61 protein-coding genes, 1 tRNA gene, 1 other RNA gene and 1 pseudogene (2 of these 64 running past the window's edge) are annotated in these 53,153 nt (G+C 66.8%); 25 read left to right on the top strand and 39 right to left on the bottom strand.

Annotated elements, in window-relative coordinates; genetic code table 11:
* From BMZ25_RS01285 to BMZ25_RS01330, 10 genes are all read right to left on the bottom strand, one after another.
* Window positions 1-589 carry the 5' portion of a DUF6441 family protein gene (locus BMZ25_RS01285; RefSeq protein ID WP_092688170.1) on the bottom strand. The gene continues 59 nt to the left of window position 1, outside the view, so 589 of the gene's 648 nt are visible here — the first part of the coding sequence; its start codon is at window positions 587-589; the stop codon falls past the left edge of the window.
* Complete coding sequence (locus BMZ25_RS01290; protein ID WP_092687208.1) at window positions 586-897, bottom strand: head-tail joining protein; 312 nt, start codon at window positions 895-897, stop codon at window positions 586-588. The genes BMZ25_RS01285 and BMZ25_RS01290 overlap by 4 nt, the downstream gene beginning before the upstream one ends.
* A gap of 3 nt (window positions 898-900) precedes the next feature.
* Window positions 901-1,506, bottom strand: a complete 606-nt coding sequence (locus tag BMZ25_RS01295) for a hypothetical protein (RefSeq protein ID WP_092687211.1) — start codon at window positions 1,504-1,506, stop codon at window positions 901-903.
* A gap of 76 nt (window positions 1,507-1,582) precedes the next feature.
* Complete coding sequence (locus BMZ25_RS01300) at window positions 1,583-2,620, bottom strand: major capsid protein (RefSeq protein ID WP_092687214.1); 1,038 nt, start codon at window positions 2,618-2,620, stop codon at window positions 1,583-1,585.
* A 67-nt stretch (window positions 2,621-2,687) separates the two neighbouring features.
* Window positions 2,688-3,068: a head decoration protein gene (locus tag BMZ25_RS01305; protein ID WP_092687216.1), complete on the bottom strand. Its 381-nt coding sequence runs from the start codon at window positions 3,066-3,068 to the stop codon at window positions 2,688-2,690.
* Window positions 3,069-3,128: 60 nt separating this feature from the next.
* On the bottom strand, window positions 3,129-4,571 hold the full coding sequence (locus BMZ25_RS01310; protein ID WP_092687219.1) for a S49 family peptidase: 1,443 nt from the start codon (window positions 4,569-4,571) through the stop codon (window positions 3,129-3,131).
* A gap of 4 nt (window positions 4,572-4,575) precedes the next feature.
* The gene (locus tag BMZ25_RS01315; RefSeq protein WP_092687221.1) at window positions 4,576-6,183 is read right to left on the bottom strand and encodes a phage portal protein; all 1,608 of its coding nucleotides are present in this window, start codon (window positions 6,181-6,183) and stop codon (window positions 4,576-4,578) included.
* Window positions 6,183-6,401 (bottom strand): gpW family head-tail joining protein, encoded by a 219-nt coding sequence (gene gpW, locus BMZ25_RS01320; protein WP_092687224.1) that lies wholly within the window; start codon window positions 6,399-6,401, stop codon window positions 6,183-6,185. Before gpW ends, BMZ25_RS01315 begins: the two co-directional genes overlap by 1 nt.
* Window positions 6,394-8,424: a phage terminase large subunit family protein gene (locus BMZ25_RS01325; RefSeq protein ID WP_092687227.1), complete on the bottom strand. Its 2,031-nt coding sequence runs from the start codon at window positions 8,422-8,424 to the stop codon at window positions 6,394-6,396. The genes gpW and BMZ25_RS01325 overlap by 8 nt, the downstream gene beginning before the upstream one ends.
* On the bottom strand, window positions 8,424-9,062 hold the full coding sequence (locus tag BMZ25_RS01330) for a helix-turn-helix domain-containing protein (protein ID WP_235859748.1): 639 nt from the start codon (window positions 9,060-9,062) through the stop codon (window positions 8,424-8,426). Before BMZ25_RS01330 ends, BMZ25_RS01325 begins: the two co-directional genes overlap by 1 nt.
* Window positions 9,063-9,456: 394 nt before the next feature.
* Here BMZ25_RS01330 and BMZ25_RS01335 point away from each other — a divergent pair, with 394 nt between their 5' ends.
* Both BMZ25_RS01335 and BMZ25_RS01340 read left to right on the top strand, forming a co-directional pair.
* A complete protein-coding gene (locus tag BMZ25_RS01335) occupies window positions 9,457-9,678 on the top strand; it encodes a hypothetical protein (RefSeq protein ID WP_092687233.1) in 222 nt (73 codons plus the stop codon).
* Window positions 9,679-9,824: 146 nt separating this feature from the next.
* Window positions 9,825-10,046 (top strand): hypothetical protein, encoded by a 222-nt coding sequence (locus BMZ25_RS01340; protein WP_092687236.1) that lies wholly within the window; start codon window positions 9,825-9,827, stop codon window positions 10,044-10,046.
* 88 nt (window positions 10,047-10,134) lie between these two features.
* Here the strand turns inward: BMZ25_RS01340 and BMZ25_RS01345 are convergent, their stop codons facing one another.
* The 11 genes from BMZ25_RS01345 to BMZ25_RS01385 form a co-directional block, all read right to left on the bottom strand.
* Complete coding sequence (locus BMZ25_RS01345) at window positions 10,135-10,968, bottom strand: hypothetical protein (RefSeq protein ID WP_177190354.1); 834 nt, start codon at window positions 10,966-10,968, stop codon at window positions 10,135-10,137.
* The gene (locus tag BMZ25_RS01350) at window positions 10,955-11,551 is read right to left on the bottom strand and encodes a hypothetical protein (RefSeq protein WP_092687239.1); all 597 of its coding nucleotides are present in this window, start codon (window positions 11,549-11,551) and stop codon (window positions 10,955-10,957) included. The genes BMZ25_RS01345 and BMZ25_RS01350 overlap by 14 nt, the downstream gene beginning before the upstream one ends.
* A 219-nt stretch (window positions 11,552-11,770) precedes the next feature.
* Complete coding sequence (locus BMZ25_RS01355) at window positions 11,771-12,433, bottom strand: hypothetical protein (RefSeq protein ID WP_092687241.1); 663 nt, start codon at window positions 12,431-12,433, stop codon at window positions 11,771-11,773.
* Window positions 12,430-13,419, bottom strand: a complete 990-nt coding sequence (locus BMZ25_RS01360) for a DNA-methyltransferase (RefSeq protein ID WP_092687243.1) — start codon at window positions 13,417-13,419, stop codon at window positions 12,430-12,432. The genes BMZ25_RS01355 and BMZ25_RS01360 overlap by 4 nt, the downstream gene beginning before the upstream one ends.
* Window positions 13,416-14,057, bottom strand: coding sequence for a hypothetical protein (locus BMZ25_RS01365; RefSeq protein ID WP_092687246.1), 642 nt, complete (start codon window positions 14,055-14,057; stop codon window positions 13,416-13,418). Before BMZ25_RS01365 ends, BMZ25_RS01360 begins: the two co-directional genes overlap by 4 nt.
* Window positions 14,057-14,701 (bottom strand): hypothetical protein, encoded by a 645-nt coding sequence (locus BMZ25_RS01370; RefSeq protein WP_092687248.1) that lies wholly within the window; start codon window positions 14,699-14,701, stop codon window positions 14,057-14,059. Before BMZ25_RS01370 ends, BMZ25_RS01365 begins: the two co-directional genes overlap by 1 nt.
* Window positions 14,698-14,841 carry a hypothetical protein gene (locus BMZ25_RS20670; RefSeq protein WP_177190355.1) on the bottom strand — a complete coding sequence of 48 codons (144 nt, stop codon included), beginning with the start codon at window positions 14,839-14,841 and terminating at the stop codon, window positions 14,698-14,700. The genes BMZ25_RS01370 and BMZ25_RS20670 overlap by 4 nt, the downstream gene beginning before the upstream one ends.
* On the bottom strand, window positions 14,838-15,200 hold the full coding sequence (locus BMZ25_RS01375; protein ID WP_143071484.1) for a hypothetical protein: 363 nt from the start codon (window positions 15,198-15,200) through the stop codon (window positions 14,838-14,840). Before BMZ25_RS01375 ends, BMZ25_RS20670 begins: the two co-directional genes overlap by 4 nt.
* A complete protein-coding gene (locus BMZ25_RS20675; protein WP_177190356.1) occupies window positions 15,197-15,709 on the bottom strand; it encodes a DUF1937 family protein in 513 nt (170 codons plus the stop codon). The genes BMZ25_RS01375 and BMZ25_RS20675 overlap by 4 nt, the downstream gene beginning before the upstream one ends.
* Window positions 15,706-16,167 carry a hypothetical protein gene (locus BMZ25_RS20680; protein ID WP_177190357.1) on the bottom strand — a complete coding sequence of 154 codons (462 nt, stop codon included), beginning with the start codon at window positions 16,165-16,167 and terminating at the stop codon, window positions 15,706-15,708. Before BMZ25_RS20680 ends, BMZ25_RS20675 begins: the two co-directional genes overlap by 4 nt.
* A 91-nt stretch (window positions 16,168-16,258) precedes the next feature.
* A complete protein-coding gene (locus BMZ25_RS01385; RefSeq protein ID WP_092687257.1) occupies window positions 16,259-16,483 on the bottom strand; it encodes a hypothetical protein in 225 nt (74 codons plus the stop codon).
* Between the two features lie 804 nt (window positions 16,484-17,287).
* On the opposite strand from BMZ25_RS01385, the gene BMZ25_RS01395 reads away from it, so the two are divergent.
* The 10 genes and pseudogenes from BMZ25_RS01395 to BMZ25_RS01420 all read left to right on the top strand — a co-directional run bounded on the left by BMZ25_RS01395 (window position 17,288) and on the right by BMZ25_RS01420 (window position 22,321).
* The gene (locus BMZ25_RS01395; RefSeq protein WP_092687263.1) at window positions 17,288-17,512 is read left to right on the top strand and encodes a hypothetical protein; all 225 of its coding nucleotides are present in this window, start codon (window positions 17,288-17,290) and stop codon (window positions 17,510-17,512) included.
* Window positions 17,512-17,685 (top strand): hypothetical protein, encoded by a 174-nt coding sequence (locus BMZ25_RS20685; RefSeq protein WP_177190358.1) that lies wholly within the window; start codon window positions 17,512-17,514, stop codon window positions 17,683-17,685. Before BMZ25_RS01395 ends, BMZ25_RS20685 begins: the two co-directional genes overlap by 1 nt.
* Window positions 17,685-18,248, top strand: coding sequence for a hypothetical protein (locus BMZ25_RS20375; RefSeq protein ID WP_143071485.1), 564 nt, complete (start codon window positions 17,685-17,687; stop codon window positions 18,246-18,248). The genes BMZ25_RS20685 and BMZ25_RS20375 overlap by 1 nt, the downstream gene beginning before the upstream one ends.
* Window positions 18,226-18,603: a hypothetical protein gene (locus BMZ25_RS20380; RefSeq protein ID WP_143071486.1), complete on the top strand. Its 378-nt coding sequence runs from the start codon at window positions 18,226-18,228 to the stop codon at window positions 18,601-18,603. The genes BMZ25_RS20375 and BMZ25_RS20380 overlap by 23 nt, the downstream gene beginning before the upstream one ends.
* 34 nt (window positions 18,604-18,637) lie before the next feature.
* The gene (locus BMZ25_RS01400) at window positions 18,638-19,648 is read left to right on the top strand and encodes a hypothetical protein (protein ID WP_092687266.1); all 1,011 of its coding nucleotides are present in this window, start codon (window positions 18,638-18,640) and stop codon (window positions 19,646-19,648) included.
* A 12-nt stretch (window positions 19,649-19,660) separates the two neighbouring features.
* Window positions 19,661-19,852, top strand: a pseudogene (locus BMZ25_RS21270) (DNA translocase FtsK); the annotation flags it as partial.
* Window positions 19,853-19,933: 81 nt separating this feature from the next.
* Window positions 19,934-20,209, top strand: coding sequence for a DUF2312 domain-containing protein (locus BMZ25_RS21030; protein WP_218142508.1), 276 nt, complete (start codon window positions 19,934-19,936; stop codon window positions 20,207-20,209).
* On the top strand, window positions 20,209-20,541 hold the full coding sequence (locus BMZ25_RS01410; protein WP_092687271.1) for a hypothetical protein: 333 nt from the start codon (window positions 20,209-20,211) through the stop codon (window positions 20,539-20,541). The genes BMZ25_RS21030 and BMZ25_RS01410 overlap by 1 nt, the downstream gene beginning before the upstream one ends.
* Window positions 20,542-20,940: 399 nt before the next feature.
* The gene (locus tag BMZ25_RS21370; RefSeq protein ID WP_092687274.1) at window positions 20,941-21,222 is read left to right on the top strand and encodes a helix-turn-helix transcriptional regulator; all 282 of its coding nucleotides are present in this window, start codon (window positions 20,941-20,943) and stop codon (window positions 21,220-21,222) included.
* Window positions 21,212-22,321: a tyrosine-type recombinase/integrase gene (locus BMZ25_RS01420; RefSeq protein WP_092687277.1), complete on the top strand. Its 1,110-nt coding sequence runs from the start codon at window positions 21,212-21,214 to the stop codon at window positions 22,319-22,321. The genes BMZ25_RS21370 and BMZ25_RS01420 overlap by 11 nt, the downstream gene beginning before the upstream one ends.
* 28 nt (window positions 22,322-22,349) lie before the next feature.
* Here the strand turns inward: BMZ25_RS01420 and BMZ25_RS01425 are convergent.
* From BMZ25_RS01425 to BMZ25_RS01445, 5 genes are all read right to left on the bottom strand, one after another.
* Window positions 22,350-22,425, bottom strand: a tRNA-Val gene (locus BMZ25_RS01425).
* A 54-nt stretch (window positions 22,426-22,479) separates the two neighbouring features.
* A complete protein-coding gene (gene prfB, locus BMZ25_RS01430; protein ID WP_092687280.1) occupies window positions 22,480-23,613 on the bottom strand; it encodes a peptide chain release factor 2 in 1,134 nt (377 codons plus the stop codon).
* Between the two features lie 84 nt (window positions 23,614-23,697).
* Complete coding sequence (locus tag BMZ25_RS01435; RefSeq protein WP_092687283.1) at window positions 23,698-26,223, bottom strand: penicillin-binding protein 1A; 2,526 nt, start codon at window positions 26,221-26,223, stop codon at window positions 23,698-23,700.
* Window positions 26,224-26,397: 174 nt separating this feature from the next.
* Window positions 26,398-27,630 carry an N-acetylmuramoyl-L-alanine amidase gene (locus BMZ25_RS01440; RefSeq protein WP_092687286.1) on the bottom strand — a complete coding sequence of 411 codons (1,233 nt, stop codon included), beginning with the start codon at window positions 27,628-27,630 and terminating at the stop codon, window positions 26,398-26,400.
* Between the two features lie 79 nt (window positions 27,631-27,709).
* The gene (locus BMZ25_RS01445; protein ID WP_092687289.1) at window positions 27,710-28,849 is read right to left on the bottom strand and encodes a pyridoxal phosphate-dependent aminotransferase; all 1,140 of its coding nucleotides are present in this window, start codon (window positions 28,847-28,849) and stop codon (window positions 27,710-27,712) included.
* A gap of 107 nt (window positions 28,850-28,956) precedes the next feature.
* Here BMZ25_RS01445 and BMZ25_RS01450 point away from each other — a divergent pair, with 107 nt between their 5' ends.
* The gene (locus tag BMZ25_RS01450) at window positions 28,957-29,703 is read left to right on the top strand and encodes a DsbA family protein (protein ID WP_092687292.1); all 747 of its coding nucleotides are present in this window, start codon (window positions 28,957-28,959) and stop codon (window positions 29,701-29,703) included.
* A 9-nt stretch (window positions 29,704-29,712) separates the two neighbouring features.
* On the opposite strand, the gene BMZ25_RS01455 is transcribed toward BMZ25_RS01450, so the two are convergent.
* Both BMZ25_RS01455 and BMZ25_RS01460 read right to left on the bottom strand, forming a co-directional pair.
* Window positions 29,713-31,107 (bottom strand): pilus assembly protein TadG-related protein, encoded by a 1,395-nt coding sequence (locus BMZ25_RS01455; RefSeq protein ID WP_177190359.1) that lies wholly within the window; start codon window positions 31,105-31,107, stop codon window positions 29,713-29,715.
* A 13-nt stretch (window positions 31,108-31,120) separates the two neighbouring features.
* Entirely contained in the window at window positions 31,121-31,534 is a 414-nt protein-coding gene (locus BMZ25_RS01460) for a TadE/TadG family type IV pilus assembly protein (RefSeq protein ID WP_092687298.1), read from the bottom strand.
* Window positions 31,535-31,655: 121 nt separating this feature from the next.
* On the opposite strand from BMZ25_RS01460, the gene ssrA reads away from it, so the two are divergent.
* The 6 genes from ssrA (at window position 31,656) to BMZ25_RS01490 (ending at window position 35,915) form a co-directional block, all read left to right on the top strand.
* Window positions 31,656-32,011: a transfer-messenger RNA gene (ssrA, locus tag BMZ25_RS01465) on the top strand.
* A gap of 98 nt (window positions 32,012-32,109) precedes the next feature.
* Window positions 32,110-33,390 carry a chromate efflux transporter gene (chrA, locus tag BMZ25_RS01470; protein WP_092687301.1) on the top strand — a complete coding sequence of 427 codons (1,281 nt, stop codon included), beginning with the start codon at window positions 32,110-32,112 and terminating at the stop codon, window positions 33,388-33,390.
* Between the two features lie 70 nt (window positions 33,391-33,460).
* The gene (locus BMZ25_RS01475; RefSeq protein ID WP_092687304.1) at window positions 33,461-33,937 is read left to right on the top strand and encodes an SspB family protein; all 477 of its coding nucleotides are present in this window, start codon (window positions 33,461-33,463) and stop codon (window positions 33,935-33,937) included.
* Window positions 33,938-34,029: 92 nt separating this feature from the next.
* A complete protein-coding gene (gene fumC, locus BMZ25_RS01480) occupies window positions 34,030-35,424 on the top strand; it encodes a class II fumarate hydratase (protein ID WP_092687307.1) in 1,395 nt (464 codons plus the stop codon).
* Window positions 35,425-35,514: 90 nt separating this feature from the next.
* Window positions 35,515-35,694 (top strand): DUF4169 family protein, encoded by a 180-nt coding sequence (locus BMZ25_RS01485; protein WP_092687310.1) that lies wholly within the window; start codon window positions 35,515-35,517, stop codon window positions 35,692-35,694.
* Window positions 35,691-35,915: a ribbon-helix-helix domain-containing protein gene (locus BMZ25_RS01490; RefSeq protein WP_092687313.1), complete on the top strand. Its 225-nt coding sequence runs from the start codon at window positions 35,691-35,693 to the stop codon at window positions 35,913-35,915. Before BMZ25_RS01485 ends, BMZ25_RS01490 begins: the two co-directional genes overlap by 4 nt.
* Before the next feature lie 9 nt (window positions 35,916-35,924).
* Here BMZ25_RS01490 and BMZ25_RS01495 read toward each other — a convergent pair whose 3' ends face one another.
* The 4 genes from BMZ25_RS01495 to BMZ25_RS01510 are packed head-to-tail and all read right to left on the bottom strand — an operon-like array spanning window position 35,925 to window position 39,675.
* On the bottom strand, window positions 35,925-36,218 hold the full coding sequence (locus BMZ25_RS01495; RefSeq protein WP_092687316.1) for a hypothetical protein: 294 nt from the start codon (window positions 36,216-36,218) through the stop codon (window positions 35,925-35,927).
* A gap of 57 nt (window positions 36,219-36,275) precedes the next feature.
* Window positions 36,276-37,625: a cytochrome P450 gene (locus BMZ25_RS01500; protein WP_092687319.1), complete on the bottom strand. Its 1,350-nt coding sequence runs from the start codon at window positions 37,623-37,625 to the stop codon at window positions 36,276-36,278.
* Complete coding sequence (locus BMZ25_RS01505) at window positions 37,622-38,863, bottom strand: hypothetical protein (protein ID WP_092687322.1); 1,242 nt, start codon at window positions 38,861-38,863, stop codon at window positions 37,622-37,624. Before BMZ25_RS01505 ends, BMZ25_RS01500 begins: the two co-directional genes overlap by 4 nt.
* Before the next feature lie 56 nt (window positions 38,864-38,919).
* The gene (locus BMZ25_RS01510) at window positions 38,920-39,675 is read right to left on the bottom strand and encodes a cytochrome c biogenesis CcdA family protein (RefSeq protein ID WP_092687325.1); all 756 of its coding nucleotides are present in this window, start codon (window positions 39,673-39,675) and stop codon (window positions 38,920-38,922) included.
* 94 nt (window positions 39,676-39,769) lie between these two features.
* Between BMZ25_RS01510 and BMZ25_RS01515 the strand changes: the two genes are divergently transcribed.
* Window positions 39,770-39,997 (top strand): sulfurtransferase TusA family protein, encoded by a 228-nt coding sequence (locus BMZ25_RS01515; RefSeq protein ID WP_092687328.1) that lies wholly within the window; start codon window positions 39,770-39,772, stop codon window positions 39,995-39,997.
* Window positions 39,998-40,069: 72 nt separating this feature from the next.
* Here the strand turns inward: BMZ25_RS01515 and BMZ25_RS01520 are convergent, their stop codons facing one another.
* From BMZ25_RS01520 to purC, 6 genes are all read right to left on the bottom strand, one after another.
* Window positions 40,070-42,865, bottom strand: a complete 2,796-nt coding sequence (locus BMZ25_RS01520; protein WP_092687331.1) for an Rne/Rng family ribonuclease — start codon at window positions 42,863-42,865, stop codon at window positions 40,070-40,072.
* Between the two features lie 444 nt (window positions 42,866-43,309).
* Window positions 43,310-44,641 carry a sigma-54-dependent transcriptional regulator gene (locus BMZ25_RS01525; RefSeq protein WP_092687334.1) on the bottom strand — a complete coding sequence of 444 codons (1,332 nt, stop codon included), beginning with the start codon at window positions 44,639-44,641 and terminating at the stop codon, window positions 43,310-43,312.
* Window positions 44,642-44,656: 15 nt separating this feature from the next.
* Window positions 44,657-46,426, bottom strand: coding sequence for a sensor histidine kinase (locus tag BMZ25_RS01530; protein ID WP_092687337.1), 1,770 nt, complete (start codon window positions 46,424-46,426; stop codon window positions 44,657-44,659).
* 38 nt (window positions 46,427-46,464) lie between these two features.
* A complete protein-coding gene (gene purQ / locus BMZ25_RS01535) occupies window positions 46,465-47,133 on the bottom strand; it encodes a phosphoribosylformylglycinamidine synthase subunit PurQ (RefSeq protein ID WP_092687340.1) in 669 nt (222 codons plus the stop codon).
* A 37-nt stretch (window positions 47,134-47,170) separates the two neighbouring features.
* The gene (gene purS, locus BMZ25_RS01540; RefSeq protein WP_092687343.1) at window positions 47,171-47,401 is read right to left on the bottom strand and encodes a phosphoribosylformylglycinamidine synthase subunit PurS; all 231 of its coding nucleotides are present in this window, start codon (window positions 47,399-47,401) and stop codon (window positions 47,171-47,173) included.
* A 45-nt stretch (window positions 47,402-47,446) separates the two neighbouring features.
* Complete coding sequence (gene purC / locus BMZ25_RS01545; protein WP_092687345.1) at window positions 47,447-48,208, bottom strand: phosphoribosylaminoimidazolesuccinocarboxamide synthase; 762 nt, start codon at window positions 48,206-48,208, stop codon at window positions 47,447-47,449.
* Between the two features lie 184 nt (window positions 48,209-48,392).
* On the opposite strand from purC, the gene BMZ25_RS01550 reads away from it, so the two are divergent.
* Together BMZ25_RS01550 and bmt are read left to right on the top strand one after the other, a co-directional pair.
* The gene (locus BMZ25_RS01550) at window positions 48,393-48,707 is read left to right on the top strand and encodes a DUF1476 domain-containing protein (RefSeq protein WP_092687348.1); all 315 of its coding nucleotides are present in this window, start codon (window positions 48,393-48,395) and stop codon (window positions 48,705-48,707) included.
* Between the two features lie 315 nt (window positions 48,708-49,022).
* The gene (gene bmt / locus BMZ25_RS01555) at window positions 49,023-50,039 is read left to right on the top strand and encodes a betaine--homocysteine S-methyltransferase (RefSeq protein ID WP_092687351.1); all 1,017 of its coding nucleotides are present in this window, start codon (window positions 49,023-49,025) and stop codon (window positions 50,037-50,039) included.
* A gap of 66 nt (window positions 50,040-50,105) precedes the next feature.
* Here the strand turns inward: bmt and BMZ25_RS01560 are convergent, their stop codons facing one another.
* The gene (locus BMZ25_RS01560; RefSeq protein WP_092687354.1) at window positions 50,106-51,194 is read right to left on the bottom strand and encodes a PA0069 family radical SAM protein; all 1,089 of its coding nucleotides are present in this window, start codon (window positions 51,192-51,194) and stop codon (window positions 50,106-50,108) included.
* A 182-nt stretch (window positions 51,195-51,376) separates the two neighbouring features.
* On the opposite strand from BMZ25_RS01560, the gene BMZ25_RS01565 reads away from it, so the two are divergent.
* From BMZ25_RS01565 to BMZ25_RS01575, 3 genes are all read left to right on the top strand, one after another.
* Window positions 51,377-52,081: a corrinoid protein gene (locus BMZ25_RS01565; protein ID WP_092687357.1), complete on the top strand. Its 705-nt coding sequence runs from the start codon at window positions 51,377-51,379 to the stop codon at window positions 52,079-52,081.
* Between the two features lie 66 nt (window positions 52,082-52,147).
* Entirely contained in the window at window positions 52,148-52,366 is a 219-nt protein-coding gene (locus BMZ25_RS01570) for a hypothetical protein (RefSeq protein ID WP_092687360.1), read from the top strand.
* 200 nt (window positions 52,367-52,566) lie between these two features.
* Window positions 52,567-53,153: the 5' portion of a DUF1638 domain-containing protein gene (locus BMZ25_RS01575; RefSeq protein ID WP_092688173.1), read on the top strand. The gene runs 55 nt beyond the window's last position; only the first 587 of its 642 coding nucleotides appear in the window; the start codon lies at window positions 52,567-52,569; the stop codon falls past the right edge of the window.

Genomic DNA, 53,153 nt, shown 5'->3' on the forward strand with positions numbered 1-53,153 from the left:
GCTTGTCCCGGTCGAGGTCGAGACGTTTGCGCAGCTTCACCTGCGGCACGAGGATGAAGGCGACGATCGTCTGCTCGCCGGTCAGGATGCCGTCGCCCTTGCGGCGGCGCCCGCCCTTCCGGGCCGCACTGCCGCGCTTGTTCACCCGCGCCTGGTCGACCACCAGCAAGGCCGGCCGCCCGGGGCGATAGACGAAGCGCAGCGGCAGGCCCGTGCGGCGCTCGAAGTCGAGCGGCGTGGTGCGCTTGCCGCCCCTTCCCTTGTCGGCGGCATCGGTCGGGATCGCGAGCCAGAAGCCGTCCTTCGAGCGGATCGTCGCGCCGAGATTGAAGGCATCGACGATGTCGGGCGCCTTGGTGAAGACGAGCGACGTCGCGCCGATGCTGGCACCGCTGCCGGGATAGTTCCGCGCCTGGATGGACTTGCCGAGCCGGGTGCCGAGGCCCGCGCCGCGGACCTGCTGGCGCCAATCGGCCTTGAGCCCGCGTCCCGCCGCGCGGATGCCGGAGGTCACCGCCCGCTCGGACGAGAGGACCTCGCGCTCCATCACGTCGCGCAGGTCGCCCGAGATCCCGACATGCAGCTTCACGCCCGCGCCTCCGCCGTCCATTTGAGGCGCCGGGGATCCCGGCGCGGCTCGCCGACGACGGTCAGGGTCTCGTCGCCGAGATCGATCGTGTCGCCCGCCTTCAGGTCCGGCGCGTCCGAGACGCGAATGTCGAACTCGGTCGTGTCCGAGACGAACTGCCCGCGGTTGAAGTCCGAGACCACGTCCGGACGCCGGAGGATCACCCGGACGGTCCTGGCCTCCCCACCGCCCGCGGGCGTGTAGGTCGCGCTCTCCGCCATGTTCGGATCGGTGAAGACCGCGTCCATGGCGCGGGCGATCGCGTCCATCGCTCAGCCGTCGCTCTCGACCAGCGCCTCGAGATGCGCCCAGAGGGCGTCGCGCTCCTCGGCGGTGACCGGATCAGCGCCCTCGGGCAGCGCCCCATTGACGGCATCGACGGCGGGGCTGCCCTCCTCGGTCAGGTCGGCCTCGCCGAGCTCGGAGAGCGCGGCGCGGAACTGCGCCAGGCGCCCCTCGTCGATCGCGGGCCCGCTGACCTCGGCCCAGAGCGCATCGCGTTCGTCAGCCGTGACCGGCGCCGCGTCCGCCGGCAACGCGCCGTTGACGGCGTCGACGGAGGGTCTGCCCTCGTCGGTGTAGGCGCCCTCGTCGAGGGTCGCGACTGCCGCCCTGAACTGGTCGAGGCGCTCTTCCGGCGAGAGGGTCGCCTGCGGTTTGGGCTTGCGGGGTTCCTGCGGACGAGGCCGCGGGGCATCCTTCGGCTGCGGCTTGATTACCGCGCCCTTCTTCGCCTTCTCGATCTCGCGGCCGATCTCGGCCGGGACCGTGCCGCGCCATCCCGCGGGCAGCGTGCGGTGCGAGGTCGCGCTGGTGCGGTAGGTGTGGGACGCGGTCATCTCGACGCGCACCTCACCGGCATCCTTCTTCTTCGGCATGTCTCTGGTCTCCTCGAGGCGGGAAAAGACCCCGGCGCCGGTCGCGCCGGGATCGTCAGCCGTGTCGCGGCGCGGTTCAGTTCGAGGTGTGGCCGCGCACCAGGACGCCGGGACGCATGCAGATCGGCAGCGTCTGCATCATCGCCTCGACATCGACGAAGCGGTTCTCCTGCCGGTCAGGGAACAGCGCCGAGTAGAACTCCTGCCCGGGCAGGTTCGACATGCCGAGATAATCTGCCGAGCCGTTGAACTGCCGGAAGGTCTGGCGCGTGCCCATCGGGAAGAAGGACGCCTCGGCCTGCGGGATGAACTCGCGGGTCGTCATCGTGCCGTCCTCTTCCGGGACGGACGCTTCGGCGAGGTATTCCTTCCAGGTGATACCGGCGAAGTTGAACCCTTCCGAGGTGTCGTCGCGCAGCGGATCGCCCCCGTTCTGGTTCTGGTAGTACTTGTACCGCTCCTTGAAGTCCGGGTGCCCCATCAGCTTGTCGGTGAAGTCGGGATGGATCAGCCCCATAACGCCCGCGCTGACATCGCCCAGGAGGTTCGTCTTGATGTGGCGCGTGACCTCGCGCGCCTTCGCCGAGAGATCGGTCGTGTTGGTGCCCAGCACGAAGTCCACCGACTTCCGGGTGATCGAGAACTTGTCGAAGAGATCGGCGATCTCGGAATTGTCGGCGTCGCGCACGATGCCCTGCAGCGCGCCGGCGCGGTGATACTCGCGGGTGATGTCGATCGAGCCGCGCAGCTCGCCCTGCCGATCCATCACCTCGTCCTCGGCCTGCTTGAGCTCGGTCTCGGAGCCGAAGGCGCGGATGCCGTCGATATCGTCGGAGGTGATCCGCGACTTCAGGCCGAAGCGCTCGGTCGAGAAGTCGACCATCTTGCGCTTGCCGCGCGACTGGCCCGGAAGCGGCGTGCCGCGCTGCGAGGATTGCACCAGCTGGATGATGCCGTTGTGCATCTCGACCGAGAACCGCGTGCCGCGGATGCCCTTCGGGACGAAGAGCCCCATGTTGCCGATCAGGCCCCACTGGTTGGGGATGATGCGAATGGCGTCGCCGAGCGCCATGGCGCTGAAGGCGTCGCCCCGGAAGATATCGATATGCGCCATGAGACGCTCTCCTTCTTGTCTCTGGAGGATTGGAGGACGGCCCGGGACCCGGCGGCCCCGGCGCCGATCAGGTCGAGATCGCGACGATGCCGGCGGTCTCCAGCGAGGCGCAGGCGCTGTCGCGCAGGGTCTCGGTCGACCAGCTGTCGTCGAAGACCAGGCCGCCGCGGCGCACCTGGGCGGGTCCGCGCACCAGCGCGATCGCGCCCTCGACATCCGCGCTGGACGCGGCGGCGCGGGTCATCAGCACGGCGGCCGGCGTCTCGGAGCCGTCCGCGGCCCCCTGGTCGCTGGCCACGTACTTGCCCGAGGCGGTGACCTGGCCCAGCACGGTGCCGGGCTCGAGATCAGCCCCGGCCGCAACGGTGATCTCGTCGCGGCCATAGGCGCTCGGGGTCTCGTAGAGGAGGAAGTCGCCGGGCGTCTTGCCCTCATTCAGGGTCGGCATGGGAAAATCTCCGTTGCAGGGATCCGGGAAGGAAAAGGCCCGGCGCTTGGCCGGGCCCGCTTAGCTGTTGCCCCAGCGCGCCTTGGCGCGCTCGGCCATCGAGGGCCCCTCGCCGCCCGCGGCCGGCGGGGCGTCGATCTCGGTCGCCTCGGCATCGATGCTGGCGCCGAGCCCTTGGGGCTGGGTCGCGGTCTTCGGCGCCGCGGCGAGATGCTTCGCGGCCTGCTCGACGCTCATGTCGCTCTCGAAGGCGAGGCTCTTGGCGAGACCATCGCGGCCCGCCGCCTCGGGATGGCCGAGGATCCCGGCGATGCGGGTCCGCTCTTCGGAGGCCGAGGGCGTAGCCGGCGCCGGCGCGCCACCGTTGGGCTGCGACTGGCCCTGCGGGGTCGAACCGCCCTGCCCCCGAGGTGCCGGCTGGGTCTGTGCGGACGCCTGGCCCTGAGACTGGTCGCCGCCGGGGGCCGGGCTCTGGCCGCTGCCCTGCGGCGGCTGAGTGGCGTCGGGCGCCGGGGTCTGGGCACCGCCCTGCGGCGCCGTCTGGGTCGTGGTGCTCATGGGGGCACTCCCTTCCTTGGTTGCAGTGACATCCGCCGCGCTCCGGCGGCCATTGACGTGCGCGACGAAGCGCTCGAAGGCCTCGCGCGGATTGGCGACCTCGTCGGCGAGGCCGGCCGCGACCGCATCGGCGCCGAGATAGGTGGACGCTTCCGTCGCCAGGGCGCCGTCGCGGTCGAGCTTCGCCCCGCGCCCCTCGCCGACCGTCGCCGCGAAAACGTCGCGCAGCTGCTCCATCTCCTGGGCGAGATCGGCGCGGACGCTGTCGGGCAGCGGCTCGTAGGGATTGGCGTCGGCCTTGTGGTCGCCCGCGGCGATGACCGTGACCTTGACGCCCTCCGCCTCGACGCGGGCGCTGAGATCGGCATGCATGCAGATGACCCCGATCGAACCCACGCCGCCCGTGCGCGGGACGATCACCCGGTCGGCCTGCGAGGCGATCGCGTAGCCGGCGGAGAAGGCATGGTCGGCGACGAAGGCCCAGACCGGCTTCTTCGAGCGCAGCTCGCGGATTTGATCGGCCAGCGAGAAGCACCCCGCGACCTCGCCGCCGAAGCTGTCGACCTCGAGCGCGACGCCCCGGACATACGGATCGGACGCCGCGCTCTCGATCTGGGCCGCAAGCCCCTCGTAGGAGGTCTCGCCCGAGGATTGACCGATCCAGCTGCCGCGATGCACGAGCGTCCCGGTGACCGGGATCACCGCGATTCCGTCGATGGCCCTGTAGGGCATCCGGCGCCCGGCCCGGATGTCGTCCTCGAGCCGGTCGTCGAGGAGCGAGGCGCGGGCGCGCTGCTGGGAGGCCGCACTCGGTTCGGCGCCGTGCAGCTCGATCTCGCCCCCGGTGATCCGGGGCCCGAAGCCGGTGATGAACGCCGCGGCCTTCGCAGGCGCAGCCAGGAGCGGCGTGTGGAACACGCGCGCCGCGATCTGCGGATGTCGCATTGTGTCAGTCCTCGGGTGTGTCTTGCTGGTAGACGGCCGGGCCCAGGAGCTTCGCGAAGCTCTCCTGCATCGGGTGCAGGGCGTTCTCCGGCATCGCGGCGATCTCCGCCTGGATTTGCGCCATGTTCTCGGCGTAGTCGGTCCCGGTCAGCTCGGCCGCCTCTTCCTCGAGCGTCGAGAGCGACAGCGACACGCGCATCGCCGCGGCCTGCGCTTCCTTGACCGGATCGACGAAGCCCTTGCCGGGCCCGATCCACTTCGACCGGGCATAGGCCGGCCAGAACGCGTAGAAGTCCGGCGCGCCCTGCGGCAGCTTGAGGTGCCCGTCGATCACCATCTCTTCCAGCCAGGCCATGAAGAACGGCTGGCAGAAGCCGTGCGCGAAGGAGGTCCGGCGCGCGGTGAAGCCGCGCCATATCTCGATCATCGCCGCCCGCGCGCTCGAGTAGTTCGTCTTCGACCAGTCGGAGGCGAGCTGCTCGTAGCTGATGCCGAGGCCGGAGGCGATGTGGCGCAGGACAGCCGACTCGAAGTCGGCGAACTGCGCCGCTGGCCGTGCTGTGTTGACCATCCCGATCTCGTCGTTCGGGTAGAGCGTCTGCACCCGCGCGCCGCCGAGGCTGAGTCCCTTTCGATCCTTGTAGAAGTCCGACCGCGCCGCCTGGTAGTTCAGGAAGCCCGAGCCGTCGCCCTCCTCGCCGAAGAACTCGTCGATCACCTCGGGTCCCATAGGGGACTTGATGAAGGCGGCGAGCACCGCGTTGATCACCGCCGCCTGCAGCTCGACCCGGCTGTAATGGTCCTCCATCTTCAGCTTCTCGACGATCGGCGCGAGCCGGCTGATCCCGCGGGTCTGGCCGTCGCGCTGCTTGTCGAAAAAGTGCAGCACCTGCGGGCGACCGTACCGCCCTTCCCGCGCGACGCGCTTCCAGCGCATCGCGTCGGCCGATTGCGCGTAGGACGCGTTCCGGTGGCCCTGGCGGAAGTGGTAGGCGCGCGAGATGCCGTCCCGGGTGATCTCGACGCCGCCGCGCAGGCGCTCGCCGTCGGCCATGTCCATCGGGTTCGACAGCAGGTCGGTGTCCACGAGCCGCATCGTGGTCTTCGTCGGCCGGGTGCGCCGCCAGTTCACCAGCGCCAGCGCCTCGCCCTCGATCAGGTAGGAACGGTAGGCGGTGGCGAACATCTGCGGCACCGACTGGCTGCGGGTGGTGTCCGCGAAGTGGCGCGGATCGTCGGCATAGACGCGCCAGAGCGCCTCGACCTGTTCCTTGAACTCCCGCGCCCATTCGGCCGAGAGACCCAGCGCCCGCCAGTCCGGCTTCAGCAGCGGCCGGAAGTTCGCGCCGATGACGCTGTCGACCTCCTTGGCGATCGCGCCCGTGGCCCAGCCGTTGTTGCGTACCAGGTCACGGGCCCGGGCGGTGACCTTGTCCCGACCGGGGAGGATCTCGGAATCGACCGCGCGGTTCTCCGGCTGGTAGCCCGCCAGCGTGTCGATCGTGCTGTCGGCGGCCGTGTAGGGCGTCGTGCCGTGAAAGCCCGCGTCGCGCTCGCCGAGCGAGGCGGTCTTCCGCGGCACCTTCGGCATCTCGGTCCAGGACTGGCTCATCAGAAGCGCACCCGGTGCGAGCCGCCACCGCGGGACAGATCGCCCAGCTGGCGCTTCAACGATCGGACGTAGCGGCGCAGCGCCGCCTCGCTCGTCGGCGTGTACTCGGTGCGCGAGCCGTCGTAGCTGACGACGCTCACCGCCCCGCCGAGGGCCACCTTGTGAAGCGCGTCTTCCGCCTCGCCGAGGCGGGCGCGCAGGGTCGCGGTGTCAGTCATTGCGCTTCAGGACCTCCAGGAGACGGGCGCCGGCGCTGGCGCGGTCCGGGACTTCGGTTTCTTTGGGCGGCGTGTGCGCGGCCGCCGCGAGCGGCAGCTCGGCATCGAAGAGATCGCCCTGGGCCTCTTGCGGCGCGACACCGCGCTCGGCCTCCAGCGCGTCCCACTGGTCGTCGGTCATCGACGCCCAGCCCTTCCGCCGGGCCGCGGCCTCGGCATAGAGCTCGGTGTCGAGCTGCTCGTTGCGCCGGCTCGGCTCGACGAGCTCCCACTTCGCGGTGACGACACCGGTCCGCGACCGGGTCAGCACCTTCACCTCCGAAGTGATGCCCTGGTAGAAGGCGTCGCTGAGCCCGCGGGCGAAGTGGCAATAGCCCCGCTCGGTCGGGTCCTCCTGCTTCAGCCAGGTGTAGAAGTTGCCCTTCATCATCGAGACGTTCAGCAGGAACGCCCGCTTCTGCTGGCGCTTGGCCTTGCCGTCCTTCCGGCGCTCGAACTTCTGCGGCACCATCAGCGGCCCGTTCTGGCTCGAGCTGCCCTTGACGATGATCACCCGGCTCCAGGGATGGGTCTTCGCCCAGCTCCAGACGTCGTCGGTGTAGGTGCCGCCGTCGATCGCCAGGGCGTCGATCTTCAGCTTCAGCCCCAGCTCGGTCGGCCACTCGGTGCGCAGGTAGGCGTTGAGCGCCGCACGGCCGTCCTCGGTGCCGATGTGATGCGGGATCACGACGTAATCCACGGTCCAGCGCCGCCGGTCCCGGCCGAACGCCTTGAGGTGCAGCTCCATCCGGTCGTCCTGGCAGTCGACACCGGCCGTCAGCATCACGCCCGAGGCCGGCACCACACCCTTGGGCAGGACGGTGATCTCGCTGTCGGGATCGTCCGCGGCATGCTCGGTGCGGTCCCGCAGGTCCTGCCAGTCCGGCGCGTCGTTCGCCTGCTCGAAGGGCAGGCCCAGGACGTCGTTCCAGAACGTCTGCTCGGTCTCCGCCTCGACGCTGGCCTTCTGCTCCTCGACGGTCGTGGTCGCGGCCTCGAGGCGCGTCCAGCCCATGACGCGGGCATACTCGACGGCGATCGAGGCCCAGTCCCGCTGCGGGGCGTAGGCGCGCCAGAGATGGAAGCCCGGGTGATCGCCGCGGGGATTGTGCGGCACCCATTGTCCGGCGCCGACGATCCGCTCCTTCTCGCTGTGCTTGATCGGCTGCTGGCAGGATTCGCAGGTAAAGTGCGCCGCCGCCAGCCGCTCGGGATCGATGTTCGCCTCGAAATTCTCCCAGGTCAGCGGCTGCGAATACCCGCAATGCGGGCACGGCACGTGGTAGTAGCGCTGGTCGGACCGCGCGAAGGACCGCGTGATCCGGCAGGTGCCCTTGATCTGCGGCGTCGAGACCCGGAGGATCTTCGCGTCCTCGAAGCCCGAGGCCCGCGACACCGCCAGCGCCTCGGGATCGCCCTTCGGCGTCATCTCGAACTTCGACAGGTCGTCGAGGATCACCAGCCGCCGCGTCGTGCCGGCGAGGTCGTCGGGCGAGCCCGCCGAGGCCACCTTCAGCGAGCCGTCCCGCGCCAGCGTCTCCTGGTTGAACTTCGCGTCCTTCTGGTCGCCGCCCCGCCCGGTGCCGAAGATCGCCAGCAGGCTTGGCGCCTGCCGCCGCATCGGCAGCCACTTCGTGTCGACCCATTCGGTCGCGGCGCTCGAGGTCGGGTGGACGACGAGGCTGTCGAGCGGGCCGTATTCGTGCCAGGCGCCGACGGTCGGGTTCACCACCGAGACCGTCTTGCCCCATTGCGCCGAGCCGCGGACCGTGACCTCGCGGGCGGGATGCTCCGGCGAGAGCGTGTTGTGGATCTCGGCGAGGAACGGGAAGCGCCGGATGTTGAACGCGCCCGGCATCGGCGAGCGATCGTCGAAGATGATGTTCTCCCGGCACCAGCGGGTGATGTCGGGCGGCGGCGGCGGGCGCATCGCCTGCGCCAGCGCATCCGCGATGATTCCCTCGGCCGAGGTCAGGAACCCCATCAGATGTCCTCCTCGGCCTCGTCGTCGCCGAGCGCGGCACTCGCGCTGCGCTCGGTCAGCGTCTCGGCGCGGTGCTCGCGGTGCGCCCGCCAGGCCTCGAGCAGGATTGCCCGGGTCGATTTGAAATCGACGCCCAGCTCGTCGGCCACGCGGCGGGCCGCATCCCGCATCACGCTCTCGAACTCGGCGATCTCCTGGCTGATCTGGCGGCGCGCCTGCAGCGCGGCCGTGCTCGCCAGCACGTATTGCCCGTTCGCCTCGGCGTTCTGGCGGCGGAGCTTGCGGGCCTCTTCCTCGGCCTTCTGCGTCCGCGCCATGTTGTAGCGGTCGCTATCGCCGCGCGGCAGCTCGGAGGCCCCGAGACCGGTCGGCGGCGCGTTCGGCGCGGCCGGCGCCGGGGTCGCCCCCTCGTCCTCTGGCGCCAGGGTGCGCAACGCTGCCCGGGTCTCCGAGCCGTTGCCCATCAGCTGGCCCTGGTCGAGCCGCTTGCCGAGCGCTTCGCCGACCTTGGCCAGGTCGAAGCGCCGTGCGCGGCCCTTGCCCTGGTAGCAGCCGTCGAGCTTGCCGGCACTGACGTACTGGCTCACGCGGCCTTTGCTGACACCCAGTCGGGTCGCCAGTTCGGTCGTGCTCAACATCGTCATGTTTAGCGGAGTTTAGGCTTTCTCAATGGTTTAGAGGCTTTAAACGCATGCGCTAAGCCGCCCCGTATACACGCCAGGGCGCCAGAAGGACCCGCGATTCTGGGGGACCGGACGTCGAGCCTCAGTTCACGGACTCCGGTTCACCCCGAGGGCCGGGCTGACTGCCTAGGTCGACGGTCCAGAGAAAGGCGACCGCGGCGCCACCAACGACCAAGAGCCAGACGATGAGGACGATCATAAGCGGACCGTCTTTGAGGACGCGGCGCATCGCATTTCCTTCAGTTGCCCCCGAACGCAACTTGGCCGCTGCGCCCCGGTTCCGGGGCCGCCCGGGTTTCTTCTCGACATCCACCGCTCGGGCCATCAATCCTCGACACCGGAGGTGAACATGTACGGAATGCACATCAGGATCACCGCGCTCGCCGGCGAGGATTTCGAGCCGGAGTTCTACGTCATGGTCATCGAGACTGAAGGCGCGTCGATCTGCCTGTGGCACGGGACCAGCTACGAGCGCGCGATCCTCGAAGCGGAACGCGGTCGAGAGGACTTCGGCCCGGTCATCGACCAAGTGATCGAGACCTACCCGGACGAGATGCTGCGCGAATTGTAGCCGCGTCCCGACAGAATGCGCCCGAGCGTTTCGGCCGGGCGCGACCGGTTGACTGAACATATACCTCGTGACGAAAGCCCCGAGACGAGCACGCCTCACTGGACATTCGCTCCGATGTCCATCAGGCATCTTCGCCGGAGGCACACATGATTGGCACGCACATCCGTATCACCGCTCTTGCCGGTGATGATCGCCGCCCCGAATTCTTCGTTACGGCAATTGAAGCGGAGGGGATACCGATCTCACTTTGGCAAGGATCGAGCTATGAACGGGCGATCCTCATTGCCGAGAAAGCGCGAGAGGACTTCGGGCCCGTCTACGATTATGTCCCGGAGACCTACCCGTTCGATCCGTTGCGTGAGCGTTGACCCACACCTCAACAAAAAACGCCCGTGCGTTTCCGCCGGGCGCTCTTGTAGATGATAAGATTCTTGTAAGCCCCAGTTCGGGTAAGCGTCAATCATCTTCTTTCGAGGGCCAGAAAGCACCCGGCATCTCCCCGATGAAGACATGGCGCCGCGGACGGTGGACCGGACCAATCATCCGATCCAATGCCCCGGCCAGCGCACGACGCAAGGCATCGCGGTTTCCCGTATCCTTCGCATCCCAGCCGTTCGCCTGCAGCACGTCGGCAATCGTCTTGTCGTGGATGCAGACCATGTCGACCAGGTGACGGTCGGGAATGGCCCGGCGACGCGATGATGGCCGAACCCGCCGAACCTCCAGCGCCACGCCGTTGCCGATCCGGCGGTGCAGCTTTGTGAGCTGCTCACGGTCCCGCAGGACAGCGGTGATGAAATCGCCGCCACCGCCGCCGTCGCTCAGCGTCTCGAGCGACATGCCCCGGATCCCGGCGCTCGCGTGCCGCTCGGTCAGGTCGCGATAGCGCCGCCCCATCGCCACCTGGTCATCCGAGAAGCTGGGGGCTGCGCCCTTCTTACCGGCGGCCTGTGCCATTCGGTCGAAGACGTCGGCGCGGCGCATGCCCTGCCGGCCCTGCCACATGGCATCGCGAACCTCGTCTGTCCCGTCCGCCTTGCGGTGCACCCTGCTCTCGGCGAAGGGGACCGTCTGACCACGGGCCGGTGCGTGCCGGACGATCGCAGGCCCGCACTCTTCCGGCGCCGCGTTCTGCGACATCATCACCCGGAGCGCTGCCTCCTGCGCGGCGCGACGCTCGGCCGGACTGACGGACGTGTCCAGCGCCACGCCCTCGACCGTCTGCGAGAGCCGCGCCCTCCCCTTCGTGTCGACGAAGATCACCGGCTCCATCCGGTCACGCATCTTCATGGGCGGTCTCCCTCTTGTCCTGACCCTGTGCCACCAGCGCCCGCGCGGCGCGTTCGTCCTGCAGGTACGCCTCGAGCCATTCCCGGTCGGCGGCGGACGCGGCGGCCCGCTCGATCCGGTCACCGACCAGCTGGCGCTGGCGCTGGTTGCTGCCCGCGCGTTCCTTGATCTGCGTCATGTCGAAGGCCATCGGCGGACGCCCGTTCGCCCGCAGGAAGCGATACAGCTCGACCAGGTGACCCGAGGCTTCGGCGATCGGCCCTTCTACCGAGGCCAGCCAGCTCGACACGATCCGCTTCTCGGCAAAGGGCGGCGCCTGCAGCCCGTGGGCGAGGTTCCGGATCGTGACCTCCGCCGGCATGACGTTCTGCTGCGGCCCATCGGCGTGATCCATCACGACCTCCGCCAGCGTCAGCAGGTTGGCTTCGTCCATGTAGGCGAGATGATCGATCAGCCGCTTGCGCGCCTGGTCGTGTGCCTCGGCGCTCATCCCGCGCTTGCGCACCAGCCCCGCCTGGTCGAGCCGGTCGAACAGGCAGGACCGGACACGGTCCCGACCAGCTTTCTTCTCTTCACTGTCCATCGCTTGCCTCCTGCTCTTTCTCAGCATGACCCGATTGGATGCTGAGCCGTCCGTTTCAGCCCCGGGCGCCTCGTTCTGTGTCGCTCCTTCCCATTTCGTTTTATTTCCTTTTGTATTCTTTCCTTTACGCAGCACTGTGGAGAACTGTTCGTCACTGTGTGGCACTGTGCGAGAACAGTGCAGAACTGTGGGGCCACAGATTTTAGCTAGTCTCGACAGTCACTTCCGGGCCGAGTTCAACCTTCCCTCTCTCGCCGCGGCATTGAGGCCGTTCTCGATCGAAAGCTTGAGGCCGGGCATGCGCCGCTGGCCGTGGTGATTTTCGCAGAGCCACTCATCGAGCCATGCGATCAGCGCCCCATCCTTGCAGACCGCATCCGAGCAATTCATCTCAGCCAGGGAGGCGCTGAGGCGCCGGCGACGCTCCGCGACCGCCTTCTCCGACTGTGCGGCCTCGCGCTTCTCGCGCCTGTGCAGCGCATCGAGGGCGACCTCGATCACCACCGGGTGTCCGAGTACGATGCGGCCCTCATGGTGATACGGCCGCCAGTTGTGCAGCGGCGAAATGCTTCGCGACCGCAGCTCCGACCAGGCGGCGAGTTCGATCCGCAGTAGCTTCGCGAGCATCATGTCGTTATCCGGCAGCGAGCCGACCGGCGTTTGTTTGCGCGCCACGAAGAACAAGTTCAAAGCGGCCGCCTGCACATCCAGCGGCGCGGTCAGGAACAGCTCCGAGTTCAGCCAGCGGTCGTGCCAGAAGGCCGTGAAGTGATCGGTCGTCAGCTTCGGGTCGCTGAGTTCGGCCGGGTAGTCATCGAGGCCGTCAGTATCGATCGGTCGGATTTGAGAGCGCCGCTCGGGCGCCTGCGTTGCCTGCATCATGCTGTTGCCTCTCGGAAAAAATCCGGCTGCCGCTCACGTTCGCGACGTGCTGCCTCAAGTCGGTGCATTTCCGCCTCTACCCGGTCCTGCGCCATCGCGGCGTAGTCCGGGTTCAGCTCGCAGAGAACGGCGTTCCGTACGTTGCGGAGCGCCACCAGCGCCGTCGTTCCAGCCCCGCCGAACGGGTCCAGCACAGTGCCGCCCACGGGCGACCCGGCGAGGATGCACGGCTCAATCAGGTCTGGCGGGAAGGTGGCGAAGTGCGCGCCGCTGTAGGGCTTCAGGCTAACCGACCAGACGCTCCGGCGGTTACGCATCTCGCGCGGGCCAATCCGGTGCAGACTACCGCCGATGTTCGCGTTGACCCCGCCACGCTGGCCGGGAACGGTGTAGCCGCTCCTGTTGCCAGATGCCCGCCCGGTGGCCGGCTCCTTGATGGCCTCTCCGTCGAAGAAATACCGCCGCGACTTCGACAGCAGATAGATCATCTCATGCGCCGGCGTCGTCCGGTCGGAGACGCTGCAAGGCATCGGGTTTGGCTTGTGCCAGACGATCTCGTCGCGGAGCCACCATCCGTCCGCCTGAAGCGCCAGAGCGACACGGGCCGGTATCATCATCCGGTCCTTCGGCTTCAGACCTTCGGGGCATTTCCGTGCGCGCCTAGGGTGGTTCACAATTCGCGAGCCCTGCCAGGATTCCTCGACCGACTCCGTCTCGCGCCGCCCTTCCGCACCCCACGACCCGGCATAGCTGTCGCCCAGGTTCAGCCAGAGGGTGCCGTCCTCGCGCAGCACCCGGCGAACCTCGCGGAAGACCTCGACCAGCTTACCCACGAAGGCGTACGGGCTTTCCTCGAGACCGATCTGACCATCGACGTCGTAGTCGCGCAGGCCGAAGTACGGCGGGCTGGTGACGCAGGTATGCGCCGACTGCGCCGGCATCATGCGGAGATGGTCGAGGCAATCGCCGGTGCGAATTTCAATCATGCTGCGACCTCGTCTATCTGTCCGCCCCACTGGTCAGCCCATGCGGCCGCCATGCCGGGAAACGTCTTGCTGCGGATCTTCCAGCGGTCAGCGCCTGGCGGCGCGCGGTGCACCATCGACCAGGACTTGTGCTCCGACGTGCCCGGCTCGGGCGGCGTCAGTCTGTCGGTTGGGTGGAGCGGCGGCAGGCCGCGCCGGTAGAGGCCTGTCGCCTTGAAGAACGGATCGCCGAACCACCACGGCTGGACGATCTGCGGCTTGATCCAGTTGCGGACTCGCTCGCGAGCGTGGCCGTGCATGACGGGGTTCTCGACCGCGACGCGCGGGATCGGCGCGTTCAGGCAGTCGGAGAACAACGCGGCGCCCGCGTCCAGTTCGGCCCACATCTCGTCATGCGTACGGCCTGGAGGCGGCGTCTTGAGCCAGCGCACGCCGCTGTTGCACAGGCGCGTGCACGGCGGATTGGAGACGATCAGCAGGTCCCAGCCCCAGTCCAGCACGTTGCGGATGTCGTCCTGTATGTGCCGGTTGGTCGGCTCGTCGGCCGGCAGGATATCGCACTGCCAGGCATCGTGCCCGCGATCGAGGAAGGCGCGCAGCGCAACGCAGCTGGTGGCGCATCCGACGAGCACACGCATCAGCCCAGCCCTCCCGATTCCCAGAGCGCATCGTCGGGCCGCTCGAGGCGCTTCCGGCACTGCGGTATCCAGTGCAGCCGCGTCTCGCCCTGCGGGCGGTCGAATTGCCAGACAAACCAGGCATAGGACGTCGCCGTCGTCGCCAGCGGATCGTACTTGCCCTTCACCATCGGAACGCGCTCGCAGAACTGCAGCACGTCGGTGGGAGGCGTGAGGCTGAACAGTTTCTGATACCGCCCTACGCCCTCGAGAAACGCGCCGCGGACGATCATCGCGACACCCGAGAGGCTCGCCTCGATCGCGGCGCGAATGAAGTCCTCCGCCAGCCGAAACGGCGGATTGGTGATCGTCCAGTCGGCGGACCGGTCGGCACCGGGAAAGAGGTAATCCTCCTGCGGGAAACCGACTCCATAGTCATGGACATCGGACGCCATCACGGTGCCGAAGGCCTCGCCGAGCGGCCGGGCCATGAAACCGCGATTGGCGGCGGGCTCGCGCACCGACAGGTGAAACAGGTTCCAACCCTGCCCCGCCAGCCACTCGCAGAGCGCACGCGTGGCCCAGGGCGGCGTCGGGAAGTCGTCGAGGCTGTCGTGGGCCTCGTGGCGACGCTGCATGACGGCGGTCGAGCGGTTCTGCGTCATGCCAGGCCCCCGAATGCGAAACCGAGATCGAAACCGTCGCGGTCGCCGTGGCGACGGCTAAGGCGCGCCCCGTTGAAGAAGAGCGCGCTGGCACCGGTGCAGCCGAAGGCGGAGACGTAGAGGGCGGTATCGAGGATCATGCGGCGGCCCCCGATCTGCGCCGCGCGACATCTGAGGACCGCTCGCGCTTGGATCTTGACGAAAACAACACGCCGGGGTTCGGGCTCCGAAGCTCTCGCTCGACGAACGCCCGCATGTAGTCGACGTCGACGCCCGCAAGGGCGCAGATCATCGCGAAATCCTCCGACCTGTGCCAGTTGAGCCAATGTGCGCAGTTCAGGCCGACGCGGACGCCGCTCTTTTGCCCGAACTGCATCGATAGCCTCTCATGCAGGACAGCCCACCAGAGACGCCGGTGACCGCGGACGCCATCGGGATCACCAGCGGGCGGACCGGCCGCGCGGGTCAGCCCGCTGTCTCGACGCGCAACAGCCGTCATCGATTGCCCTCCCCGATGCAGTGGACCGGAATGCCGTGCCGAAGCGCCGTGATCGCTTCGCGCCACACGCCTTCGCTCTCGCGCCAGCCGGGCAACGGCGGGATCACGACGAGCTGCGAACGGACGAGCAGCGGGTGAAACCAGGCAGTCCAGAAGCCGTCGTCCATGGGATCGAGGTCGTCGGCGGAACCGGCGGTGAGATCGACTGACAGGACGATTGGCGAGATGGCGGTCACGCCCTCGACAGCGAGCGTTCTGACCCAGCGATGCGCCTTCTCCGCCGTCTCAATCGCGAGCGCCGGGCTGAAGCGGCCAGCGTCGTCGATCACGTGGCGGCGGAAGGGCGTGGCGACGTAGACGAGACGGCCGCGGCCCGCCTCAGTCGAGCGGGACAGCGGCATGTTCGAGTGCATGTGGCTCGGCGCGGCGCGACGAAGAGACGGCCAGTGGATGGCGCTATCCTCCGACAGGCCGAAGAACGGATCTAAGCAGGCGACGGTGTCCGTCATGCGGCGCCCCGCTGCTTTCGCATCAGCGCCTTGTAGCTGAGCAAATACTGGACCGCGTCGTCGATCTCTCGGTCGGCCGCATCCCGGTTGCCCTTGCTGTTGTGCTCGGCGGCGCGAAGCATGGCCGCCTGCGCCTCGCCGAACTCTTTTGCCGTCGCGCCAGCCTGCTCGTAGAGGCTGGTGACATTCGTCTGGACGTCGACAGGCTGGAAGACCCCACCGCCGAGTTCGGCATAGTGTGCGGCCATTTCTGCGGCAGCGAGCGGGCGTGCGGCACATAGCCGGTCCAAGTGGTTTGAACCGAGACCAGGCTCGTGGGCGCGAGCGGGATCAGTGTAGACCGAGAGTGTCGAGACGCTCAGGCCGATGATCCGGCTGACCTCCCGAAGGCCGCCTGCTGCATCATACGCCCGATAAATCGCGTCCTGGATGCTGTCTGGGGAGTTGTTGCGGGGCACGTCGAAAAGCCTCCGTTCTATTTCGATAGACGGGTGTGGACGGGTGTCGCAGGCTCGCCGCATGACAACCCAAGAACATTCCAGCCACTCATCACGACGCTTCGGCCTCGGAGGTATCGAGGAACTCGGCGGGCTCTTCGCCGCCCGGGTCAAAGGTGAAGAGCTGACAATCAGGGGGCGACAGCTCGTGCTGACCGCACAACTGACAAACCAAGAGGTACTTCTTCGCCGGAATGCGGTTGCTCGACTTCATGTTGGAGACCGCCGACGGCTTCACTCCGAGGGCCTCCGCAAACTCGCGGTGACCGATGGCCATAACTATGTCTGCGACGCTACTCATGTCGCGAACATACGCCTCACATTTTGTGAGGTCCAGTCTTCATTTTATTGAATGTTCAACTTTTCTGAGGTAGCGTGCAGATTGCCCCCAAGCAATTCAGGGGGCAGCTCAATGGATTATCAGGCAAAAATGGCCATGACCCGTCTTGGTGACGCATCGAGAGAAGCATGCGCTGTTCGCCTCTCCGCGGCCTGGCTGTCCACCGGCATGAGCAAGACAGACTTCTGCAAGGCAGCTGGCGTCGGCCTTACATCGTTTCTAAACGCTGAAGCTGCACGAAGCTTCCCGTCGAGAAAGGTCATGCTGTACCTCTATAGAGAGCACAGGATAGACTTTAACTTCATACTCCACGGAGACTTCCAACAGCTCCCAGGCGAGGTGCAAGAGCGGCTCATGACCGCCATCTCCGACGTAGAGTCTCAATCGGATCGAAGACGAGATTAAGGTCCAGCCCAAATTTGCTGCGAGCCTTTGTAGCGATCCGGTAGGCTAGTGCCGTCATCTAAGCTCCTAAATGTTCTCGTTTCGTACTAGTTAAGCGACCCCTCCGCTGTCACGAGAAATCTAACTCGCTAATGGCGTGCTCGGTACAATGCGGCGGCACTCGCCCCGTAGCAACTCACATTTTGTGAGTTTCATGTGTTGCACACTCATAAAAAATGAGCTACTACCTCTCCTCAAGCTCGCTAATCCATCGGCTTGACCAAGGCAACAATCCAGGCGGCGCCAAACCATAGCACCGCAACGATATCGGATAGCGCAACACGCAGGAGGTTGCTCATGCACCAGGACACACTCACAGACGCCCTCGACAGGTTCGACGCCATGCACCGTCGCGCCGAGCGCGAGGAGCGCCTCGCTCAGATCGAAGACTGGGCCCTGCCTCTCGGCATCGGAATGGCGATCGGCGCCGCGATCATGCTCATGCTTTTCGCCTGGCAGCCGCAGGCCCGCGCGGCCGACGCCGCCTATCACGCGCCCGCCTGCCCAACGGTGGCCTGCTGATGTCCTGCCGTCCCGACGATATCGCCCGTAGTGACGACGGCTCGATCGAGGCCCAGGACTTGCCGCACCGCGAGCGCTACCGCGTACCGCCCGCAGCACTGTGCATCGGCACCCTGATGGTCGTGCTGACCTTCTGCGCGATCGCGGCCGAGGCCGCGTCGAGGGTGTTCTGATGGCCGAGCGTGACGAGTGGAGCCCGTGGATCGAACACGACGGCAACGGCTGTCCCGTACCGGACGGGACAACGTTGAAGGTGCTTTGCTCCCTGCCGCGCGGGAAGTGGACCTGCATCGTGACCATCGGCGAAAACTATCAACGCCATGAGTGGGATGCGGCAGATCGAGTTTCACTGGGCACGCCGTACGGAATAGTTCGCTACCGCATCCGGCGGTCCAGAAGCTTCGACCTTCTCTTGAACATCGTTCGGGACGCTCACTCACCCGAATCCGCTAACACCGCGCTGGTGAGCCAGCGTATCTCCGGTGGTGCCACAAATTCCACTCACGGACGCTTCTGCGCCGGCATCACCGGACCCTATTTCGACACCGGCGGACACTCCTCACCCGCCGGCTACGCCGCCGCCCCGCTCTCCTCCTCCCTGCGGGGCGGCGGCGGCCTGAATAACCTGCCCGGCTCTCGCGCGTCTCGTGAGACCGGCACCTGCGGGCGGCGGGGCCGCCGTCGCCCGCCTTTTTCTCACACCGGAGACCACGATGCTTGGCCAACCCACAATTGAAGATGCCCAAACGGCAATTTCTCTCGAGCGACAGCGCCAGATCACACAGGAGGGCTGGCATCCTGAGCACGACGACGCGTGGGTGCATGGAGAACTTCTGAACGCAGCGCTTTGCTATTCGCATCACGACATGGACAGCGCGGAAGCGGGGAGTAGCGGCAAGCCCCCGAGCCGGTGGCCGTTCGATCCGGCCTGGTGGAAGCCGAAAGATCGCCACCGCAACCTGGTACGCGCCGGGGCGCTTTGCCTGGCCGAGAAGGAGCGTTGTGAGCGCGCGAGACTTCCAACGGGAGAAGCCGATCGTGAGCTTGATCGGATTGTCCGGGAGATCGCTGCGCGTGGTGGTGCCACCTGATCACCTGTCCATCCAAGTAGCAGGAGGAGCCGCCATGCCGCACGACCTCGAAGAGTTCACCGCCAAGATATCCGCGCAGAAGTCGCGGCTGTCGCTGATGGAGAGCGTGGCATCAGAAACCCGGGCGTTCGAGGCGAAGCTGATCGACCTCGGGGCCCCGGTCCAGGTCGACGTGTCGAACGCCGGGCTTCTGATCGATATCCGGTTCGAGGACACGCTCGCCCTGCCCGCCCCGGCGCCGGAGCCACAGCCTGAGGCCACCGCGGCGCCGGAGCCGGAAGCTTCGATCGAGACGGCAGCTGAAGAAGCCGTGCCCGGAAAGACCGAGGATCCGGCCCCCGAGCCGCAGAAGCGCTCGGACGTCAGCACGAAGGCTGAGCCCGGACAGTACGCCACCGGCCCGCTGACCGCGGAAGAGAAGGCGCAGGTTCTGGAGATGTACGACCGCGACGTCCCGGCCGGGCGCATCGCATCGGCCCTCGGTCGCGATCCGCGCGGGTTCTACCACAAGGTCAAGTCGACGCTGAGCAAAAGGGATGCCGAAAAGCGCAAGGCGGCGACAGAGAAGCGCGGCAAGGGCAAGCCCCAAGCGCAACCGAAACCGGCCGAGAGCGGGCCCGTCATAGCGGACGAGCAACCGAAAGCGATCGATGCGCAACCGGAAGAGCCGGAAGCGCAACCTATAGAAGCCAGCGCGCCGCACGAAGTTAGCGAGGACGCGTCAGAAGCCGATGCACTCGCCGACTTGGACGAAGCCGACGCCGCACCCGCCGCCAGCGCCACCGAGATGTCGCGCAGTCAAGGCGAGGAAGTCGCGCGCCTTCGGGCCCTGCCCAAGATGCCCGGCTGGACGCCGCAGCGGGACCTGGACCTCGCGACGCACATCTTCCGCGGCGCGTCCTTCAAGGCGGCCGCTGCGGCCCTGAAGACGGCCGAGGACCGCGTGCGCGAGCGCTGGTGGCAGTTGCACCGCGACCGGACGCTGGACGGCCAGGAACGGCTGCACCGCGCCCTGAAAGAGATCGCCGAGACGGAGGCCGGATAAGTGGAAGCCCACATGACCATCCCTTCCCAAGACAACGACAGCGAAGACCTGTTCCGGCGCGCCGCGGCTGTCGTCGTCAGCGAACGAAAAGCATCGACGAGCCTGATCCAGAGGCGGCTCGGCATCGGCTACAACAGGGCGGCCCGGCTGATCGAGCGGATGGAAGAGCAAGGCATCGTGGGCGCGCCCGATCATGTCGGGAAGCGAGAAGTCGCGACGCGCGAAACCATCCAGGCGGCGATCGATATCTCGTCGATCGTTCGTAGCGATAGTGAGGCACCGCGCATGCGCGAGACGCCAGAAGACGTTGAGGTTCGGGACAAGGCCTACCGCGTCACCGGCGAGGAGCTCCGCCAGTTTGTCGAGCGCTACGAGCGCCTTGAGCAGGAGAAGAAAGACATCGCCGAGCAGCAGAAGGAGGTCATGGCCGAGGCCAAGGGGCGCGGCTACGACACGAAGATCATCAGGAAGGTGATCGCCCTGCGCAAGCGCGAGCCCGACGACATCGCCGAGGAAGAGGCGGTGCTCGAGATGTACAAGCAAGCGCTGGGGATGAGCTGATGTCGGAGCAGTCCTTAACCGACAGCAGGTTCTGGCTCCTGATGCCCCTCAGACAACGAACGCTGAAGGCCCACCTCGAGAAGATGCTCGAGGAGATGCCGGACAAGTACCGCGGCGATCGCTACCTCAGGCCAACCACCAAGGCCGCAATGATTGAACTAATCCAGAAAGGCCGCGACCGCTACTGGAACGACCAGCAGTCGCGGGCGCCGGCAGCCTTATCTCGACCGGGTCGGCATCGTCGCAGGAAGGTCGCTGCCGACCTCTGCGACATCCCCGCCAGTGAATGCAACGAGTGGCTCCGGTCGCTCCCCGAGCCGAACCTCTCCTAGGAGATCATCATGACCACGAAGAACCCTCTCGGCCCGCGGCTCTGGGGCTACGCACAAACCGGACCACTTCCGGTGCTCGCGCCGCTGAGGCTCGAAGCGCCGAAGAAACCGTCCCGCTAAGGAGCAGGGGCAGGAACAATGATTCTAGGAGAGACATACACTGATCGCCAAGAGCGTGAAGACGTGTGGAAGAAACGCTATGCCCTCCTACCCGTTCAGCTTTTCGATGGCCGGTGGATTTGGCGCGAGACGTACTGGGTTCGAACGTCCACGCTTTCACCCAACAGCTACGGCGTTTTTCTGAGGCCGGTCATGCAGCGCTTCTTATCGATCCCTCAATCACCAACCCCTGAGCAGCGGCGCAAGAGCCGCCCCGGTCGAGCTTGAAGGAACGGAGCAATGCCCGCACAGCACATCAGGGAGCGAGAGAGCGCGCACCAGGCTGCACCACCGGCCAAGCCGCGCCTCGTCGGCTACGTGAGTGACACGAGGCTGGCGGAGCTGCTAGATTGCTCGGCATCCACGATCCGGGACTACTGCAAGCGCGGCCTTCTGCCGAAACCCTACCGAATCGGCGGCATGACACGATGGAAATGGACCGAGGTCGAGACAATGATCGAGGGACGCACGGGGTCAGGTGAAGAAGAGGACCCCATCTTGAGAGCGAGCCGTGGCACCTGACATCCGCCTTGATCGATACGTCCAGCGCAAGACGAAGCGCGGCCGCGAGTATTTCTTCTTTCGCATCGTCCGCGACGGGAAGGAACGCCGGTGGCCACTGCCCCATCCGTTCGAGGACGGATACCGCAAGGCGTATCGCAAGGCGTGGGAAGAGTGCTTCGGCGTGAACCTCGCGGAGATCGAGAACCCGCACGGTTTCGAGGCGCTGATCCGAAAGCACAAGGAAAGCGCCAAATACAACGGCCTATCGAAGGACTCTAAGAACCTACGTAACATGGCATGCGACCTGGTTCTGGATCGCTGGGGCGACTTCTTGCCATCCGCCATTCGTCCCATTCACGCTCAGGCGCTCTATGACAGCCTGGCCGACCGGCCGGCGACGGCGAACCGACGACTGGACGACATCAGCGCGCTGTTCAGCTGGGGCAAGCCGCGCGGCTTCGCCGACATCAACCCGTGCGAAGGCGTCGAGCGCGTCGTGTCCGAGGGCAGCTATGAGCCTTGGCCAGAATGGGCGCTCGAGAAGCTGTTTAAGCAAGGCAAGCCGCACATCCTGAAGCCGGCCCTCGGGGCGATCTACACCGGCCAGCGCCGGGGCGACCTACTTCACCGCTTCACCGCATCCCGGATCCGGGACGGGCTATGGACACCGAAACAGGGAAAGACCGGCACACCCGTCCCGATCCCGCTACACCCCGTTATGCTGGCGATGGTCGAGGAGCACCGCGAGTTGATGAAGAAGCGCGGCATCATCGATCCCGACGCACCGATTTTCGAGAACAGCCGCGGAAAGCCTTGGGGCAGCGGGTTCGGCGCCAGCTGGTCGAAAGAGCTCACCAGGTTGAAGCTGCATGTCGTCGAGCCCCGCCTGACGTTCCACGGACTGCGCACCACCAACGCGACGCTGATCGCCTCGGCAGTCGCGAAAAGCCCCGAGCTCTACGGCGGCATCGAACGCGTCCGGGCCATGCTGGGGCACCTGTCGAAGCGCATGTCCGAGCACTACGCACGTCGCGCAGAAGTAGAACAAATGAACACCGAGTCGGTGCTACTTTTGCCCGATTTTGGGAACCACTTAGGCGAAATTGGGAACCGCTGACGCACGCGACCTGCTAAGTCATTGATTTTGGTGGGTGGTGAGGGACTCGAACCCCCGACATCTTCGGTGTAAACGAAGCGCTCTACCAGCTGAGCTAACCACCCGGACGCCTGCCTTTAGCGCCCAAACCGGGCGCGAGGCAAGGGCCTAAACGACCGTCAGCCGCCGGCCTGCGCCTCGGCCTCGGCGCGGGACTTGCCGGTGACGTCGAGCGCCAGCGTCGCGGCCATCAGCGCATCGAGATCACCGTCGAGCACGCCCTGCGTGTCCGACGTCTCGTGCCCCGTCCGCAGGTCCTTCACCATCTGGTAGGGTTGCAGCACGTAAGAGCGGATCTGGTTGCCCCAGCCGGCCTCGCCCTTGTTCTCGTGCGCCTCGTTGATGGCGGCGTTCCGGCGGTCGAGCTCCTGCTGGTAGAGCCGCGATTTCAGCGCCTTCATGGCGATATCGCGGTTCTGGTGCTGCGATTTTTCCGAGCTGGTCACGACGATGCCGGTGGGAATGTGCGTCATCCGCACCGCGGAGTCGGTCGTGTTGACGTGCTGGCCGCCCGCGCCGGACGAACGGAACGTGTCCACCCGGATGTCAGACGGGTTGATGTCGATCTCGATGTTGTCGTCGACGACAGGGTAGACCCAGACCGACGAGAACGACGTGTGACGGCGCGCGGCGCTGTCATAGGGCGAAATCCTCACCAGCCGGTGCACGCCGGATTCGGACTTGAGCCAGCCATAGGCGTTGTGCCCCGAGATCCGGTACGCGGCCGACTTGATGCCCGCCTCGTCGCCCTCGGAAATCGACTGAAGCTCGACCTTGTAGCCCTTCTTCTCGGCCCAGCGGACATACATCCGCGCCAGCATGTTCGCCCAGTCGCACGATTCCGTGCCCCCGGCGCCGGCATTGATTTCGAGGTAGGTATCGTTCGCGTCGGCCTCGCCGTCGAGCAGCGCCTCGATCTCGGCCGCGGCGGCCCGCTGGCGCAGGTCCTTCAGCGACCGTTCGGCCTCGGCGATGACCTCTTCGTCGCCCTCCGCCTCGCCAAGCTCGATCAACTCGATGTTGTCGGAAAGCTCCTGCGCCATGCCCTTGTAGCGGTCCATCGCGTCGACCAGCGACTGGCGGTCGCGCATGAGCTTCTGCGCCCGGTCCGGATCGTTCCAGAGCTCGGGGTCCTCGGTCATCGCGTTGAACTCTTCCAGGCGGTGACCGGCAGTCTCCCAGTCCATCCGCTGGCGCAACAGGGCGAGCGACTTCTCGATCGCCTCGACATTGTTCTGTGCCTCTGCCCGCATGTCGCTGTCCTTTCTTCGGCCCCCGCACCTACCAACACGGGCCGCGCGCGGCAAGCCGCGGCGGCCCAGTACCGGTGGCGGGTGTCAGTACAGACCGCCGGATGAGAGAGAGTTCACCGTCGCGCGGTTCTTCGGGATTTCCTTCACCTCGCCCGTGGCCGTCCGCACCTGCACCGAGTCATCCTCGTTCTCGCCGCGGTTGAACAGCGGTAGGTCCGAGCCCATCGCGAAGCCGCCGTCATAGGCGACGCCGAAGATAGGCTCTTCGCCAAGGCGGAAATACTCCGCGACCACGCCCTCGCCGCTGGCGCTGTCGGGCAGACGCTCGCCTGTGCGGCGGTCGATCTTGATGAAGTGGCCGCCGTCGGGCACCTCGAACTCGCCGCCGCCGTACTTCTCGACAGCTTCCTTCATGAACTCGTTGAAGACAGGCGCACACAGGCCCCCGCCGGTCGCGCTGCGCCCCATCGGGCGCGGCTGATCGTAGCCGATATAGCAGCCGGCCGCGATGTTCGAGGTAAAGCCGACGAACCACGCGTCGCGCTCGTTGTTGGTGGTGCCGGTCTTGCCGGCAACCGGCACCGACAGGTTGACCGCGCCCGAGGCGGTGCCGCGTTCCACCACGCCCTGCATCATCGAGGTGATCTGATATGACGTAATCGGGTCGATGACCCTCTCGAGATCGGACACGATGCGCGGCCCCTTCCCGGCCTCGATCTGCGGATCGTCGCAGTCGAGGCAGTCGCGCCGGTCGTGCTTGTAGACGGTCTTGCCGTAGCGGTCCTGCACCCGGTCCACGAGCGTCGGCTCGACCCGCTCACCGCCGTTGGCGAACATTGAATACGCCGCGACCATGCGGAACAGCGTCGTCTCCTCGGCGCCCAGAGAGTTGGCGAGGTAGTGCCCCATCGTGTCGTAGACGCCGAAGCGCTCGGCATAGTCGCCGACGGTCCGCATCCCGACCTCTTCGGCAAGGCGCACGGTCATCACGTTGCGCGACCGCTCGATCCCGGTCCGCAGCGGCGTGGGGCCGTAGAAGCGGTTGGAATAGTTCTTGGGCCGCCAGACCTCGCCGCCGCCGACATCGACCTCGATCGGGGCGTCGACCACGATGGTCGCCGGGGTGAACCCGGAATCGAGCGCCGCGGCATAGACGAAGGGCTTGAAAGACGAGCCCGGCTGCCGCGTCGCCTGCGTCGCGCGGTTGAAGACCGAGTGCTGGTACGAAAAGCCGCCCTGCATCGCCAGGACACGCCCGTTGTGCACGTCCATCGCCATGAAGCCGCCTTCGACCTCGGGCACCTGCCGCAGCGTCCATCGGATGAAGCTGCCGTCGGAATCGCTCGTCATCCTGCGGACATGGACCACGTCGCCGACATCCAGCATCTGGTTGAGCGACTGGCCGGTCCACGACACGTCATCCGCCGGGACAATCGGCTCGGGGCCATCGGTCACGCCCTCGATCCCGAGCCGCGCCTGCTGGTTCGACACTTCGAGCACCACCGCAGGGTGCCACTCGTGCTCGAGAAAGATGTCGCGGGCGATGTCGACGTCGGACAGCGCTGCGCGCCATTGCTCTTCGCTGCCCAGCTGGTCCTCGGGGATGGTCTCGCCTGTGCCGCGCCACCGTCCGGTGCTGCGGTCATAGCCTTCGAGACCGGCGCGCAGCGCCTGCGCCGCCTTTTCCTGCAGCTCGGGATCGACCGTCGCGCGCACGCTGAGGCCGCCGGTGAAGAACTCGCCCTCGCCGAAATCCTCGCTCAGTTGGCGGCGGATCTCGTCGGTGAAATAGTCACGTGCGGGCAGCGAGGCGCGGAAGCTCTGGAAATCGCCGTTCTGAACGCTGCGCAGGGGCTGAACGCGCGCCTCGCGGTACTCGTCCTCGGTGATGTAGCCGTTCTCGTACATCTCGCGCAGCACATAGTTCCGCCGCGAGATGGCGGCCTCCTGGTCGCGAACCGGGTGCAGCGCAGCCGGGCGCTGGGGCAAGGCACCGAGATAGGCCGCCTCGGCGATGGTCAGTTCGCCCAGCGTCTTGTTGAAATAGGTCTGCGCGGCCGCCGCGACACCATAGGTGTTCTGCCCGAGGTAGATCTCGTTCAGATACAGTTCGAGAATGTCGTCCTTGGACAGCGTATCCTCGATGCGGGTGGCGAGGATCAGTTCCTTGATCTTGCGCTCGGCCGACCGTTCCCCGCCCAGCAGGAAGTTCTTCATCACCTGCTGGGTGATCGTCGAGGCACCGCGCACCGTCTGGCCGCGCGACTTCACTGCCTGGACAGCGGCGGCGAGGATCCCGCGCGAGTCGAACCCGCCGTGGGTGTAGAAATTCTTGTCCTCGGCCGAGATGAAGGCCTGCTTCACCAGCGCCGGAATCTCGTCGGCGGGCGCGAAGAGACGCCGCTCACGCGCGAACTCGTCGATGATCCGCCCCTCGGACGAATAGATCCGGCTGATCGTCGGCGGCGCATATCGGGCCAGCTGGTCCGTATCCGGCAGATCGCGGCCATACATCCAGAAGATGGCACCGACCGTCAGCGCGGCGAAGAGCGCTCCGATGCAGATCGCCGAGAAGATCGCGCCGAAGAAGGAGAGGATGAAGCGTATCACTGGGGAACTTGCGCCTTTTGCTGGATGCCCTCTTATACGGACACGGCGGATAGCGGTCAAAAGCGGCCGCCCACCGATCGCGGCTGAATGCCGCCGTTTGCGGTCACGTCGCGGTGAGGCGACCGGAACGTTCGATATGGGGCGCCCGTTTGCCGTGGCAAACGGCCTCGCGGATCATTGGCGCAGCAATTCCGCACGGTCGATGTCCGACTCGACCCAGGCTTCGATCGCCTTGCGCATCCCGATGGCCGTCCGGCGGCGCCAGGCGGGCGAGATCAGGTTCGTCCGGTCGCCGGGATTCGAGAGAAAGCCCAGTTCCACCAGAACCGACGGAATGTCGGCCGCCTTGAGGACCGAGAAGTTCGCCGAAAGACGCGGCCGCTTGTGCAGGTTCTCGGTGGCGTCCGCGATTCCCGCGACAAGCGAGTCCGCCAGCGCATCCGAGCGCGGCCGCGTCTCGCGCCGCGCCATCTCCATCAGCACACCGGCCACGCGGTCGTCCTGCTCGCTCAGGTCCAGCCCCGCCAGCAGGTCGTCGCGATCATGGCGCGCGGCAAGCTTGCGGCTTGCCTCGTTCGAGGCCTCTTCGGACAGGGTGTAGACCGAGGCCCCCGACGCGCGCCCCTCGGCCAGCGCGTCGGCGTGCAGAGACAGGAACACATGCGCGCCATTCGCCCGCGCGATCGACACACGGCGCTCCAGCGGAACGAAGCGGTCGTCCTCGCGCGTCAGCTCAACCCGAAAACCGCCGGCCCTTTCGAGCTCGTCGCGCAGGGTGCGTGCGAAGGACAGCATCAGGTCCGCCTCTGCGACACCGCCGGCCTCGGCGCCCGGATCGATCCCGCCGTGACCGGGATCCAACACCACGACCGTTGGGCCGTCACCCAGCCGCCGGCGCGGCAGCGGTACCGCATCGGCGGGATTCGGCAGGGCGAAGAGCCCGCTCTCGGGCGCGCCGGCCGATTTGTCGAACGCCTCTTCGCTGGTGGGGGCGAGCTGCAGCTTCAGCAATGCGCTGCCATCCTCGGCCCCGGTGACCAAACCCGCGGTTTCGACCGCCATCGGCTCGGCAAGGTCGAGCACCAGCCGCGACCAGCCCGGGCGCACCGGACCGGAGCGCAACCCCGTGACCCGGTCCGAGGCGGCCAGTGGCCCGAGATCGACCCCATCGAAGGCCACCTCGCCGAAATCCATCACCAGCCGGCGAGGATCGTCGAGCGTGTAGACCTGCCACAGCACAGGTTGCGACAGGCTCAGCGTCAATTGTGTCGTCGCGCCCAGATCGACGGATTCCGATTCGGCCGGGTCGGGCCGCGCGAGGGCCGACAGGGCCGCTTCGGCGCGCGCCGCTCCCGGCAGGCACAGAACCGCGATCAATAACAGGCGGGCGGTTGTCAGGCTGCTCATCCTCTGCCCCGGCTGATTTGTTGTTTTGACGCAACTATAGGCAGAAAATGGCTTACGGTGAAAGTGTGAAGGCCGCTTGTCAGCGAGATTTCATGAAAGATTCGAGCCGCCGCAGGCCCTCGGCGATGTCCTCCGTCGAACGCGCATACGAAAACCGCAGCATCGTGCCGCCGCGTTCGGGATCGAAGTCGAGCCCCGGCGTCACCGACACGTCCGCCTCCTCCAGTATCTCCTCCGCGAAGGCGAGGCTGTCGTCGGTCAGGTGGCTGACATCGGCATACACGTAGAACGCCCCGTCGGGGGGCGCGATGCGGTCGAACCCGGCCTTCGGCAGCCCCTCGAGCATCAGGCGGCGGTTCTCGGCATAGACGGCGAGATTGGCCTCGAGCTCGTCCTTGCAGTCCAGCGCCGCGAGGGCCGCGACCTGGCTGGCATGAGGCGGGCAGATGAACATGTTCTGCGCCAGCCGTTCGACGGTGCGGACGTGATCGGGCGGCACGACCATCCAGCCGATCCGCCAGCCCGTCATCGAGAAGTACTTGGAGAAGGAGTTCACGACATAGACGTCGTCGGTGACCTCGAGGGCGCTGACGGCGCGGCGCTCGTACTCGATCCCGTGGTAGATTTCGTCCGATATCAGCGCCGCGCCCCGTGCCTGCGCGGCATCCGCCAGCGCCGCCATCGCCGCCTTGTCCAGCATCGTTCCCGACGGATTGGCCGGAGACGCGACGATCAGCCCGGCGATGTCGTCGGGAAGGTCCGACGGCACCGGCTGGTACCGGTTCGCCTCGGCGGTGCAGATGTCCACCGGGTCGAGACTCATAGCCCGCAGGATCTGCCGGTACGACGGATAGCCCGGCAGCCCGAGCGCCACCTTGTCACCGGCCTCGAACAGCGCGGTGAAGGCCAGGACAAAGGCCCCCGAGGCCCCGGCGGTTACGACGATGCGCGCGGGGTCGACCTCGATCCCGTACCAGTCGGCATAGAGTTGCGCGATCCGCGCCCGCAGCTCCGGAAGGCCGAGGGCGACGGTATAGCCCAACGATCCCTGCCCCATCGCATCCGTCAGTGCCCGGCGCGCGCCAAGCGGCGCGGGGGTGCCCGGCTGCCCGACCTCCATGTGGACGATGTCGCGGCCCGCCTCTTCGGCCGCCCGTGCGGATTCCATCACGTCCATGACGATGAATGGGTCGATCTGGCTGCGTGCCGATTGCCGCATCCCCTGCCTCCGCTCTTCACATATCCGCTGGCGGCCTTGCGGCCACGCCCCGATCTGACATGCTACCCGCCGACCGACAAGCGTCCGCCCGCCGAGGAGTAGCCCCCATGTCCCGTTTCCTGCACGCCGCCGCGCTCTCCGCGCTGCTGGCCGGCCCGGCCGCCGCCTTCGACATCGACGCGATGTCGGACAGCGAGCGCGAGGCGTTCCGCGGAGAGGTGCGGGCCTATCTGCTGGAAAACCCCGAGGTGCTGATGGAGGCGATCTCGGTGCTCGAACAGCGCGACGCCGAGGCGCAGAGCGCCAGCGACGCGCAGCTCGTGTCCCGGAACAGCGACGCCCTGTTCGACGACGGCCATTCCTGGGTCGGCGGTAATCCCGACGGCGACGTCACTGTGGTGGAATTCCTCGACTACAAGTGCGGCTACTGCAAGCGGGCCCATCCCGAGGTGACCGAGCTGATCGAGAGCGACGGCAACATCCGCCTGATCGTCAAGGAATTCCCGATCCTTGGCGAACAGTCGGTCGAGGCCGCGAGCTTTGCCGTCGCCGTTCTGCGAACCGAGGGCGGCGAGGCCTATGAGACGGTGAACGACCGCCTGATGGCGATGCGGTCCGACATCACCGAAAACAGCCTGCGGCGGCTCTCGGACGAGCTCGGGCTGGATACCGACACGGTGATGACCGAGATGGAAGACCCTGAGGTGCGCTCATTGCTGGCCGAGAACCGCCAGCTGGGCCAGACGCTCCAGATCAACGGCACGCCAACCTTCGTTTTCGGAGACCAGCTCGTCCGCGGCTACGTCCCCCTCGACGCGATGCGCGACATCGTGGCCGAAGAGCGCGAGGGCTGATCGACCCTCTCAATTGACGAGAATCGTCCGGGTCTGGGGGTTCGTGTTCGCCGCGGCGCCAAGCGGCTTGCGCACCTCGACGATTTCGGAGTCCAGCGGCGTTTCGCACTCGTCGGTGATGTAGCCGTTCCCACCCATGTTCGTCCGGGCTTCGTCTGCCTCGACGTAGAGGCCGCCGGACGCCTGAAAGGCCCCGTTGATGTTCACGCTGGGTGCAGCAACCAGCACGCCATAAGCCACATCGGCGCCGCCGAAGTGGACTTCCTCATTCGACAAGAGGTGCAGGTTGAACTTGCCCGTATCGCAGAAATCCGAATATGCGCCCCAGCGCGCACCGCCGGCAAGTTGCATGCGCCCGTCCGCGAAAAGAAACGCGTTCTTTACCGAAGAATTCCCCGAGGTCTGAATCGTACCCCCAGCGATAACCGCTGAACCATGGAAATCGAGCTGCGAGTCAAGCCGCACGTCACCGCGCGTCACGTAAATCATGTTCGGCTCGGCCTTGATCGCCCAATTGCTCTCGTCGCGGAGCAAGGTCGCTGAAGCGTCATCAATTACCTGCACCGTAGCACCTTGGAACTCAGCAGGCAGAAGATCACCGCTGTAGGTCAGCCCATCCATGTGCATGAGCGTGTCCATGAGCGCACGATGACGCCCCGGAAGGGTCGGGACCACACTTGGCGTCAGAGAACGGGGCATGATCTTCGCGCGAGCATTTTCAACACGAGTGGGATTGCCGTTTATGACGATGTCGTCCTCGTAGGGCGAACTGAGCACGACACCGTCACCGTAGTAGTTGCTGCCCCCGTCGAAGATGCCCTGTTCGCCGTGCAGACAGACCCGGCCCTCGAACGTGTTGCCGCCGTTCAGACGAAGATCACCGCTCGTCAGGATCGTCGCTCCGCCGCAATAGGGTTCGAGCACCTGCTCCTCGCCGGCCTGGGCGGCGAAGGACGAGACGCTCACATCCCAGTAATCGATGCCTACGAGGCTGAGGATATGGGTCCCGACCCCGGTCCCCCGCGACTCGCGGCGATTGGCCGAGACGACGACGGCGTTCGGTTCCTCGGTCGAGGGCGTGAACGTCCGGGACCCGGCATCCCAGGTGCCATAGACGATGTCCTCGTCGCGGATCAGGTCGCGGAAGTCCGGGCCGAGATTGCGTTCCGCGACATCCGCGGCCAGCGCGCGGCCGGCCGCCGTATCATCCAAATGCGCCGCTGCGGCGAGAGAGACGGCATCGGTCACGGTCTGTAGTTGCGCGCGTTCACGATAGCCGTTCGCCCCGTCGAGCGCGAGGCCGCCGAGCGCCATTGCCGCGGTGAAGAAGAACAACGCGGTCACCGTCCCTGCGCCCGTGTCGTCCGACAGGAAATGCAGCGCCCGATCCTTGAAAACGGTCATGTCCGACTTTCCCTCACCCATCTTCGTTGTCCGTCGTCTCGATCCACATCGTGATGCTTCCGGCAAGGCGGCTGTCGCCGGTCAATTGCTTGGTGAAGCTCGCCACCTCTGAGAACGGGACCGAGACGGTGGTGGTCACGAAACCGTCCTGCGTCTCGACCTCGGCCTCGTAGGCCGCGTTGCCCTGGAAGCGGGCGGAGATGCGGCTCTCGGCCTCTTCCGGCGTCGCCTGGCCGAGGGCGACCTGCCGCGACGCGTCGCGCGCGGCCTCGTAGAGGATCGACTTGGTATGCATCAGCAGGGTGCCGTCGGCGCACAGGCACAGCAGCCCGACCATCATCGGCACCCAGAGGACGAACTCGATCGTTACCGATCCCTCCTCGGCCCGTCCGAACCGCCGGAAGATGGAAAGACCCCTAAATATCAACGTACTGTTTCCGTATTCCCGTTCACCTCCAGCTAACGGCCCGCGATGGTCGGCGTGCGGAGAAACTGCGGCGTATTTGTGGCATTCGCGTTAACGGCAGCGCCGAGGAATCCGCCCGGACCCTCTTGCGGGCCGCGGTGTGCCAGCCTATCTTCAATCCTGTCGGCAGCTGCCGACTATGGTGATAAACGCGCAGATAATAAGCGGTTCGGACCCGGGGGCGGTACCCGGCGGCTCCACCAAACATCCCGTCGTTGGGGGATCATGGGGCCGAAATAGGATCGACGAACGTGTAAAACTGTTGCTTTCACCCGGTGAGGTACCACCGTTATCGGTCCGATAAAGCATAATTGCCAACGACAATCGTGCTCCGGTTGCAGTTGCCGCCTAAGCGGTAACTAAGACCGAAATCTGAAGCCCTGGCCTCTAGCAAGGTCAGGCGGGGTTCGCAGGCACCTGGCAACAGAAGCCTGCACTTTCCCCATCTCCTGACATGAAACGGTCATCTGCCACGGTATTGTGCGCGGACCGGACCGCACCTAGCGTCCGCCCGGCAACGCAGGAGGACCGGATTCGTGGCCGACCAGACCGAGAGGCGCCAGACCTCGCTCGCCGAGATCACGCGTATCTTCGGGCGGATCGGCTTGCTGTCCTTCGGCGGACCGGCCGCGCAGATCGCGCTGATGCACCGCGAGCTCGTGGAGCTGCGGCCCTGGCTCGACGAGCGCAGCTACCTCCGCGCCCTGTCCTTCTGCATGATGCTGCCCGGTCCAGAGGCGATGCAGCTGGCGACCTATTGCGGCTGGCGCCTGCGCGGCGTGCCCGGCGGGCTGATTGCAGGCGGTCTGTTCGTCCTGCCCGGCGCGCTGGTGATCCTTGCGCTCGCAGCCGCCTACGCCGCCTGGGGCTCGGTCCCGCTGGTCCAGGCACTTTTCCTGGGCGTGCAGGCCACGGTCGTGGTCATCGTGATCGAGGCACTTCTGAAGGTCGCGCGGCGGGCGCTGACCCGCGCGGACCACTGGGTGCTGGCCGCGCTGTCCTTTCTCGGCATCTTCGTCTTCCAGCTGCCCTTTCCGCTGATCGTCGGCCTCGCGGCGTTGTGGGGCCTCGTGGCCGGGGGCCACGGAGAGACCGAGCCCGCCCCGCCCCCGCGGACCGCGCACACGCTTCGCACCGTCGTGCTGGGGCTTGCCGCCTGGGGCGCGCCGATTCTTGCCCTCTGGGCGATGAACCAGACCCTGCTGGTCCAGGTGGCGCTGTTCTTCTCGAAGCTCGCGGTTGTGACATTCGGCGGGGCCTATGCGGTGCTCGCCTACATGACGCAGGAGGTCGTCGCCGAGTATGGCTGGATCTCGACGCAGGAGATGATCGACGGCCTCGGACTGGCCGAGACGACGCCCGGCCCGCTGATTCTCGTCACGCTCTTCGTGGGATTCCTGGCCGGGGCGAACGCCGCCGGGCCGGGACTGGCGCTTGCCGCCGGGGCGATCACGCTGTGGGTGACCTTCGTGCCCTGCTTCATCTGGATTTTCGCCGGCGCCCCGTGGATCGACGGACTGACCGCCCGCCCCCGCCTGCGCGCCGCGCTCGCGGCAATCACCGCGGCGGTCGTGGGCGTGATCCTCAACCTGTCGCTCTGGTTCGCGGCACACGTGTTCTTTCGGGACGTGGGCGAGGTCACGGCCGGCCCGCTCCAGCTGATCGCCCCCGACCCCGCCTCGCTCCGGTGGGAAGCCCTGGCCCTGGCCGTCGTCGCAGGTATCCTGCTGCTCTGGCGACGGTGGAGCCTGCCCGCCGTGCTCGGTCTTTCGGCGGCACTTGGGATCCTGTTCGCGCCCGGAGGCCTCACCGGGTAATTGAAGCCCCGGTCTTTCCATGCGATCTGAATCTTCTATGCTGGACGAGGCTCCCGAAGGAAAGGTGACGATGGCGCGTTCAATCGACTACGGCAACCTCATGCATCGCGCGATGCGCGGACTCATACAGGAAGTGTTGAGCCGCGTGGCCGAAGAAGGTCTGCCCGGCGCGCATCATTTCTTCATCACGTTCGACACGATGCACCCCGACGTCGAGATCGCCGACTGGCTGAGTGATCGCTATCCCGGCGAAATGACCGTGGTGATCCAGCACTGGTTCGACAACCTGATCGTCACCGACGAAGGGTTCTCGATTACGCTGAACTTCGGCAACTCGCCCGAGCCGCTGTACATCCCGTTCGACGCGATCAAGACCTTCGTGGACCCGTCGGTCGAGTTCGGCCTTCGCTTCGAGACGCAGGATGGCGAGGACGACGGCAGCGAGGAGGACGAGTCCGACGACGCGCCGATGGAAGAGGACGCGGCCGAGGAACCCGAAGAGCACCGCGACGCCGAGGTCGTCAGTCTCGACAAGTTTCGCAAGTAGGCACAGGCGGGTGCGCCGCGCGGGCGATTGCCAGCGCAGTGCCGTCATGCAAAAGACTGTCCCCGTGACGCGACAACGGGGAGACAGCCCAGATGACCGATACCCGCACCGAGACCGACAGCTTCGGCCCTCTCGAAGTTCCTGCCGACAAGTACTGGGGCGCGCAGACGCAGCGGTCGATCCAGAACTTCCCGATCGGCTGGGAGAAGCAGCCCGTCGCGATCGTCCGGGCGCTCGGTGTGATCAAGCAGGCCTGCGCCGAGGCCAACCGCGACGCTGGCGCGCTTGACGGCGAGCTGGCCGAGGCGATGATCCAGGCATCCTCCGAAGTCGTTGCCGGCAAGTTCGACGACAACTTCCCGCTGGTCGTCTGGCAGACCGGATCCGGCACGCAGTCGAACATGAACGCCAACGAGGTGATCGCGAACCGCGCGATCCAGATTCTCGGCGGCACTATGGGCACCAAGGAGCCGGTCCATCCGAACGACCATTGCAACAAGGGCCAGTCGTCGAACGACACTTTCCCCACCGCGATGCACATCGCCACGGCGATGACCGCCCACGACGTCCTGCTTCCCGGTCTGGCCAAGCTGCAGGTCGCGCTGGAGCAGAAGGTCATGCAGTTCGACGGCATCATCAAGATCGGCCGCACGCACACGATGGACGCCACTCCGCTGACACTGGCGCAGGAGTTCTCGGGCTACGCGCACCAGGTGACGATGGGGATCGAACGGGTCCGCACGGCGCTGAACCGGATCTATGAACTGGCGCAGGGCGGCACCGCCGTGGGCACCGGCCTGAACACCTCTGACGGCTGGGGCGAGACGGTCGCCGCCAACATGGCGCGGATCACCGGCCTGCCCTTCGTCACCGCGCCCAACAAGTTCGAGGCGCTTGCCGCACACGACGCCATGGTCGAGATGTCGGGTGCGCTCAAGACCGTCGCCGCCTCGCTCTTCAAGATCGCCAACGACATCCGGCTCATGGGGTCGGGCCCGCGCTGCGGCCTGTACGAGTTGCTCCTGCCCGAGAACGAGCCGGGCTCGTCGATCATGCCGGGCAAGGTGAACCCGACCCAGTGCGAGGCGCTGACGCAGGTCTGCGCGCACGTGATGGGCAACGACGCCGCGGTCGGCTTTGCCGGCAGCCAGGGCCATTTCGAGCTGAACGTCTACAAGCCGATGATCGCCTACAACGTTCTGCAATCGATGCAGCTGCTGGGCGACGCCGCGGGCGCCTTCACCGACAATTGCGTCTCGGGAATCGAGGCCAACGAGACGCGGATCGGGCAGCTGATGCGCGAGTCGCTGATGCTGGTGACCGCGCTGGCGCCCGAGATCGGCTATGACAACGCCACCACGGTGGCCAAGACGGCGCACAAGAACGGCACGACGTTGCGCGAAGAGGCAATCTCTCTCGGCTTCGTCGACGGCGAGACATTCGACCGCGTCGTCCGTCCCGAGGACATGATCGGCCCCAAGAGCTGATCGCCCATGCCTCTGGCCGTTTTGGCGGCCCGACGCTACGCTCGTCATCGGCCCGCCCCGTTCGGCGGGCCGATCCGAGGGTCAGGACAGATGACGCAGCCGATCAACCTCAATCGCGAACGCAAGCGGCGCGACCGCGCCGCCAGGAAGAAGCAGGCCGACGAGAACGCCGTGAAATTCGGCCGCACCAAGGGCGAGCGCATGCGTGACGACCACGATGCCGACCGCGCCGGCCGCGACCACGACGGGCACCGCCTGGACGACACGTGAGGCCGCGCAAGCATTCGCTCACGCTCAAGGGGCACCGCACGAGCGTCTCACTCGAGGATGCGTTCTGGCAGGCGTTCCGCGACATCGCCGACCGTGACGGGCGCCCGCTCAACGACCTCGCCGCAGAGATCGACGCCGACCGCGGCACCGAATGCGGCCTGGCCTCTGCGATCCGGCTCTATGTCCTGGCGGACATGCGGCGGCGCCTCGACGACGGCTGAAGGGCGTCGCTAGTCCGGCGACTTGCCCGGCTGGTATCCCTGAAGCTGCTCCCGCGCAACATCGACCATCGGCCCCATGTCGCACTCGGCGCCCTGTGCCATCAGCAGGATGTTGGTCTGGATTTGCACATACATCGACACCCGCACCGGCGGCGCGTCGTTGATGTCCAAGTCCGCACGCATCCCCTTGTAGAGATCCGCGAATGCCTTTTGCAGGAAGGCGCAGTCGTCCGCGGACGGGTCCGCCTCCTGCGAGATGGCGGGCGTGGCCGCGAGGGCCGCGACAAGGATCATGCGTTTCATCGGCGATCTCCCTTTGTTGAACGGGATCGGAACGACGCCCGCCCGCGAAAGGATCCATCAACGCGGCGACAGGCGCAGCCGGATCCCGTCGCGCGCCCGCACCGTCAGGTGCGCCACGGGGACCGGCACCTGCCCCTCGAGCGGCGCGACATGCCAGCGGGACAGGAGGCAGGCCAGCAGAAGCGGCCCCTCGGCCATCGCGAACCCGGCACCGGGACAGACCCGCGCGCCCTGACTAAAGGGCAGATACGTCTCGCGCGGACAGGCCTTGAGCTCAGGGTCGCGCCACCGCTCGGGATCGAAGGCGTCCGGCCGGGTCCAGACGCGGGGATTGCGATGCATGTGCCAGGGGCTGACCACCACCTGCGCCCCCCGCGGCACCTCACGGTTGCGGAAGCGTTCCGGCTGCATCGTCTCGCGCACCATCATCGGGACGGGGGGATAGAGCCGCAGGGTTTCGCGGAACACGTCTCGGGTAAATCGAAGCTCGGACAGCCCGGAGAAACGCGGATCGGCCATGAACGCCGCCGCCTCGGCCGCCACGCGATCCTGGGCCTCGGGATGCGTCGCCACGAGGTACAGCGCCCAGGCCAGCGCCGAGGCGCTGGTCTCGTGCCCGGCCAGGAAGAAGATCGCGACCTGGTCGACCATCTCTGCGGTCGAGAACGTCTCGCCCGTTTCCGGATCACGGGTCGTCATGATCTTTGTCGCAAGGTCATCCGGCGCCGTACCGGCGGCGATCCGACGCTGCCGGTCCTCGGCCAGCCCGGCGATCAGCCCCCGGATGTCCCGCGCCGTTCGCCGCGTCCGGCGGGAGTGAAAGCGCGGCATCCACCGCGGCAGCGGGACGAAAGCTGCGAGGTTCAGGATGGGTTGCGCCCTTTGGTGCGCGCGGAATCGGGCAAAGACCCGCGAAGCCGTCTCATCTTCGATCGGCAGCGAGAAGAGCGTGCGAAAGATCACGTCGGCGGCGGCGTGACTGGTCGCGGCCTCAACCTCGACCACGCCCGGATGCAGCCGGTCGGCGGCCGCGCGCCCGGCCGCCAGCATCGCGGGAAAGGTGTCGCGCAGCCGCCCACCCTCGAACGCGGGGTCGATGATGCGACGTTGGCGCTGCCACACGGCCCCGTTCGTGAGAAAGACCGAACGGCCCAGCAACGGGCGAAGCCCCTCTCCGATCCGTTCGGATTTCGGGAAATCCAGCGGGCGTGCAGAAAGGACGTCTCGGATCAGGTCAGGCTCGTTCACAAGGTACGAGCGGAAGAACGGCGTCCGGAATTCGGCCATCCGGGCGCCGTACAGACGCTCGGGCTGGGCCGAGAGGATGTCGGCGCGGAACAGCCTGAGATAGCGCCAGAGCGACACGCGCCCGGCCCGCGATCGGGGTTTCGGCGGCTCGCGCGTCATGCCGCCCGCGAGGTGTGGCCGGAGGCCGGTCGCGTGATCCGGCTGGCCGACGGCTTTCTGCCGGCGAACCGGTCGCCCAGGGTCAGCGGCCCGGCGGTGATGCGGAAGTAGTCATAGTCGCCGGGCCTGTCGAAGGCACAGAGATACTGGAAATGCAGGCGGAAGAAGCGCCAGCGCAGCGCCTTCCATGTCTCGGGACGCAGGGTCTGGGTAAAGGCGGCCGACAGAACCAACGGCCAGCGCTGGTCAGGCGGCGCAACCCCCGAGACGGCCACGGGATCGCAGAGCGCGAAGGCGCATCCGTCGCCCGGCGCGGTGACATCGACCCAGGTGATGTCGTCGCGAGCGGAGAGATACCTGAGATCGGCGCGCAGGGGATACGCCTCCGGCAGGAAGCTGATCATGGGAATGACCTGACCGAGCGACAGGAATGACAGCGCGGGCCCATCCGCCGGACGCCGGCCCTGGCGCAGCAAGTCGGCCAGGATCGAAACGGCAAGATGCGCGCCCGAGGAATGGCCCACGACCAGCACCTCGTCGACATCGGCGCACAGCGCCTCGGCGATGGCATCGGTGAACCGCGCCATCCGGGCCGCAAGCTCTGGTGGCGTCGCGCCCCGGTCCCGCGCCGCGTGGGCATAGTCGTGCATCAGGTAATAGGCGAACAGCTTGCCGTCCCGTGCCCGGCACCAGCGCAGGACGGCCCAGCCCGCACCGAGCGCGGCACAGGCGACGACGATCCCGAAGAGCGGAGCCTGCAAGCCGGTCAGCGCCACCACCCGGGTCGCGACACGTACCACGATCCAACCGACCAGCACGGCCAGCGCCGCCTGTCCCAGCAGCATGCCCACGGGATAGAGCGCAGCGATCACCGGCCCCTTCCTCAGCCAGGTCAGGCGCCGCAACGCCCCGGTCGAAAGATAGATCCACGCCGTCCGCACCATCTGCGCATAGGTCGCGGCGATTCCGTGGGACATGCTGTCGCGCACGATGTCGGACCAGACGAGCACTTCGATGTCGGAGGTGACCGCCCGGCCATCCTGCACGCCCTCGACGCGCCAGCCATAGCGGGCGCCCTTTCGGGGCTGCAGATCGAGCTCGTAGCCGGACAGGGCGGCCTGCGTCGCGCCCTCCCTACGGTAGAGCTCGCGGTAACGGCGCGGCGGGATCGGGTCGTAGCCCGGCAGGTAGAACACCCGTCGCCGCCGCACTCGTCCGCCGTCCCGCTCGCTCGTCATGGCGTGACGCTATCCCGAAACTCGGGCCGGATTAAGTCGCCGGCGCGGCACCAGTGTCAGCCAAGCGCGGCCAACGCCGGGAACTGCTCGAGCAGCCACCAGGAAAACGCCGAGAACTGCCCCGTCAGCATCATCAGCCCGACGGTCCAAAGGAGCAGACCCATGATCCGCTCGATCCGGTCCATGTGCCGCTTCATCCACGCCATGACACCGGACAGCCGCGGAAAGAAGGCGGCCACGAGAAGGAACGGTATCCCGAGCCCGATGGCGTAGATGCCCAGAAGCGTCGTGCCCCGTGTCAGCGACGCCTCGGACGCGGCCAAGGACAGGATCGCGCCAAGCTGCGGGCCGATGCAGGGCGTCCAGCCGAACGCGAAGGCCAGACCCAGCACATAGGCCCCAAGGGCCGAGCCGCCGCGGTCGCCGGCATCCATCCGCATCTCGACGTCCATGAAGGACAGGCGGAAGATGCCGAGGAAATGCGCGCCGAACACCATCACGATCGCGCCCGCGATGACGACGAACCAATCCTGGTTCTGCAGGAAGAACGCCCCCATCGCCGAGGCCGTGAACCCAAGAAACAGGAATACCGTGCTGAGCCCGAGCACGAAAAAGGCCGCCGACATCATCACCTTGTTCCGGGCCGGAGTCTCGCCGCCGGACATCTCGGTCATCGTGATGCCGCCCATATAGGCCAGGTAGGGCGGCACGATGGGCAGGACGCAGGGACTGAGAAACGACAGAAGCCCCCCGACCAGCGCAACCAGCATTGCGGGGATCAGCCCCGCGTCGATGATCTCTATCCCGAACATGGCTCAGCCATACGCGATGCGGCAGGCGGCGTCATCCATCCATCCCTCACAACCCCGTGGACAGGACCGGCGGTGCGATTTAAGCCACGACCCCATGGATTACGATGCCGATCTCGACGCCCTCGGGCTGCTCTGCCCCCTGCCCGTCCTGAAGGCCCGCAAGAGGCTGCAGGCCCTCTCCGCGGGCCAGGTGCTGCGGGTGCAGGCCGACGACCCGGCCGCGGTGGTCGACATCCCGCATTTCTGCAACGAGGCCGGACACGAGTTGCTGGCCACCGAGACCCTGGACGGGGCGCAGCACTATTTCCTCCGCAAGGGCTGAGGCCGCAGCTGACGGGAACGAAAAGAGCCGCCCCCGGTCGGGGACGGCTCCTTGATCGGTATCGCGAGGCGCTCAACTACCGAGCGACCACCAGCCGCGCTTCTTGGGCTTGTTGTCCTCGGTCTCGCTCTCGGCCATCGCCGGCTCGCGCTCGGGCTCCGACTCGGCGGTATCTTCGGCCTCGGGCGCCGGCTCTTCGGCCTCCGGGGCCTCTTCGGCCTTGGGCTCTTCCGCCTTGACGGGGGCCGGCTCTTCGACCCTTGCCTCTTCCGTCTCGGCTTGCGCCGGCTCGGGCTCGGACGGCGCCTCGACGGCCTCGGGTTCCGACGGTGTCGGTTCCTCGACCGGCGCCGCCACGGCTTCGGGCTGCACGGGCTCCGCGGTTTCCTCGGACGCCGCCGGCTCGGTCTGAACCAGCGGATCGGCGGCATCGGCGGTTGCCATGGCGCCCGTCACCTCCTCGGCCGGCGCGGTCTCGGACGCCTCATTGGCCGCGGGCGCTGCCTCGGCGGGCTTGTCCGCCGTCTTGCGCGACCGCGAACGGGTGCGGCGACGCTTCGGCTTCTCGGCGGTTTCCTCGGGCTTGGCTTCCGCCGCCTCGGCCGGAGCCTCGGATGCGGTTTCGGCCTCGGACGATGCCTCGTCCTCCTTCGGTGCATCGACCGTCTCCGCCGTCACCGGTGCGGGGGACTCGTCCTTCGCGGGTGCCGAACCCTCGGTCTGCTGCTGCGACGACTGGTCCTCGCCATTGCTGCCTGACTTCTTCCGGCGGCGACGCCGGCGCCGCTTCTTGGGCTTGTCCTCGCCCGACGGAGTCTCTTCGGCGGATTGCGTCTCGGCCCCCTCGGGCAGGTTGTCCGTCGCATCCTCGGGGACCGCGACCTCGCTCTCGGCCTCGATCATCGTGGGATCGGCCGACACGACCGGAGCGGTCTGTTCCACGACGCGGGTCTGCGTCTTGAACTTGTCGATCGAGAAGTCGGGCGAGATCAGCATCGGATCGGCCTCGACCCGAACGGACATGCCGTAGCGGGCCTCGATCTGCGCGATGTGGTCGCGCTTGTGGTTCAGCAGGAAGTTGCAGATACCCACGGGCGCCTTCACCAGCACTTCCTTGGTGCGGTTGCGCACGCCCTCTTCCTCGATCTGGCGCAGGATGTTCAGCGCCAGGTTGTCGTCAGAACGCAGGAGCCCCGTGCCGTGGCACGACGGGCATGGCTGCGTGGTCGCCTCGATCATGCCGGGGCGCAGGCGCTGGCGCGACATTTCGAGCAGACCGAAGCCTGAGATACGGCCCACCTGGATGCGGGCCCGGTCCGTCTTGAGCTTTTCCTTGAATTTCTTCTCGACCGCGGAATTGTTCTTCCGCTCTTCCATGTCGATGAAGTCGATCACGATGAGGCCAGCGAGGTCCCGCAGGCGCAGCTGACGCGCCACTTCCTCGGCCGCCTCGAGGTTGGTCTTGAGCGCCGTCTCCTCGATCGAGCCTTCCTTGGTGGCCCGGCCCGAGTTCACGTCGATCGCCACGAGCGCCTCGGTCACGCCGATCACGATGTAGCCGCCCGACTTCAGCTGCACGGTCGGGTTGAACATCGACGACAGGTAGCTTTCCACCTGGTAGCGCGCGAAGAGCGGCATCGGGTCGACGTAGTGCTTCACGTTCTTGGCGTGGGACGGCATGATCATCTTCATGAAGTCCTTGGCCGTGCGGTAGCCGTCCGGCCCCTCGACCAGCACCTCTTCGATGTCGCGCGTGTAGAGGTCGCGGATCGACCGCTTGATCAGGTCGCCCTCCTCGTAAATCTTCGCCGGCGCGATCGACTTCAGCGTCAGCTCGCGGATCTGCTCCCACATACGCTGCAGGTATTCGTAGTCGCGGCGGATCTCGGTCTTGGTGCGCTGGCTGCCGGCGGTGCGGATGATCAGGCCGGCGCCCTTGGGCACGTCGATCGACGCGGCGATGTCCTTGAGCTTCTTGCGGTCGGTCGCATTGGTGATCTTGCGGCTGATGCCGCCGCCGCGGGCGGTGTTCGGCATCAGGACGCAGTAACGGCCGGCAAGGCTGAGATAGGTGGTCAGGGCCGCGCCCTTGTTGCCGCGCTCTTCCTTGACGACCTGCACCAGCAGGATCTGGCGGACCTTGATGACTTCCTGGATCTTGTACTTCCGCTTCGGCTTGCGCGGCCGGCGGATTTCCTCGGAGACGTCATCGTCGGCGACGGATTCGATATCCGCGTCACGCTCGGCGGCGTCGTCCATCGCGCTGTATTCGTCGGGCTCCTCGTCCTCGCCCTGGGGCACGTCCCGTGCGGCCGGCGCGTCGCCCTCGACCACATCCGACGCCTCGGCGGGATCGGTCTCGCCCCCCTCCTGTTCGAGGTCGACGACATCCATGCCGGGAATGTCCGCGACAACCGCCGCAGTGCGGGCGGTGGCCTCGGTGTCGGCATCGGGCGCGTCGGCCTCCGACGTCTCTTCCTGCGCGACCTTGTCGGCGCTCTCGGCCTTCGCCGCCTTCGAACGCGAGCGGCTGCGCGAGGGACGCTTCGGCGCCTCGTCCTCGTCCTGCTGCACGCGCTGCTCTTCCATCTCCTCGGCCAGCAACGCCTCACGGTCGGCGACCGGGATCTGGTAGTAGTCGGGGTGGATCTCCGAGAAGGCGAGGAAGCCGTGGCGGTTGCCGCCGTAGTCGACGAACGCCGCCTGCAGCGACGGTTCGACCCGCGTTACCTTGGCAAGATAGATATTTCCGGCAAGCTGGCGTTTCGCCTCGGACTCGAAGTCGAACTCGTCGACCTTGTTTCCGTCAACCACCACGACGCGGGTCTCTTCCGCGTGGGTGGCATCGATAAGCATCTTCTTTGACATGTTATTCTGTTCCGCACCGCGACAGGGTCCGCGCCTGGCGGCGCGTCCGTCTGCGGGTGTTGTCTGGTGAGGGCGATGCGGCGGCTTGGGCATGCGCGGCGGGCGGGCCGTCCGGCCCCTGCCCGATGCTTCTGTGCCTGCGCGCGCGTCATCGCGGTTCTTCTCCGACCTCCGTCGATGCAGAGGCCTGTTTTGTCCCGCGGCCGTCAGGGCCGTCGGGCGTGGGTCTGGCCATTTCTGGCCGATCGGCCTGTCCGCGACGGGCCGGGTTCGGCCAGACGTCTGCGGACAGCGAAACTCTCTTCAGGGCACGGCGCGAAGCGCATCTACCCATTTCCGCACCATAGCCGCGGGACTTGGCGAAAGACAATGCCGAACTTGTCCCGTCACGCTTGGTATTCGGGCCGACTGCACAACTCTTGGTCGCAGAGCTTCAAAATCCCGCTAGAGATAGTCGGCGCGCGTGAGCCCGTACTTCGCCATCTTCTCGTTCAAGGTCCGGCGCGGCAGGCAGAGTTCTTCCATCACCGCCGAGATCGAGCCCTTGTGACGGCGCATCGTGTTGTCGATCAGCATCCGCTCGAACGCCTCGACATACTCCTTCAGCGGCTTGCCCTCGGTCGTCATGCCGGGCTGGGCCTCTTCCTCGTCGGTCATCAGCAGCGACGAGATCGTGCCAGTGCCGCGACGGTTCTGAAGCACCGCCCGCTCGGCCACGTTGGCCAGCTGGCGGATATTTCCCGGCCAGGGCGCCTGCAAGAGCTGTGCGGCCTCCTGCGCGCTGACCTCTGGCGCCGGGCAGCCGTATTCGTCGGCGTACTGCTCGGCAAATCGGTTAAAGAGCGTCAGGATGTCCTCCCCCCGCGACCGCAGTGGCGGCAGGGTGATCTTCATCGCAGCGAGGCGGTAGTACAGGTCCGGCCTAAGCTTGTCCTCGCAGGTCACGCCGGCCTCGGCGAGGTTCGATATCGCGACGATCCGCGTCTCGGGCGGAGTGCCCTGCTCGTTGATCCATGACAGAAGCCGCGCCTGCAACCCGATGGGCAGCGCGTCGATGTCCTCGAGCACCAGCGTCCCGCTGCGCGCCTCCTCGATCAGCGGCTGCGCCGCGTCGTCGCCGGCGGGTCCGAACAGCCGGCGCCCCAGAGTCTCTTCGTCGTGTCCGGCGCAGGACGTGATGACGAACTTCTTGCCAGCCTTCGCCCCCACGGCGTGCAGCGCATGCGCCGCCAGGGTCTTGCCCGTTCCGGTCTCGCCATCGATCAGGACATGCCCGTCCGACTGCCCGAGATCGAGGATGTCCTCGCGAAGACGCTCCATCACCGGCGACGAGCCGATCAGCTTCTTCATGATGCCGGTGCCGTCCGACAGCTCGCGCCGCAGGGCGCGGTTGTCGAGCGTCAGGCGCCGTGCGTTCGCGGCCTTCTTGGCGAGGTCCGTCATCCGGTCGGGATTGAACGGCTTCTCGAGAAAATCGAACGCACCGACGCGCATCGCCTCGACCGCCATCGGCACGTCGCCGTGGCCGGTGATCATGATCACGGGCAGCGCGGAATCGATGCTCATCAGACGCTTGAGGAAGGTGATGCCATCCATGCCGGGCATCTTGATGTCGGTGACCACGACGCCGGGATACTCCGCGCCCAACCCCTTCAGGGCCTCTTCGGCGCTCGGGAAGGTCTCGGTTTCATAGCCCGACAGCGCCAGCCACTGGCTGATGGACTGACGCATGTCCTTCTCGTCGTCGATAATGGCGATCTTCATCGCTTGCGGCATCTTTCTTTTCGCTCCCTACTCGGCGGCAGCCGCCGCGGACTCGGCTTTCAGGACAGGTAAGCGCAATTCGAACACGGCGCCGCCCTCGTCGCCGTTATGAGCGGTTAATCGCCCACCCAAATCCGCCACGATCGATGACGAAATCGCGAGGCCAAGCCCAACACCGTCTCCCGGCGCCTTGGTCGTGTAGAACGGCTCGAACAGGGACTCGAGGTCCTCGATTCCGGGGCCGTTGTCCGAGACTGTCAGCAACGCGCTGACCCCGGCAGTAAGATAGAGCGACACCTGCGGATCGTCCTGCTGGCGGGTGGCATCGACAGCATTGCGCAGGAGGTTGATCATCACCTGCTCAATCCGGATGCGGTCGCCCTTCACCATTACCGGCTCCCGCGGGAGAGACATCGAGATCGACACGTCCCGCGCCTTGAGCTGCGGCTCCATCATGGCCACCGCCGAGGACACGCAGTCACGCAGATCGAGCGGTTCGAACGCCTCGCCCCCCTTGCGGGCATAGGATTTCAGCTGCCGCGTGATGGCCCCCATGCGGTCGATCAGGTCGTCGATCCGCTGAAAGCTCGACAGCGCCTCCTCGGGGCGGCGGCGTTGCAGCAGTAGCTTGGCGCCGGCGAGGTATGTCTTCATCGCGGCGAGCGGCTGGTTCAGCTCGTGGCTCACCGCCGCGGACATCTCGCCCAGGGCCGCAAGTTTCGAGGTCTGCGCCACGGTTTGTTCGGCCACCTGCAGGTTCGCCTCGGCCTTCTCGCGGCTGGCGATCTCGCGCTGGAGCGCGGTGTTCAGGCGGCGCAGCTGTGCGGATTCGCGCTGGAAGAAGATCGAACGCGACACCGCCTTGCGGCTCATCAGGTAGAACCCGCCCGCCATAAGGATCGCGAAGCCCATGATCTCGAGCGCGAGGACACCGTTCACCCGCTCCCGCACGCTGGCATAGGTCGTGAACGAGGTCATGCGCCAGCCCTGGAACGGGATGCGCGTCTCCTGGCGCATCACCGCCTCGCCGGCGAGGTAGGCGTCCGGCGGCAGCGCCGTCCAGTCGGCGGTCGCCTGGATCGCACGGCTGATGGCGTTCGGCGCCGAGCGGACCTGCAGCGCCTCTTCCTCACTCAGCCCGCGCCAGCGGCTTTCGGTGGCCAGGATGATCTGGCCTTCCGAGTTCGTGACGAAGACCGCGTCCGAGAATCCGGCCCACGCCTCTTCGAACTGGCCCAGGTCCACGCCCACGACGATGACGCCCAGAAGGTCGCTGCCATCCGTGATCTTCTGCGAATAGTTGAACTTGTAGCCCCCGGCCTCGGTCTGGGAGGTCGAGAACACCGTCTCGTTCGAGCGCATCGCCTCGACGAAGAACGAGGTCGAGCGATGGGTGGAGCCGAGACGCGAGCGATCGGTCGCAGCGACCGCGCGCCCGTCGCTGTCAAGCAGCATCAGCGACGCGGCGCCGATCTCGTCGACATAGGACAGCAGGCGCTGCGTGGTGCTGGAATAATCGCCCGAATTCAGCGCCCCGATCAGCGCCGGATCCCGCGACAGCAGCAGCGGCACGACCGAGGCGCGCTGCAGCTCGCTCATCAAGTTGCCGGAATAGAGCGCCAGCCGCACCTCGGCGCGATTGCGGGTGGATTCCGTGAACCGCTCGGTCAGCAGGTCGTTGGTGACCCAGACCACCACGAGCGCGATGATCGCGAAAACGGCAAAAACCATGCGCACCGGCCAGGAGCGGCCGGGCGGCGGTGCGTCTTCTTCCGTCGTGGCAGTCGTATCGGCCATGCTACGAGCCTATGCGCGCCCGCGGGCCGCCTCAAGCGTCACGCGTCGGCCAGGGCGTCGATCAGCCCGGTGAAGAGCGGCGCACCGTCCATGCCGCCCAGGGCCGGATCCGCCGCCCGTTCGGGATGCGGCATCATTCCCAGCACACGGCGGTTCCCCGACAGCACGCCCGCGATGTCCGCGACCGAGCCGTTGGGATTGTCGACATAGGTGAACGCCACGCGGTCGGCATCGCGCAGACGGGCCACGCCATCGGCATCGAGGACGTAGTTACCGTCATGGTGCGCGATCGGCACGTCGATCCGCACGCCCGCATCATAGCCCGAGGTAAAGGCGCTGGCCGCCGTCTCGACCTGAAGCGGCACGGTCCGGCAGATGTAGCGCAGGCCGGAATTGCGGATCAGCGCGCCGGGCAGAAGACCGGTCTCGGTCAGAACCTGGAACCCGTTGCAGACGCCCAGGACGAACCCGCCGCGCTCGGCATGGGTCTTGAGCGCCGCGCAGACCGGCGAATTGGCCGCGATCGCGCCGCAGCGCAGGTAATCCCCGAATGAGAATCCGCCCGGAACGGCGACGAGATCGGTTCCCTCGGGCAGCGCCGTCTCCTTGTGCCAGACCATCGAGACGCTCGCGCCTGCGGCGCGCAGGGCGACGGCGAGGTCCCGGTCGCAGTTCGACCCGGGAAAGACGAGAACCGCAGCTTTCATGTTCGCACTCCGCCTGCAAGAAATGACGCGATGCCGCTCAGAGCAGCTCGATGCGGTAGGATTCGATCACAGTGTTGGCCAACAGCTTTTCACACATCTCGCCGATCTCGGCCTCGGAGGTGCCGTCGGCGAGATCGAGTTCGATGACCTTGCCCTGCCGTACGCCCTCGACGCCCGAAAACCCGAGCGCGCCGAGCGCGTGGCGCACCGCCTCGCCCTGCGGATCGAGGACCCCGTCCTTGAGCATCACGTGAACCCGCGCCTTCATCGCGCCCCCTGAATCATTGTCGATAAGCCTGGATCGCGCCGGCGTTCAGTTGATGAGCGTCGGCTTGGTTGTGTGGGTGACGTTCGACGGCAGCACGCCCAGTCGCCGCGCCACCTCGGTATACGCGTCGGAGAGCGAGCCGAGGTCGCGCCGGAACACGTCCTTGTCGAGCTTCTGCCCGGTCTCGATGTCCCACAGCCGGCAGCTGTCTGGGCTGATCTCGTCGGCCACCACGAGCCGCTGGAAGTCGTTCTCCCAGATCCTGCCGATCTCGATCTTGAAGTCGACCAGCTTGATCCCGACCCCCAGCATCACGCCGGACAGGAAATCGTTCACCCGCAGCGACAGCGCGATCATGTCGTCGAGGTCCTGCTGCGTGGCCCAGCCGAAGGCGAGGATGTGCTCTTCGCTGACCAGCGGATCGCCGAGCCCGTCGTCCTTGAAGCAGAACTCGACGATCGGCCGCGGCAGCGCCGTGCCCTCGGCCAGCCCAAGGCGCGTCGACAGCGACCCGGCGGCGAAGTTGCGCACGATGATCTCGAGCGGGATGATCTCGACCGAGCGGATCAGCTGTTCGCGCATGTTGATGCGCTTGATGAAGTGCGTCGGCACCCCGATCTGCGCGAGGCCGTTCATGAAGAACTCGCTCAGACGGTTGTTCAGGACGCCCTTGCCCTCGATCGTGGCGGTCTTCTCGGCGTTGAACGCGGTGGCGTCGTCCTTGAAGTACTGCACCAGGGTGCCGGGTTCGGGGCCCTCGTAAAGAATCTTGGCCTTGCCTTCGTAGACCTTCTTGCGGCGTGCCATGGGAGAGTGCTCCAGTTCGCAGGACATACCGCGCCGACGATGCCGCGCGGTTTTGCTTTCGCGCCCCTATAGGCCCTTTGCGCGCACACGGCAAGAACGGCGGACTTGGCAACTGTCGGTGGCGACGGGTAAAATGAGAGCTTAGGGTATGAGCCCGACTCAGACCGCCGCGAGAGGTGACGTCATGCTGACGCTCAAGGACAGAGAGAGAGCCTTCGAAAACAAGTACGCCCACGACGCCGAGATGCTGTTCAAGGCCCAGGCGCGTCGCAACCGGCTGGTGGGCCTGTGGGCGGCGGACCTGATGGGCCTCGAAGGGGACGCGGCCACCGACTACGCCAAGCAGGTCGTGAAGGCCGACTTCGAGGAGCACGGGACAGAGGCCGTGGTCAGGAAGCTGGTCGGCGATCTCGGCGACAAGGCCGACGAACAGACCGTCCGCGACAAGATGGAAGAACAGCTGACCGTCGCCAAGGCGCAGATCGTCGAGGAAAGCTGATCCCCGCGGCGATCAAGCCGATCTCAGGAAAGACGGTCCAAGACCGCTCTCCGCCGGGTTCGGACGGCGAGTGTTTGACGCGGTTCAGTCGGTGACGGCTGTACCCTGTCCCGCGCCCTGCCCTTGGGTCTGTCGCGGCGGCTTCAATCCACTGCAAACGCTTCGGGTCCGGACCTAGCCGAGCGCGTTTTGCCGTGCTCCGGAGATCGCGCTCGTGATCCGCGCTCCGGCGCCGCGCAGGCGTTTGCGCCGGCCTGCGAAGGATGGCATCAGCGCAACGGGCGCGATCGCGCGCCAGGGATCATCGGGGCGGCCATGACGGGCACACTTGAGACACTACTTTCGCAGCGCGACTGGCTGCTCGCCGACGGCGCGACCGGCACGACCTTGTTCAACATGGGGCTTTCCTCGGGCGACGCGCCGGAGTTGTGGAACATCGACCATCCCGACCGGATCCGACGGCTCTATGAGGGCGCGATCCGGGCGGGCAGCGACCTGTTCCTGACCAACACCTTCGGCGGCAACGCCGCACGGCTCAAGCTGCACGACGCCCAGCACCGCGTGCACGAGATCAACCGCGCGGGCGCCGAGATCGGCCGCGAGGCCGCCGACCGCGCCGGGCGCCCCGTCGTCGTCGCCGGCTCGATGGGCCCCACGGGCGAGATCATGCGGCCGATGGGGGCGCTCACCTACGACCGGGCCGTCGAGATCTTTCACGAACAGGCCGAGGGGCTGAAGGCGGGTGGCGTCGACGTGCTGTGGGCCGAGACGATCAGCGCCGCCGAGGAATTCCGCGCCGCCGGTGCCGCCGCCGCCCGCGTCGGGCTGCCGTGGTGCGGCACGATGAGCTTCGACACTGCCGGGCGCACCATGATGGGCCTGACCAGCGCGGCGATGGTCGAGATGGTCGAGACGCTGGATATCCCAGGACCCGTGGCCTTCGGCGCGAATTGCGGCGTGGGTGCCTCGGACCTCTTACGCACGATCCTCGGCTTCGCGGCACAGGGGACCGACCGCCCGATCATCGCCAAGGGCAACGCGGGCGTTCCGAAATTCGTCGACGGACACATCCATTACGACGGCACGCCGGACCTGATGGCCGATTACGCGGTGCTCGCGCGGGATTGCGGCGCGCGGATCATCGGCGGGTGCTGCGGCACGACGCCCGATCACCTGCGCCGGATGCGCCAGGCGCTGGAAGAGACCGCGCCGGGTCCACGGCCGACGCTCGATACGGTGGTGGAACGGATTGGCGCGTTCTCGTCCGCGCGGGACGGCACCGGCGAGCCGGCCCCCGCCGACCGGCGACGGCGGGGGCGCCGGCGCGGGTGAGTCCGGGGGCGCTGCCCCCGTCGCCTGCGGCGACTCCCCCGGGATATTTGCAGGACCAAAGATCGGTCAGAAGAGCGTGAGCTGATCGCCCGGCTGCGGCGGGACGGCGAAAAGGTCGGTGCGGAGCGACGGGAGGTCCGCGTCGAGGCCGTGCCGGCGTGCGGCGACGTCGAACCGGCGGGCGATCATCCGGGCATGCACGCCCTCGCCGCGCATGCGGTGGTGCCATTCGGCGGAGTAGTCCTTGCCGCCGTGCATCTCACGCAGGCGGGCCATGACGCGTTCCCGGCGCAGGGGGGCGTGTTCGGCGAGCCAGTCGCGGAACAGCGGCGCGACCTCGTGCGGCAGGCGCAGCATAATCCAGCTGGCGGCCGCGGCGCCCGCGTCCCGCGCGGCGGCGAGGATCGATTCGACCTCGTGATCGGTCAGGCCCGGGATGACCGGGGAGACCATGACGCGGACCGGGACACCGGCGCGGGCGAGGCGTTCGATCGCCGCGAGCCGGCGCGCGGGCGCCGGCACGCGCGGTTCGAGCCGGCGCGAGAGGCCGGCGTCGAGGGAGGTGATCGAGATGCCGACGCGCGCCAGCCCCGCCTGCCCCATGGGACCCAGAATGTCGGCATCGCGTTCGACCAGCGTGCCCTTGGTGGCGATGGTGACGGGATGGTTGAAGTCGCGCAGCACCTCGAGAACCGATCGCATGATCCGCCGCTCGCGCTCGACCGGCTGGTAGGGATCGGTGTTGGTGCCGATGGCGAGGGGCGCCGGGACATATCGTTTCGACGAGAGTTCCTTGCGGAGTTGCGGCGCCGCGTTCGGCCGGGCCGTCAGCCGCGTCTCGAAGTCGAGCCCCGCCGACAGACCGAGATAGCCGTGCGAGGGCCGCGCGAAGCAGTAGATGCAGCCGTGCTCGCAGCCTCGGTAGGGATTGACCGAGCGGTCGAAGCCGATATCCGGCGAGGTGTTCCGGGCGATGATCCGTCGCGCCGTCTCCTCCCGCACCTCGGTCCGGAGGGCGGGCAGCGCCTCTTCCTCGATCTCCCAGCCGTCATGCTCGGGCGGTCGCTCGTGCCGCTCGAAGCGGCCGGGCCGGTTCGAGGCCGCGCCCCGCCCGCGCCGGCGCGACGGGTCGAGAAGGTCGCTGTCGTCGGTCATGGCAGCATGAATAGAACATTTAACGAACATCCGCAAAGCCACACTTGCGTGACATTCGGCCTGCGTCCGGCCGCGCCGTCGGTTGCCGTCCGGCGTTGGTCGCAATTCATCAACTTCGCCCGGACAGGATGGTTTTAGTGGGGTCGAACACATGGACGCGGAACCCGCGCCGGGAGATCGCTATGGCTGACCAAGACGACGACATCATCCTGTCGGACCTGACCGACGAAGAGCTCATCCAGCAGATGCACGACGACCTCTACGACGGTCTCAAGGACGAGATCATCGAGGCGGTGAACATTCTGCTCGAGCGCGGATGGCAACCCTACGACATCCTGACCCGGGCGCTGGTCGCCGGCATGACGATCGTCGGCTACGACTTCCGGGACGGTATCCTGTTCGTGCCGGAAGTGCTGCTGGCGGCCAACGCGATGAAGGGCGGCATGATCATCCTCAAGCCGCTCCTGGCCGAAACCGACGCGCCGCGGATGGGCAAGATGGTCATCGGCACGGTCAAGGGCGACATCCACGACATCGGCAAGAACCTCGTCGCGATGATGATGGAAGGCGCCGGGTTCGAGGTGGTCGACATCGGGATCAACAACCCCGTCGAATCCTACCTCGAGGCACTGGCTGCCGAAGAGCCGGACATCCTGGGCATGTCGGCACTGCTGACGACCACGATGCCCTACATGAAGACGGTCATCGACACGATGGTCGCCGAGGGCATCCGCGACCGCTATGTCGTTCTGGTGGGCGGCGCCCCCCTGAACGAGGAGTTCGGCAAGGCGATCGGCGCCGACGCCTATTGCCGCGACGCGGCCGTAGCGGTGGAGACGGCCAAGAGCTTCGTCGCGCGGCGGCACAACCAACTCGCCGTAGGGTAAGCATCGGCGCGGCGCTTTCATTCTGCGTCGCGCGCTCCCATCTCTATCACGTGATAGGGGGATGGCATGCCGCTGGACAAGCTTGCACTGATACTCGTCGTGGTGATGGCGGCGGCCGGGCTGACCGTCTGGATCGCGTATCTCGCCGCCGGCGCCCCGCAGATGCCGGGGTCCGCGTGGACGCTGCTGATACCGGTGGCGCTCGGGGCCTATGTCCTCTGGCGCGTCATCTCGGACCGCCTGATCTCGCGCGGGGACGACCGCCATGATCGTACCGGGAAGTGATGCCCTCTTTGTGACCGCCGCAACGGTGGCCGGCCGGCAGGTTGCGCCTTGCCGCGTTCTCGGCCGCGAACGCAAACACGTTCGTGACCAGATGGCAGACGCGGCACTGTGCGCCGACGCCATCGTCGGCGTCCGGGGGAGAGGTCGACGGCCATGAACGCTACGAGCCCTTCCGGCACCGCAATACGCCCGAGCCCGCGATGACCGACCGCGTCCCCGACGACGCCACGCTCGCGCAGGACGGCGCGGATCTGACGGGGAGCGGCCGGGTGCTTCTGGTGGCCTGCGGGGCGCTGGCGCACGAGATCATGGCCCTGAAGCGGGCGAATGGCTGGACGCATCTCGACCTCGCCTGCCTTCCGGCGCTCCTGCACAACCGGCCCGAACGGATCGCCCCGGCGGTGCGCGACCTCGTCGAGGCGCGGCGCGACGACTATGACAGCGTGTTCGTGGTCTACGCCGATTGCGGCACGGGCGGCGCGCTCGAGCGGACGTGCCGCGAGCTTGGCGTCGGGATGATGCGCGGCCCCCATTGCTATGCCTTCTTCGACGGGATCGACCGCTTCACGGTCCGCGGCGACGACGAGATGCGGGCCTTCTACCTGACGGATTTCCTCGTCCGGCAGTTCGACGCCTTCGTCACGCGGCCGCTGGGGCTCGACCGTCATCCCGAACTGCGCGAGATGTATTTCGGCAATTACGAGCGGCTGATCTACCTGGCGCAGACCGACGATCCGGCGCTCGACGCGAAGGCGCAGGAAGCGGCGGGTGCGCTCGGCTTGGCCTA

It is taken from the genome of Tranquillimonas rosea, from assembly GCF_900111315.1.
Lineage (GTDB): Bacteria > Pseudomonadota > Alphaproteobacteria > Rhodobacterales > Rhodobacteraceae > Tranquillimonas > Tranquillimonas rosea.

Excerpts from the sequence above, each read along its gene's own strand:
- BMZ25_RS01290 (WP_092687208.1), bottom strand. The coding sequence starts at position 897 with ATGGACGCGATCGCCCGCGCCATGGACGCGGTCTTCACCGATCCGAAC.
- BMZ25_RS01295 (WP_092687211.1), bottom strand. The coding sequence starts at position 1,506 with ATGCCGAAGAAGAAGGATGCCGGTGAGGTGCGCGTCGAGATGACCGCG.
- BMZ25_RS01300 (WP_092687214.1), bottom strand. The coding sequence starts at position 2,620 with ATGGCGCATATCGATATCTTCCGGGGCGACGCCTTCAGCGCCATGGCG.
- BMZ25_RS01305 (WP_092687216.1), bottom strand. The coding sequence starts at position 3,068 with ATGCCGACCCTGAATGAGGGCAAGACGCCCGGCGACTTCCTCCTCTAC.
- BMZ25_RS01310 (WP_092687219.1), bottom strand. The coding sequence starts at position 4,571 with ATGCGACATCCGCAGATCGCGGCGCGCGTGTTCCACACGCCGCTCCTG.
- BMZ25_RS01315 (WP_092687221.1), bottom strand. The coding sequence starts at position 6,183 with ATGAGCCAGTCCTGGACCGAGATGCCGAAGGTGCCGCGGAAGACCGCC.
- gpW (WP_092687224.1), bottom strand. The coding sequence starts at position 6,401 with ATGACTGACACCGCGACCCTGCGCGCCCGCCTCGGCGAGGCGGAAGAC.
- BMZ25_RS01325 (WP_092687227.1), bottom strand. The coding sequence starts at position 8,424 with ATGGGGTTCCTGACCTCGGCCGAGGGAATCATCGCGGATGCGCTGGCG.
- BMZ25_RS01330 (WP_235859748.1), bottom strand. The coding sequence starts at position 9,062 with ATGTTGAGCACGACCGAACTGGCGACCCGACTGGGTGTCAGCAAAGGC.
- BMZ25_RS01335 (WP_092687233.1), top strand. The coding sequence starts at position 9,457 with ATGTACGGAATGCACATCAGGATCACCGCGCTCGCCGGCGAGGATTTC.
- BMZ25_RS01340 (WP_092687236.1), top strand. The coding sequence starts at position 9,825 with ATGATTGGCACGCACATCCGTATCACCGCTCTTGCCGGTGATGATCGC.
- BMZ25_RS01345 (WP_177190354.1), bottom strand. The coding sequence starts at position 10,968 with ATGAAGATGCGTGACCGGATGGAGCCGGTGATCTTCGTCGACACGAAG.
- BMZ25_RS01350 (WP_092687239.1), bottom strand. The coding sequence starts at position 11,551 with ATGGACAGTGAAGAGAAGAAAGCTGGTCGGGACCGTGTCCGGTCCTGC.
- BMZ25_RS01355 (WP_092687241.1), bottom strand. The coding sequence starts at position 12,433 with ATGATGCAGGCAACGCAGGCGCCCGAGCGGCGCTCTCAAATCCGACCG.
- BMZ25_RS01360 (WP_092687243.1), bottom strand. The coding sequence starts at position 13,419 with ATGATTGAAATTCGCACCGGCGATTGCCTCGACCATCTCCGCATGATG.
- BMZ25_RS01365 (WP_092687246.1), bottom strand. The coding sequence starts at position 14,057 with ATGCGTGTGCTCGTCGGATGCGCCACCAGCTGCGTTGCGCTGCGCGCC.
- BMZ25_RS01370 (WP_092687248.1), bottom strand. The coding sequence starts at position 14,701 with ATGACGCAGAACCGCTCGACCGCCGTCATGCAGCGTCGCCACGAGGCC.
- BMZ25_RS20670 (WP_177190355.1), bottom strand. The coding sequence starts at position 14,841 with ATGATCCTCGATACCGCCCTCTACGTCTCCGCCTTCGGCTGCACCGGT.
- BMZ25_RS01375 (WP_143071484.1), bottom strand. The coding sequence starts at position 15,200 with ATGACGGCTGTTGCGCGTCGAGACAGCGGGCTGACCCGCGCGGCCGGT.
- BMZ25_RS20675 (WP_177190356.1), bottom strand. The coding sequence starts at position 15,709 with ATGACGGACACCGTCGCCTGCTTAGATCCGTTCTTCGGCCTGTCGGAG.
- BMZ25_RS01385 (WP_092687257.1), bottom strand. The coding sequence starts at position 16,483 with ATGGCCATCGGTCACCGCGAGTTTGCGGAGGCCCTCGGAGTGAAGCCG.
- BMZ25_RS01395 (WP_092687263.1), top strand. The coding sequence starts at position 17,288 with ATGCACCAGGACACACTCACAGACGCCCTCGACAGGTTCGACGCCATG.
- BMZ25_RS20685 (WP_177190358.1), top strand. The coding sequence starts at position 17,512 with ATGTCCTGCCGTCCCGACGATATCGCCCGTAGTGACGACGGCTCGATC.
- BMZ25_RS20375 (WP_143071485.1), top strand. The coding sequence starts at position 17,685 with ATGGCCGAGCGTGACGAGTGGAGCCCGTGGATCGAACACGACGGCAAC.
- BMZ25_RS20380 (WP_143071486.1), top strand. The coding sequence starts at position 18,226 with ATGCTTGGCCAACCCACAATTGAAGATGCCCAAACGGCAATTTCTCTC.
- BMZ25_RS01400 (WP_092687266.1), top strand. The coding sequence starts at position 18,638 with ATGCCGCACGACCTCGAAGAGTTCACCGCCAAGATATCCGCGCAGAAG.
- BMZ25_RS21030 (WP_218142508.1), top strand. The coding sequence starts at position 19,934 with ATGCGCGAGACGCCAGAAGACGTTGAGGTTCGGGACAAGGCCTACCGC.
- BMZ25_RS01410 (WP_092687271.1), top strand. The coding sequence starts at position 20,209 with ATGTCGGAGCAGTCCTTAACCGACAGCAGGTTCTGGCTCCTGATGCCC.
- BMZ25_RS21370 (WP_092687274.1), top strand. The coding sequence starts at position 20,941 with ATGCCCGCACAGCACATCAGGGAGCGAGAGAGCGCGCACCAGGCTGCA.
- prfB (WP_092687280.1), bottom strand. The coding sequence starts at position 23,613 with ATGCGGGCAGAGGCACAGAACAATGTCGAGGCGATCGAGAAGTCGCTC.
- BMZ25_RS01440 (WP_092687286.1), bottom strand. The coding sequence starts at position 27,630 with ATGAGCAGCCTGACAACCGCCCGCCTGTTATTGATCGCGGTTCTGTGC.
- BMZ25_RS01445 (WP_092687289.1), bottom strand. The coding sequence starts at position 28,849 with ATGCGGCAATCGGCACGCAGCCAGATCGACCCATTCATCGTCATGGAC.
- BMZ25_RS01450 (WP_092687292.1), top strand. The coding sequence starts at position 28,957 with ATGTCCCGTTTCCTGCACGCCGCCGCGCTCTCCGCGCTGCTGGCCGGC.
- BMZ25_RS01455 (WP_177190359.1), bottom strand. The coding sequence starts at position 31,107 with ATGACCGTTTTCAAGGATCGGGCGCTGCATTTCCTGTCGGACGACACG.
- BMZ25_RS01475 (WP_092687304.1), top strand. The coding sequence starts at position 33,461 with ATGGCGCGTTCAATCGACTACGGCAACCTCATGCATCGCGCGATGCGC.
- fumC (WP_092687307.1), top strand. The coding sequence starts at position 34,030 with ATGACCGATACCCGCACCGAGACCGACAGCTTCGGCCCTCTCGAAGTT.
- BMZ25_RS01485 (WP_092687310.1), top strand. The coding sequence starts at position 35,515 with ATGACGCAGCCGATCAACCTCAATCGCGAACGCAAGCGGCGCGACCGC.
- BMZ25_RS01495 (WP_092687316.1), bottom strand. The coding sequence starts at position 36,218 with ATGAAACGCATGATCCTTGTCGCGGCCCTCGCGGCCACGCCCGCCATC.
- BMZ25_RS01500 (WP_092687319.1), bottom strand. The coding sequence starts at position 37,625 with ATGACGCGCGAGCCGCCGAAACCCCGATCGCGGGCCGGGCGCGTGTCG.
- BMZ25_RS01505 (WP_092687322.1), bottom strand. The coding sequence starts at position 38,863 with ATGACGAGCGAGCGGGACGGCGGACGAGTGCGGCGGCGACGGGTGTTC.
- BMZ25_RS01510 (WP_092687325.1), bottom strand. The coding sequence starts at position 39,675 with ATGTTCGGGATAGAGATCATCGACGCGGGGCTGATCCCCGCAATGCTG.
- BMZ25_RS01515 (WP_092687328.1), top strand. The coding sequence starts at position 39,770 with ATGGATTACGATGCCGATCTCGACGCCCTCGGGCTGCTCTGCCCCCTG.
- BMZ25_RS01520 (WP_092687331.1), bottom strand. The coding sequence starts at position 42,865 with ATGTCAAAGAAGATGCTTATCGATGCCACCCACGCGGAAGAGACCCGC.
- BMZ25_RS01525 (WP_092687334.1), bottom strand. The coding sequence starts at position 44,641 with ATGCCGCAAGCGATGAAGATCGCCATTATCGACGACGAGAAGGACATG.
- BMZ25_RS01530 (WP_092687337.1), bottom strand. The coding sequence starts at position 46,426 with ATGGCCGATACGACTGCCACGACGGAAGAAGACGCACCGCCGCCCGGC.
- purQ (WP_092687340.1), bottom strand. The coding sequence starts at position 47,133 with ATGAAAGCTGCGGTTCTCGTCTTTCCCGGGTCGAACTGCGACCGGGAC.
- purS (WP_092687343.1), bottom strand. The coding sequence starts at position 47,401 with ATGAAGGCGCGGGTTCACGTGATGCTCAAGGACGGGGTCCTCGATCCG.
- purC (WP_092687345.1), bottom strand. The coding sequence starts at position 48,208 with ATGGCACGCCGCAAGAAGGTCTACGAAGGCAAGGCCAAGATTCTTTAC.
- BMZ25_RS01550 (WP_092687348.1), top strand. The coding sequence starts at position 48,393 with ATGCTGACGCTCAAGGACAGAGAGAGAGCCTTCGAAAACAAGTACGCC.
- bmt (WP_092687351.1), top strand. The coding sequence starts at position 49,023 with ATGACGGGCACACTTGAGACACTACTTTCGCAGCGCGACTGGCTGCTC.
- BMZ25_RS01560 (WP_092687354.1), bottom strand. The coding sequence starts at position 51,194 with ATGACCGACGACAGCGACCTTCTCGACCCGTCGCGCCGGCGCGGGCGG.
- BMZ25_RS01565 (WP_092687357.1), top strand. The coding sequence starts at position 51,377 with ATGGCTGACCAAGACGACGACATCATCCTGTCGGACCTGACCGACGAA.
- BMZ25_RS01570 (WP_092687360.1), top strand. The coding sequence starts at position 52,148 with ATGCCGCTGGACAAGCTTGCACTGATACTCGTCGTGGTGATGGCGGCG.